The organism is Streptomyces sp. NPDC002788, assembly GCF_053592115.1.
Genome location: NZ_JBSFVB010000030.1, coordinates 1 through 55220 on the forward strand (window position 1 = coordinate 1; position 55220 = coordinate 55220).

At 72.6% G+C, this 55220-nt stretch carries 54 protein-coding genes and 3 pseudogenes (1 of these 57 running past the window's edge); 29 read left to right on the forward strand and 28 right to left on the reverse strand.

Translation table 11 applies throughout. The features are described 5' to 3' along the window. Positions 1–84: 84 nt before the first annotated feature. The 3 genes and pseudogenes from ACWD1U_RS35425 to ACWD1U_RS35435 all read right to left on the reverse strand — a co-directional run. Positions 85–1311, reverse strand: coding sequence for a PP2C family protein-serine/threonine phosphatase (locus ACWD1U_RS35425; RefSeq protein WP_451113475.1), 1227 nt, complete (start codon positions 1309–1311; stop codon positions 85–87). Between the two features lie 114 nt (positions 1312–1425). After that, positions 1426–2184, reverse strand: a complete 759-nt coding sequence (locus ACWD1U_RS35430; RefSeq protein ID WP_451113476.1) for an IclR family transcriptional regulator — start codon at positions 2182–2184, stop codon at positions 1426–1428. A 397-nt stretch (positions 2185–2581) separates the two neighbouring features. Continuing rightward, positions 2582–2767: pseudogene (locus ACWD1U_RS35435) on the reverse strand (family 43 glycosylhydrolase); the annotation flags it as partial. Between the two features lie 168 nt (positions 2768–2935). Here ACWD1U_RS35435 and ACWD1U_RS35440 point away from each other — a divergent pair. From ACWD1U_RS35440 to hypE, 7 genes are all read left to right on the forward strand, one after another. Next, positions 2936–4681 carry an enoyl-CoA hydratase-related protein gene (locus tag ACWD1U_RS35440; protein WP_451113477.1) on the forward strand — a complete coding sequence of 582 codons (1746 nt, stop codon included), beginning with the start codon at positions 2936–2938 and terminating at the stop codon, positions 4679–4681. Continuing rightward, positions 4678–5265 (forward strand): hydrogenase maturation protease, encoded by a 588-nt coding sequence (locus ACWD1U_RS35445; protein WP_451113478.1) that lies wholly within the window; start codon positions 4678–4680, stop codon positions 5263–5265. The genes ACWD1U_RS35440 and ACWD1U_RS35445 overlap by 4 nt, the downstream gene beginning before the upstream one ends. 38 nt (positions 5266–5303) lie before the next feature. Continuing rightward, the gene (gene hypB / locus ACWD1U_RS35450; RefSeq protein WP_451113479.1) at positions 5304–6041 is read left to right on the forward strand and encodes a hydrogenase nickel incorporation protein HypB; all 738 of its coding nucleotides are present in this window, start codon (positions 5304–5306) and stop codon (positions 6039–6041) included. Further along, positions 6038–8350, forward strand: coding sequence for a carbamoyltransferase HypF (gene hypF, locus ACWD1U_RS35455; RefSeq protein WP_451113480.1), 2313 nt, complete (start codon positions 6038–6040; stop codon positions 8348–8350). Before hypB ends, hypF begins: the two co-directional genes overlap by 4 nt. Before the next feature lie 3 nt (positions 8351–8353). Beyond that, positions 8354–8635: a HypC/HybG/HupF family hydrogenase formation chaperone gene (locus ACWD1U_RS35460; RefSeq protein WP_184595505.1), complete on the forward strand. Its 282-nt coding sequence runs from the start codon at positions 8354–8356 to the stop codon at positions 8633–8635. Beyond that, positions 8632–9774 (forward strand): hydrogenase formation protein HypD, encoded by a 1143-nt coding sequence (hypD, locus tag ACWD1U_RS35465; protein ID WP_451113481.1) that lies wholly within the window; start codon positions 8632–8634, stop codon positions 9772–9774. Before ACWD1U_RS35460 ends, hypD begins: the two co-directional genes overlap by 4 nt. A gap of 70 nt (positions 9775–9844) precedes the next feature. Then, positions 9845–10834 (forward strand): hydrogenase expression/formation protein HypE, encoded by a 990-nt coding sequence (hypE, locus tag ACWD1U_RS35470; protein ID WP_451113534.1) that lies wholly within the window; start codon positions 9845–9847, stop codon positions 10832–10834. A gap of 43 nt (positions 10835–10877) precedes the next feature. On the opposite strand, the gene hypA is transcribed toward hypE, so the two are convergent. The 9 genes from hypA to ACWD1U_RS35515 form a co-directional block, all read right to left on the reverse strand. After that, positions 10878–11234, reverse strand: coding sequence for a hydrogenase maturation nickel metallochaperone HypA (gene hypA, locus ACWD1U_RS35475; protein WP_451113482.1), 357 nt, complete (start codon positions 11232–11234; stop codon positions 10878–10880). Between the two features lie 7 nt (positions 11235–11241). Continuing rightward, positions 11242–11391: a hypothetical protein gene (locus ACWD1U_RS35480; protein WP_451113483.1), complete on the reverse strand. Its 150-nt coding sequence runs from the start codon at positions 11389–11391 to the stop codon at positions 11242–11244. Positions 11392–11471: 80 nt separating this feature from the next. Continuing rightward, positions 11472–11678: a hypothetical protein gene (locus tag ACWD1U_RS35485; RefSeq protein ID WP_451113484.1), complete on the reverse strand. Its 207-nt coding sequence runs from the start codon at positions 11676–11678 to the stop codon at positions 11472–11474. Positions 11679–11719: 41 nt separating this feature from the next. Beyond that, positions 11720–12322, reverse strand: coding sequence for a DUF5947 family protein (locus tag ACWD1U_RS35490; RefSeq protein WP_451113485.1), 603 nt, complete (start codon positions 12320–12322; stop codon positions 11720–11722). Next, complete coding sequence (locus tag ACWD1U_RS35495; RefSeq protein ID WP_451113486.1) at positions 12319–12855, reverse strand: NifU family protein; 537 nt, start codon at positions 12853–12855, stop codon at positions 12319–12321. The genes ACWD1U_RS35490 and ACWD1U_RS35495 overlap by 4 nt, the downstream gene beginning before the upstream one ends. Continuing rightward, entirely contained in the window at positions 12848–14641 is a 1794-nt protein-coding gene (locus ACWD1U_RS35500) for a nickel-dependent hydrogenase large subunit (RefSeq protein ID WP_451113487.1), read from the reverse strand. The genes ACWD1U_RS35495 and ACWD1U_RS35500 overlap by 8 nt, the downstream gene beginning before the upstream one ends. A gap of 64 nt (positions 14642–14705) precedes the next feature. Then, positions 14706–15794 carry an NADH-quinone oxidoreductase subunit B family protein gene (locus ACWD1U_RS35505; RefSeq protein ID WP_451113488.1) on the reverse strand — a complete coding sequence of 363 codons (1089 nt, stop codon included), beginning with the start codon at positions 15792–15794 and terminating at the stop codon, positions 14706–14708. A 1-nt stretch (position 15795) separates the two neighbouring features. Beyond that, positions 15796–17304 (reverse strand): hypothetical protein, encoded by a 1509-nt coding sequence (locus tag ACWD1U_RS35510; protein WP_451113489.1) that lies wholly within the window; start codon positions 17302–17304, stop codon positions 15796–15798. A gap of 223 nt (positions 17305–17527) precedes the next feature. Then, positions 17528–17998: a DUF6069 family protein gene (locus ACWD1U_RS35515; protein WP_451113490.1), complete on the reverse strand. Its 471-nt coding sequence runs from the start codon at positions 17996–17998 to the stop codon at positions 17528–17530. A gap of 171 nt (positions 17999–18169) precedes the next feature. On the opposite strand from ACWD1U_RS35515, the gene ACWD1U_RS35520 reads away from it, so the two are divergent. Beyond that, positions 18170–19846: an NAD-dependent malic enzyme gene (locus ACWD1U_RS35520; protein ID WP_451113491.1), complete on the forward strand. Its 1677-nt coding sequence runs from the start codon at positions 18170–18172 to the stop codon at positions 19844–19846. Positions 19847–20145: 299 nt separating this feature from the next. Continuing rightward, a complete protein-coding gene (locus ACWD1U_RS35525) occupies positions 20146–21246 on the forward strand; it encodes an AI-2E family transporter (protein WP_451113492.1) in 1101 nt (366 codons plus the stop codon). A gap of 87 nt (positions 21247–21333) precedes the next feature. Here the strand turns inward: ACWD1U_RS35525 and ACWD1U_RS35530 are convergent, their stop codons facing one another. The 4 genes from ACWD1U_RS35530 to ACWD1U_RS35545 are packed head-to-tail and all read right to left on the reverse strand — an operon-like array spanning position 21334 to position 24338. Beyond that, positions 21334–21516: a hypothetical protein gene (locus ACWD1U_RS35530; protein WP_451113493.1), complete on the reverse strand. Its 183-nt coding sequence runs from the start codon at positions 21514–21516 to the stop codon at positions 21334–21336. A 17-nt stretch (positions 21517–21533) separates the two neighbouring features. Then, on the reverse strand, positions 21534–21770 hold the full coding sequence (locus ACWD1U_RS35535; protein WP_451113494.1) for an RNA polymerase sigma factor: 237 nt from the start codon (positions 21768–21770) through the stop codon (positions 21534–21536). 52 nt (positions 21771–21822) lie between these two features. Then, a complete protein-coding gene (gene paaZ, locus ACWD1U_RS35540; RefSeq protein WP_451113495.1) occupies positions 21823–23403 on the reverse strand; it encodes a phenylacetic acid degradation bifunctional protein PaaZ in 1581 nt (526 codons plus the stop codon). A gap of 50 nt (positions 23404–23453) precedes the next feature. Beyond that, positions 23454–24338 carry a VOC family protein gene (locus tag ACWD1U_RS35545; RefSeq protein WP_451113496.1) on the reverse strand — a complete coding sequence of 295 codons (885 nt, stop codon included), beginning with the start codon at positions 24336–24338 and terminating at the stop codon, positions 23454–23456. Positions 24339–24419: 81 nt separating this feature from the next. Here ACWD1U_RS35545 and ACWD1U_RS35550 point away from each other — a divergent pair, with 81 nt between their 5' ends. From ACWD1U_RS35550 to ACWD1U_RS35615, 14 genes and pseudogenes are all read left to right on the forward strand, one after another. Then, on the forward strand, positions 24420–24998 hold the full coding sequence (locus ACWD1U_RS35550; protein ID WP_451113497.1) for a carboxymuconolactone decarboxylase family protein: 579 nt from the start codon (positions 24420–24422) through the stop codon (positions 24996–24998). Beyond that, entirely contained in the window at positions 24995–25843 is an 849-nt protein-coding gene (locus ACWD1U_RS35555; RefSeq protein WP_451113498.1) for a fumarylacetoacetate hydrolase family protein, read from the forward strand. Before ACWD1U_RS35550 ends, ACWD1U_RS35555 begins: the two co-directional genes overlap by 4 nt. 22 nt (positions 25844–25865) lie before the next feature. Beyond that, entirely contained in the window at positions 25866–26408 is a 543-nt protein-coding gene (locus ACWD1U_RS35560) for a MarR family winged helix-turn-helix transcriptional regulator (RefSeq protein WP_451113499.1), read from the forward strand. Positions 26409–26535: 127 nt separating this feature from the next. Further along, complete coding sequence (locus tag ACWD1U_RS35565; RefSeq protein ID WP_451113500.1) at positions 26536–27066, forward strand: cupin domain-containing protein; 531 nt, start codon at positions 26536–26538, stop codon at positions 27064–27066. Next, positions 27063–28262, forward strand: a complete 1200-nt coding sequence (locus ACWD1U_RS35570) for a cytochrome P450 (RefSeq protein WP_451113501.1) — start codon at positions 27063–27065, stop codon at positions 28260–28262. Before ACWD1U_RS35565 ends, ACWD1U_RS35570 begins: the two co-directional genes overlap by 4 nt. 23 nt (positions 28263–28285) lie before the next feature. After that, on the forward strand, positions 28286–28609 hold the full coding sequence (locus ACWD1U_RS35575; protein WP_451113502.1) for a 2Fe-2S iron-sulfur cluster-binding protein: 324 nt from the start codon (positions 28286–28288) through the stop codon (positions 28607–28609). Continuing rightward, positions 28606–29847 (forward strand): NAD(P)/FAD-dependent oxidoreductase, encoded by a 1242-nt coding sequence (locus ACWD1U_RS35580; RefSeq protein WP_451113503.1) that lies wholly within the window; start codon positions 28606–28608, stop codon positions 29845–29847. Before ACWD1U_RS35575 ends, ACWD1U_RS35580 begins: the two co-directional genes overlap by 4 nt. Then, entirely contained in the window at positions 29844–31298 is a 1455-nt protein-coding gene (locus ACWD1U_RS35585) for a class I adenylate-forming enzyme family protein (protein WP_451113504.1), read from the forward strand. Before ACWD1U_RS35580 ends, ACWD1U_RS35585 begins: the two co-directional genes overlap by 4 nt. Before the next feature lie 85 nt (positions 31299–31383). Next, a complete protein-coding gene (locus ACWD1U_RS35590; protein ID WP_451113505.1) occupies positions 31384–32502 on the forward strand; it encodes an alcohol dehydrogenase catalytic domain-containing protein in 1119 nt (372 codons plus the stop codon). A 67-nt stretch (positions 32503–32569) separates the two neighbouring features. Beyond that, positions 32570–33760, forward strand: a complete 1191-nt coding sequence (locus tag ACWD1U_RS35595) for an acyl-CoA dehydrogenase family protein (RefSeq protein WP_451113506.1) — start codon at positions 32570–32572, stop codon at positions 33758–33760. After that, positions 33757–34644, forward strand: coding sequence for a 3-hydroxybutyryl-CoA dehydrogenase (locus tag ACWD1U_RS35600; protein ID WP_451113507.1), 888 nt, complete (start codon positions 33757–33759; stop codon positions 34642–34644). The genes ACWD1U_RS35595 and ACWD1U_RS35600 overlap by 4 nt, the downstream gene beginning before the upstream one ends. 4 nt (positions 34645–34648) lie before the next feature. Further along, a pseudogene (locus ACWD1U_RS35605) lies at positions 34649–34895 on the forward strand (alcohol dehydrogenase catalytic domain-containing protein); the annotation flags it as partial. Positions 34896–35025: 130 nt separating this feature from the next. After that, positions 35026–35656 (forward strand): annotated as a pseudogene (locus ACWD1U_RS35610) (MBL fold metallo-hydrolase). A gap of 280 nt (positions 35657–35936) precedes the next feature. Then, positions 35937–36356 carry a BlaI/MecI/CopY family transcriptional regulator gene (locus tag ACWD1U_RS35615; protein WP_451113508.1) on the forward strand — a complete coding sequence of 140 codons (420 nt, stop codon included), beginning with the start codon at positions 35937–35939 and terminating at the stop codon, positions 36354–36356. Between the two features lie 304 nt (positions 36357–36660). Here the strand turns inward: ACWD1U_RS35615 and ACWD1U_RS35620 are convergent, their stop codons facing one another. Beyond that, positions 36661–37428 carry a polyprenol monophosphomannose synthase gene (locus ACWD1U_RS35620; protein WP_451113509.1) on the reverse strand — a complete coding sequence of 256 codons (768 nt, stop codon included), beginning with the start codon at positions 37426–37428 and terminating at the stop codon, positions 36661–36663. 246 nt (positions 37429–37674) lie between these two features. Between ACWD1U_RS35620 and ACWD1U_RS35625 the strand changes: the two genes are divergently transcribed. Next, entirely contained in the window at positions 37675–39330 is a 1656-nt protein-coding gene (locus ACWD1U_RS35625; RefSeq protein ID WP_451113535.1) for a hypothetical protein, read from the forward strand. Positions 39331–39525: 195 nt separating this feature from the next. Here ACWD1U_RS35625 and ACWD1U_RS35630 read toward each other — a convergent pair whose 3' ends face one another. Both ACWD1U_RS35630 and ACWD1U_RS35635 read right to left on the reverse strand, forming a co-directional pair. After that, positions 39526–40455 carry a M48 family metalloprotease gene (locus ACWD1U_RS35630; RefSeq protein WP_451113510.1) on the reverse strand — a complete coding sequence of 310 codons (930 nt, stop codon included), beginning with the start codon at positions 40453–40455 and terminating at the stop codon, positions 39526–39528. Then, complete coding sequence (locus ACWD1U_RS35635; RefSeq protein ID WP_451113511.1) at positions 40452–40823, reverse strand: BlaI/MecI/CopY family transcriptional regulator; 372 nt, start codon at positions 40821–40823, stop codon at positions 40452–40454. Before ACWD1U_RS35635 ends, ACWD1U_RS35630 begins: the two co-directional genes overlap by 4 nt. Before the next feature lie 116 nt (positions 40824–40939). On the opposite strand from ACWD1U_RS35635, the gene ACWD1U_RS35640 reads away from it, so the two are divergent. From ACWD1U_RS35640 to ACWD1U_RS35660, 5 genes are read left to right on the forward strand one after another with little or no spacing between them, the layout of a single operon-like run. After that, positions 40940–41608, forward strand: coding sequence for a DedA family protein (locus ACWD1U_RS35640; protein ID WP_451113512.1), 669 nt, complete (start codon positions 40940–40942; stop codon positions 41606–41608). Next, on the forward strand, positions 41605–42210 hold the full coding sequence (locus tag ACWD1U_RS35645; protein WP_451113513.1) for a phosphatase PAP2 family protein: 606 nt from the start codon (positions 41605–41607) through the stop codon (positions 42208–42210). The genes ACWD1U_RS35640 and ACWD1U_RS35645 overlap by 4 nt, the downstream gene beginning before the upstream one ends. After that, positions 42207–42986, forward strand: coding sequence for a phosphatase PAP2 family protein (locus tag ACWD1U_RS35650; protein WP_451113514.1), 780 nt, complete (start codon positions 42207–42209; stop codon positions 42984–42986). Before ACWD1U_RS35645 ends, ACWD1U_RS35650 begins: the two co-directional genes overlap by 4 nt. Then, positions 42940–43602: a response regulator transcription factor gene (locus tag ACWD1U_RS35655; RefSeq protein WP_451113515.1), complete on the forward strand. Its 663-nt coding sequence runs from the start codon at positions 42940–42942 to the stop codon at positions 43600–43602. Before ACWD1U_RS35650 ends, ACWD1U_RS35655 begins: the two co-directional genes overlap by 47 nt. Further along, a complete protein-coding gene (locus ACWD1U_RS35660; protein WP_451113516.1) occupies positions 43599–44996 on the forward strand; it encodes a sensor histidine kinase in 1398 nt (465 codons plus the stop codon). Before ACWD1U_RS35655 ends, ACWD1U_RS35660 begins: the two co-directional genes overlap by 4 nt. Positions 44997–45170: 174 nt before the next feature. Here ACWD1U_RS35660 and ACWD1U_RS35665 read toward each other — a convergent pair whose 3' ends face one another. From ACWD1U_RS35665 to ACWD1U_RS35705, 9 genes are all read right to left on the reverse strand, one after another. Continuing rightward, a complete protein-coding gene (locus tag ACWD1U_RS35665; protein ID WP_451113517.1) occupies positions 45171–46943 on the reverse strand; it encodes an ABC transporter ATP-binding protein in 1773 nt (590 codons plus the stop codon). After that, positions 46940–48679, reverse strand: a complete 1740-nt coding sequence (locus ACWD1U_RS35670) for an ABC transporter ATP-binding protein/permease (RefSeq protein ID WP_451113518.1) — start codon at positions 48677–48679, stop codon at positions 46940–46942. Before ACWD1U_RS35670 ends, ACWD1U_RS35665 begins: the two co-directional genes overlap by 4 nt. Then, the gene (locus ACWD1U_RS35675) at positions 48676–49755 is read right to left on the reverse strand and encodes a SagB/ThcOx family dehydrogenase (RefSeq protein WP_451113519.1); all 1080 of its coding nucleotides are present in this window, start codon (positions 49753–49755) and stop codon (positions 48676–48678) included. The genes ACWD1U_RS35670 and ACWD1U_RS35675 overlap by 4 nt, the downstream gene beginning before the upstream one ends. 9 nt (positions 49756–49764) lie before the next feature. After that, entirely contained in the window at positions 49765–51144 is a 1380-nt protein-coding gene (locus ACWD1U_RS35680) for a YcaO-like family protein (protein WP_451113520.1), read from the reverse strand. After that, on the reverse strand, positions 51141–52622 hold the full coding sequence (locus ACWD1U_RS35685) for a CocE/NonD family hydrolase (protein ID WP_451113521.1): 1482 nt from the start codon (positions 52620–52622) through the stop codon (positions 51141–51143). The genes ACWD1U_RS35680 and ACWD1U_RS35685 overlap by 4 nt, the downstream gene beginning before the upstream one ends. Then, a complete protein-coding gene (locus ACWD1U_RS35690) occupies positions 52619–53599 on the reverse strand; it encodes a hypothetical protein (RefSeq protein ID WP_451113522.1) in 981 nt (326 codons plus the stop codon). The genes ACWD1U_RS35685 and ACWD1U_RS35690 overlap by 4 nt, the downstream gene beginning before the upstream one ends. Positions 53600–53690: 91 nt before the next feature. After that, entirely contained in the window at positions 53691–53804 is a 114-nt protein-coding gene (amiA, locus tag ACWD1U_RS35695) for a streptamidine family RiPP (RefSeq protein WP_240661371.1), read from the reverse strand. A 55-nt stretch (positions 53805–53859) separates the two neighbouring features. Next, positions 53860–54681 (reverse strand): ABC transporter ATP-binding protein, encoded by an 822-nt coding sequence (locus tag ACWD1U_RS35700; RefSeq protein ID WP_451113523.1) that lies wholly within the window; start codon positions 54679–54681, stop codon positions 53860–53862. A gap of 19 nt (positions 54682–54700) precedes the next feature. Continuing rightward, positions 54701–55220 carry the 3' portion of a FecCD family ABC transporter permease gene (locus ACWD1U_RS35705; RefSeq protein WP_451113524.1) on the reverse strand. 488 nt of this gene lie beyond the right edge of the window, so 520 of the gene's 1008 nt are visible here — the last part of the coding sequence; its start codon lies off the right edge, out of view; its stop codon occupies positions 54701–54703.

The window sequence follows — 55220 nt, forward strand, 5'->3', positions numbered from 1 at the left end:
AGCGGAGCTACCAGGGCACTCCGGCAACGCGGCGAGGCGCGGTGCCAGGCCGCGCGACCCGGGCGGGCACAGTGCATGGACCCCTCAGCCCGTACGTGAGCCGCACGTCGCCTCGGACACCGGAGCGGGAGCGGTGGGGCCAGGGTGGCTCGCCTCGCGAGCCGACGCCCGGTCCGCGGCCGGTTTGCGGATCAGGAGCAGGGCCGCGTCGTCGTGCAGCCGGCCGCCCACGTGGGCCAGCAGTTCGTCGTGCAGGGCGTCGAGGGTGCGCCCGGGCTCGTGGGAGACGTGGCGTTCCAGCCCCTCGGCGAGCGGATAGAAGGCCCGTCCGCCGTCGCGGGCCTCGGTGACCCCGTCGGTGTAGAGCAGCAGCTGGTCGCCGTCGGCGAAGGGCAGCTGCTGGAGTCGGGGCGTGTGCCCCGTGAGGGCGCGCAGACCGAGCGGCGGGGCCGGATGCGGCGGCTCCACCACGCTGATGCTCCCTGACGCCCGGACCAGCAGCGGAGGCGCGTGCCCGCAGTTCACGACCTCCAGGTGCCCGTCCCGCGGGTACCCGGCGACCACGGCGGTGACGAAGTCGTCCTGCCCGAGGTTGCGGGCGAGGCTCCGCTCGATCCGGTCGACCACGTCGAGGAGATCGGGCTCGTCGTGGGCGGCTTCCCGGAAGACACCGAGCACCAGTGCCGCCGTCCCCACGGCGGGCAGCCCCTTGCCGCGCACGTCGCCGACGATCAGCCGGACCCCGTGCGGGGTGGATATCAGCGCGTAGAGGTCCCCGCCGATCCGGGCCTCGGCTGCCGCGGCGCTGTAGCGGACGGCCGCCTGAAACGGTCCCACGGTCGCCGGTACGGGCCTGAGCAGAGCGTGCTGGGCGGTCTCAGCGACCGAGCGGACAGCGGCGAGCACCCGTTCCCGCCGCCCGCGCAGGACGCTGGCCAGGCCACTGGCGAGGGTGACCGTCACCAGGGCCGCCAGCACGGCGGTCAGCTCCCCGCCCGGCATACCGTCCCGGACCCCGAGCACGGCGCCGAGCACCGCGGTGAGGAACCCGACCCAGAAGACACCGCGCGGCCCGTTGGTGGTGGCCGCGAGGGCGGGACCGGCCACGAGCAGGGGCAGCCAGATCATCCCGGCTCCGTCGGCGAGGCCGCCGAGCACGACGACGCAGACGACCAGGACGGGCAGGACGGGCGTACCGGCGGCCAGCTGTGCGAGGGCGCGCCTGCGGGCCGCCGTCCCGGCACCGGCGACTCGGCTGCCGGACGGCCGTACGGGCCGGTGGTCGCCACCAAGGTCTCGCGCATGGCTCATGTTCTTATCGAGCTCCTCACCTGTGAGCGGGGGCGCGAGGCTCGGGGCGCGCCCAGGAAATGTCCGTTTCATCCAGAGAACGGGGTGATCCGGGCGCGGGCAAGGAGAGGATTTTCAGATAGTGAGCGAGAGGCCCCTCGTCACGCGGCTGGCGGTCGGGAGCAGCCGCTCCTTGATCTCCGGCAGCCGGGAGAGCCGGTTCGCCGGCAGGGAGACACCGAGGGACCCGAGCGTGTTCCCGCTGTAGACCGGCACGGCGACGCAGACCGTGCCGAGGGCGTACTCCTCGAGGTCCGTGACGGCCGGGGCCAGGGGCGAGGTCTCCAGCCGCCGGAGCAGCTCCGGCAGGCTGGTGATCGTACGGGGGGTGAGGTCGGCCAGGTGGTGGCGGGAGAGGTACTCCTGGCGGGCCTCCTCGTCCATTTCCCGCAGTACGGACTTGCCCAGCGCGGTGGCGTGCCCGGCGTCCTCGAAGCCCACCCAGAGATCCACGCGGGGCGTTCCGGGGCCGTCGACGATCTCGGCGACCCGGATCTCGCCCTCCTCGTAGAAGGTGAGGTAGGCGGCGGTCGCCAGCTCGTCCCGGAGTGCGGCGAGGGTGGGCCGGACACGGCTGAGCAGCGCCTGCGCACGGCCCGTGGACCGCAGCATCTGCAGCTTGTCGCCGAGGACGAACCCGCCGTCGTCCAGCTTCCGCACGTACCCGTCGTGCAGCAGGGTCCGCAGCAGGTGATAGGCGGTGGCAAGGGGCAGGCCGGTCTCCCGTGCCAGCTGCTTGGCCGGCGCGCCGTTCTCGTGCGCGCTCACCGCCTCCAGCAGGCGCATGGCCCGCTGGACGGAGTTGATGAGCGTGGGGCCGTCTCGCGCACCCATACGAACAGCGTGCGCCGACGGTGCAGCGCGGGCAAGGTGGGGCCGGGGCGCCGCCCCCGGTGTGCCGCTCGGCATCGGTCCCGTAGGGCGGTACGTCGCCTCGGCGAAGTCCGCGTGGTGACCGCCGCCGGTGCGGCCCCAGGCTGCCCACAGGCCGACGAACGCGCCGGTGCAGCCGAGGGAGCGGATTCGCCCGTCCTCGATGTGCTCGGCGCGCTCGGCGGACGGGACCGTGGCGTCCGGGCCGGGACCGAGCGGCTGCCGTCCCCGGCCCGCGTCGCACCAAAGCGCGGCCCGGCTCAGACGAGGTGGAACAGGCGTCCCCGTGGGCCCGGCCGGGCGCCCAACACCGCCGGAGTCCGGGCATCCGGTCAGGGTCGAGCAGGCGCGTGTCGTCGAGGGCGCCGCTGAGGGGACGCCCGTGCACCGCGTCCGCGGAGTGGTGGTGCAGGCGCACACCCGGGCACCACCCGAACGTCGACGTCGCCAGGCAGGAGTCCGGCCCGACCCGCAGGACGGACGGGTCCGGGTGCGAGCCGGGAAGGACGGGGTTGCGGATGACGCCGGCCGGCCGGATGCCCAGGTGAGTCCCCTCGTGGCGCCCGCTCCGGCGCGCGCCGGGTGATCACCGCAGGCCCGTGATGCCGCATACGTTCGCAGGCGATGCCCGACCGGCCGTAAGCGGCAGAGAGGGGCGAAACGCCGCCGTGGTCCTTCTCGGCTCTCCCCGAACCGGACACCATGCGATGTCATGGACATCTTGCTCGTCGCCAGCGCGTTCAACAGCCTGTCCCAGCGCGTGTACGCCGAACTGTCGGACCAGGGGCACCGTGTGGACGTCGTCCTCGCCTCGCACGGCGCCGACGCGGTCCGGGCCGCCGTGCGCGAGGTCCGCCCGGAGCTGATCATCGCCCCGATGCTCAAGTCGGCCCTGCCGGAGGACATCTGGCAGGAACACACCTGCCTGATCGTGCACCCGGGACCGCCCGGCGACCGGGGCCCGTCGTCGCTGGACTGGGCGATCGCCGACGAGACACCCGAGTGGGGGGTGACGGTGCTCCAGGCCGGGGCGGCGATGGACGCGGGCGACATCTGGGCGGACGAATCCTTCCCGGTGCCGCCGGCCGGCAAGAGCGACGTGTACCGCAACGAGGTGTCTGACGCCGCCACGGCCGCCGTGCTGCTGGCCGTGGGGCGCTTCGCCGACGGGGCGTTCAAGCCGCGGCCGCAGAGCGATCCGGGGATCCGGGTGGTGTGGCGGGACTTCTTCCGCCAGGAGCAGCGGCGCATCGACTGGGAGAACGACAGCACCGAAACGGTACTGCGCAAGCTCCGTGGGGCCGACTCCCAGCCGGGCGTCGTGGACGAGCTGTGCGGCCGGGAGGTGTTCCTGCACGGCGGCCATCCCGAGGACCGGCTGCGCGGACGGCCCGGGGAACTGCTCGCGACCCGGTCCGGAGCGCTCTGCCGGGCGACCCGGGACGGCGCCGTGTGGATCCCGGAACTGCGTCCCCGCAAGAGCACCGGCGACCCGGCGCCGTTCCGCCGCCCGGCTGCCTCGGTGCTCGCCGGCTTCCCGGCGCCGCCCGAAGCCGGGCCGGGCATGCCGGGTGCGAGCGACCGCCCGTACTGGCTGCCGGAGATCGCCGCCCGGCTCGAACTGCCACCGGAGCGCACCACCTGGGCCGACATCCGCTACCGGCAGCAGGGAACCGTCGGCTTCCTGTCCTTCTCCTTCCCCGGCGGGGCGATGAGCACCGTCCACTGCCGCAGGCTGCTGGCCGCGTACCGGTACGCCCTCACCCGCCCCACCTCGGTGCTGGTGGTCGGCGGCACCCGCGACTTCTTCTCCAACGGCATCCACCTCAACGTCATCGAGGCGTCGAGCGACCCGGCGGGCGAGTCCTGGTCCAACCTCAACGCCCTGAACGACCTGGTCGAGGCCATGCTGCGCACCACCGACCGTCTGGTGGTCGCGGCCCTCGGCGGCAACGCGGCCGCCGGCGGCCTCATGCTGGCCCTGGCCGCCGACGAGGTCTGGTGCCGCACGGGCAGCGTCCTCAACCCGCACTACCGGAACATGGGCCTGTACGGCTCGGAGTACTGGACGTACTCGCTGCCGCGCCGCGTGGGAGCGGACACGGCCGAACGGCTGACCAGCGAGGCGCGACCGGTGAGCGCGGCGACCGCCGAGCGGATCGGGCTGGTGGATCGTGTGGTGCCGGTTCCTGCCCAGGGGTTCGCCGCGGAGGTCGAGCGCCTGGCTGCCGAGGTGGCCGGCGACCCGGACATCGCGCGCCGTATCACCGCCAAGGCCACGGCACGTCACGCCGACGAGCTTCAGCGGCCCCTCGCCGAATACCGGCGGACCGAACTCGCCCGCATGCGCGCCATCTTCTTCGATCCGCACGCCTCGTACCACGCGCTGCGGTCCGCCTTCGTGCGCAAGGTCCCGAGCGGCTCGGCCCGTCCCCTGGCCGAGGGAGACGCGCGATGAGCGCGCGGCTTCTCGTGGCGGGCGTCGGCAACATCTTCCTCGCGGACGACGCCTTCGGCCCCGAGGTGATCCGCGCACTGGACCGTCACCCGCTCCCGCCCGAGGTACGGGTGAAGGACTTCGGCATCCGGGGCATGGACCTCGCCTACGAGCTGCTCGACGGCTACGAGACGGCCGTCCTGGTCGACGCGGCCGTACGGGGGCACGAGCCGGGCACCCTGTCGCTGATCGAGCCTGATCCGCCCGGCGGCTCCACGGCGGACGCCCCTCCCGAGGCGCACGGCATGGACCCGGCGAAGGTCCTCGCCCTGGCCGCCCACCTGGGTGATGACCCGCTCCCCCGCGTCCTCGTCCTGGCCTGCGAGCCAGAGCTGCGGGCACCCGCCGACGAGGACATCGCGCCGGGCATCAGCGCGACGGTGCGCGAGGCGGTCGGGCGGGCCGTCGCGGCACTGCACACCGTGGTCCCGGTGCTGCTCGCCGACCCCGCGGCCACTCCGCCGTTGAGCCGCCCGGAGGAATCACCCGCCCTGTCGTCGGCCGGGCTGCCGGGCACGGTGAACGGCGGCGCGGAGGATCGGTAGCGGAACGATTTCCCTACCGACCGCGAGGGGCTGCTCGCATGTGCGATTCCGTGGACGAGGTCACTCAGGCCGTCCTGGCGAAGAACGACGGTCTGGCCGCGGGCCTGCGCGAGGAACTGGCACGGCGTGGGGTGAGCGTGGTCAACCTGCTGTCCAGTCCGGGCAGCGGCAAGACGGAACTGCTCGGACGCGTCCTCGCCAGGGCGGTGGAGCGGGGCCTCGAGGTGGCCGCGCTCACCGCCGACCTGGCGACCGAGAACGACGCCCACCGGCTCGCCCGCTCGGGAGCCCCGGTGAAGCAGCTGCTGACCGACGGGCTGTGCCACCTGGAGGCACGGCAGCTGCGCGGCCATGTGGAGAGCTGGCTGCCCGAGGACACCTCCCTGCTGTTCGTGGAAAACGTCGGCAACCTGGTCTGCCCGGCGTCCTACGACCTCGGTGAGCGCCTGCGGATCGTGCTCATGGCTGTGACGGAGGGCGAGGACAAGCCGCTGAAGTACCCGACGGCCTTCGGGTCCGCCCATCTGGTGGTGCTGACCAAGACCGACCTGGCCGGGCCCGCCGGGTTCGACGAGACCGCCTTCGACGCCCACGTCCAGCGGGTCAACCCCGGGGTGGAGGTGCTGCGGTCCTGCGCCCGCACCGGCGCCGGCGTCGACGCTCTGCTGGAGCGGGTGCTCGCCGTTCGGGACGGAGCCCCGGTGCACCGGCCTCCGCTGGCGCCCCGCCCGCACACCCACATCCCTGAGGGCGCCGAAGCCGGCCTCGTCTCGTGACGGCGCCCGCCACTCAGGCGGTGCGCCGCCGCGTCACCGTGCGCGGCACCGTGCAGGGCGTGGGCTTCCGCCCCTTCGTGCACCGCCTTGCCACCGATCTCGCCCTCGCGGGCTTCGTGAGCAACACGGCGAACGGTGTCCTCATCGAGGTGGAGGGCCCGCCGGAGGGCGTCGCCCACTTCTGCGACCGGCTGGCGACCGAGCCTCCGCCGCTGGCCACCGTCACCGGCGTCGGAGTCGAGGACCTGCCCGTCACCGGTGCCGACGACGTCTTCCGCATCCGTTCCACCGACCGTTCCCCCGGCCGCACCCTCCTCCCACCCGACACGGCGACCTGCGCCGACTGCCTGCGGGAGATGACCGATCCGGCCGACCGCCGGCACCGGCACCCGTTCGTCACGTGCACCCACTGCGGGCCCCGCTTCACCATCGCCACGGGCATGCCGTACGACCGGGCGGTGACGACGATGGCCGGCTTCCCGATGTGCGCCGACTGCGCCCGGGAGTACGGCGATCCCCTCGACCGGCGCTTCCACGCCCAGCCCGTGGCCTGCCCCCGCTGCGGCCCGCGGCTGCGCCTGCTGCCGGCCCCGGGGAGCGACGTCCGCCCGGCGCGGGACGCCGGCGCCCTCGCGGCGGCGCGGGCGCTGCTGGCCGCGGGGCGGATCGTCGCCGTCAAGGGCCTCGGCGGCTACCACCTGGCGTGCGACGCCACCGACGCGCGGGCCGTCGACACCCTGCGCACGCGCAAGGCCCGCGGCGGCAAACCGTTCGCGGTGATGTGCGCGGGCCTCGACACCGTACGGCGGATCGCGGAGCTGTCCGCGCCCGAACAGGCCGCCCTCGCCGGCCCCCGGCGCCCCATCGTCCTGCTTCGCCGGCGTACCGAGGAGACGGGCCTCGCACCCGGCGTCTGCCCCGGCAGCCCGCACCTCGGCGTGCTGCTCCCCTACACCCCCGTGCACACGCTGCTGTTCGGCCTGCCCGGCGATCCGCCCGGCCCGCGCGTGCTGGTCATGACCAGCGGCAACCGCTCCGGGGAACCCATCGTCACGGACGACGACGAGGCACTGACCCGCCTGGCCGGTCTCGCCGACGCCTGGCTCACCCACGACCGGCTCATCGCCTCGCCCTGCGACGACTCCCTGCTGCGGGTGCGCCCCGACGGCACCGAGCAGGTGCTGCGCCGCTCCCGGGGGTACGTGCCCCGCCCACTGCGCCTGCCGGTCCCGGTCCGGCCCGCGCTCGCCGTGGGCGGCGACCTGAAGAACGCCCTGTGTCTCGGCGAGGGCGACCAGGCCTGGTTCGGGCCGCACATCGGCGACATGGGCGATCTGACCACTCTGGAGGCGGCCCGGCGGGCGGAGGCGCAGATGCGGTGCCTGACCGGCGTCAGCCCCGAACTCGTCGCCGCCGACGGGCACCCGGGGTACCACTCGGCGCGATGGGCCGCCCGGCTGGCCGGGCACGCCCCCGCGCTCGTCCAGCACCACCACGCGCACCTCGCCTCGGCGATGGCCGAACACGGCCTGGACGGCACCACCCCCGTGATCGGGGTCGCCTTCGACGGCACGGGTTACGGCGACGACGGCACGGTCTGGGGTGGCGAGGTCCTGCTCGCCGACTACACCGGCTTCCGGCGCTACGCCCACCTCGCCCCCGCCCCGCTGCCCGGCGGCGACGCGGGCGTGGCCAACCCGTGCCGCCTGGCGCTGGCCCGGCTGTGGGCGGCGGGCCTGCCGTGGGACGCGGACCTGCCTTGTGTGGCCGCCTGCGCGCCGGAGGAACTGTCCGTGCTGGACAGGCAGTTGTCGAGCGGGCTGGCCTGTGTGGCGACGTCCAGCATGGGCCGCCTCTTCGACGCCGTGTCATCCCTGGCCGGCGTGTGCCATCGCGCGGGCTACGAGGCCCAGGCCGCCCTGGAACTGGAGGCGGCGGCCGCTTCGGCCTGGGACGCCGAGACGTCGGCGTACGCCTTCGCCGGTGATCTCGACCCGGCACCCGTGCTCAGGGCACTGGTCGCCGATCTGCGGCGGGGCACTCCTGCCCCCGTGCTCGCCGCCCGCTTCCACCGCGCGGTGGCGCGGGCCGTCGCGGAGATCTGCCGGCGGGCCCGTCAGGACACCGGCCTGGCCAGCGTCGCCCTCAGCGGCGGGGTCTTCGCCAACGCGCTGCTGGAGGAGGAGTGCGTGCGGCTGCTGGCCGGGGCCGGCTTCGCCGTGCTCCGCCACGGCGAAGTCCCGCCGAACGACGGTGGGTTGGCCCTCGGCCAGCTGGTGGTCGCGGCGCACCTACGACAGGAGGAGTGACCCATGTGTTTGGCAGTGCCCGGCAAGGTCGTGGCCATCGACGACAGCGCGGATCCGCTCACCGGGCTGATCGACTTCGGCGGTGTGCAGAAACAGGCGTGCCTGGAGTACGTGTCCGATGTGCGGGTGGGTGAGTACGTCATCGTGCACGTCGGCTTCGCGCTGCAGCGCCTCGACGAGGAGTCGGCCCTGGCCTCGCTGAAGCTGTTCGAGGAACTGGGGCTGCTGGAGGAGGAGTTCGGCGACGCCTGGGAGCAGGCGGCGAAGGAGGCGGGAACGGCGTGAAGTACATCGACGAGTTCAACGACCCCGATCTGGCCCGGCGGCTGCTGGACGAGATCCGTGCCACCGCGACCCGGCCCTGGGCGTTGATGGAGGTGTGCGGCGGCCAGACCCACTCGATCATCCGGCACGGTATCGACCAACTTCTGCCCGAACAAGTGGAGTTGATCCACGGCCCCGGCTGCCCCGTCTGTGTCACGCCGCTGGAGGTGATCGACAAGGCGCTGGAGATCGCCGCACGACCCGGGGTGATCTTCTGCTCCTTCGGCGACATGCTGCGCGTGCCGGGCACCGACCGCGACCTGTTCCGGGTCAAGAGCGAGGGCGGCGACGTCCGCGTGGTCTACTCCCCCCTCGACGCCCTGGAGCTGGCCCGCCGCCACCCCGACCGGGAGGTGGTGTTCTTCGCGATCGGCTTCGAGACCACGGCCCCGGCCAACGCGATGGCCGTGCACCAGGCGAGGCGCCTGGGGCTGACCAACTTCAGCCTGCTGGTGTCGCATGTGCGGGTGCCCCCGGCCATCGAGGCGATCATGACGGCGCCCGAGTGCCGGGTGCAGGGCTTTCTGGCCGCCGGGCACGTGTGCAGCGTGATGGGCATGGCGGAGTACCCGGAGCTGGCCGAGCGGTTCGCCGTGCCGATGGTGGTGACCGGGTTCGAGCCGCTGGACATCCTGGAGGGCATCCGCCGGGCGGTCCGCCAGCTGGAGCGGGGCGAGCACCGGGTGGAGAACGCCTACCCGCGTGCCGTGCGCGAGGACGGCAATCCGGCCGCGGTGCGCATGATCGAGGAGGTGTTCGAGGTCACCGACCGGTCCTGGCGCGGCATCGGGCGGATCCCGGCCAGCGGCTGGAAACTGACCGACGCCTTCCGCGCGTATGACGCCGAGCACCGCTTCGACGTCAGCGGGATCCGTACCGAGGAGCCCGCCGAGTGCCGCAGCGGCGAGGTGCTCCAGGGGCTGATCAAGCCGACCGAGTGCGCCGCGTTCGGCACCACCTGCACCCCGCGCACCCCGCTCGGCGCCACCATGGTCTCCAGCGAGGGCGCCTGCGCGGCCTACTACCTGTACCGCCGTATGAACGCCCCGGCGCCGCAGACCGGCGGGGCCGCACAGGAGGAGGTGGCTCCCGTTGCCTGAGCGACTCGATGTGGTCGACCCGGCCGACTGGACCTGCCCCGCCCCGCTGCGCGACCAGGGCGTCGTGGTGATGGGCCACGGCGGAGGTGGAGCCCTGTCGGCCGAGCTGATGGAGCAGATCTTCACCCCCGCCTACGGCAACGCCACCCTGGCCTCTCTCGCCGACTCGGCCGTCCTCGAACTGGGCGGCGCGCGGCTCGCCTTCTCCACCGACTCCTACGTCGTCCGGCCGCTGTTCTTCCCCGGCGGCAGCCTGGGCGACCTCGCGGTCAACGGCACGGTCAACGACCTGGCGATGAGCGGTGCGCGGCCCGCGTACCTCTCCGCCGCCTTCGTGCTGGAGGAAGGCGTCGAGCTGACGGTCGTCGACCGGATCGCACGCGCGATGGGTGCGGCGGCCGAGGCCGCGCGGGTGGCGATCGCCACGGGCGACACCAAGGTCGTGGAGTCCGGTCACGGTGACGGCGTCTACGTCACCACCGCCGGCGTGGGTCTCGTGCCCGACGGCGTGGACATCCGGCCCCAGCGTGCGCGGCCCGGTGACGCGGTCATCGTCAGCGGGCCGATCGGGCTGCACGGGGTGGCAATCATGAGTGTCCGGGAGGGGCTGGAGTTCGGGGTGGAGGTCGCCAGCGACACCGCGCCGCTGGCGGATCTGGTGGCGGCGATGCTGGCCGTCACTGAGGACATCCATGTGCTGCGCGATCCAACCCGGGGCGGCCTGGCGGCGTCCCTCAACGAGATCGCCCGCGCGTCCGGGACCGGGGTCCGGTTGCGGGAACGGGCCGTTCCGGTGCCGGACGCGGTGGCGAACGCCTGCGGCTTCCTGGGCCTCGATCCCCTCTACGTCGCGAACGAGGGCCGACTGGTCGCCTTCGTGCCGCCGTCGGAGGCGGAGGAGGTGCTCGCCGCGATGCGCGCCCACCCGCAGGGCGCCGGGGCCGCGCTGATCGGCGAGTGCGTCGCCGAGCACCCGGGGATGGTGGTGGTCGCCACCGGTCTCGGGGGGACCCGCGTGGTGGATCTGCCGATCGGGGAGCAGTTGCCGCGCATCTGCTGACCGGCGCACAAGGGCCCCGCCGACGTATCGGCGGGGCCCTTCGCTATGCCGTGGCCGGTGACGGCTCGATCCCGGTGATCTCCAGCTCCCGGCCGCTGCGCAGGTCGTGGGAGGGCTGGTCGCAGCGCGGGCACCAGAAGAACGGGGGCATGCCCACCGGGAACTCCTCGGCGCACGAGCCGCACCAGGCCTGCGCGGGGACCTGTTCGACCACGAGCCGGGCCCCGGCGAGGGCCGTGCCGTCGCGGGCCACCTCGAAGGCGAAACCGAGGGCGTCGGGGACGACCCCCGCCAGTTCGCCGACCCGGACGGTCACCGCCGAGACGGCGTCCGTCCCGTCCGCCCGGGCCAGCTCGTCGGCCCGTTCGATGATCGCGGTCGCGATCGACAGTTCGTGCACGGCCGGCTCACGGGTAGCGGTGGCCGGCGCGGAAACCTCCGGCCATCCGCCAGATCCGCGCCTCCCGCCTCAGGCTGGGAAACTCCCAGCACAGGAATGCCAGGACCACACCGCCCACCAGGGCGGCCTCGGCCTTCAGCACCCGCTGTCCGCTCATCCCGCCGCGTCTGCGCGCGAGGGGTCTGTGTGCTCGTCGGACCTTCATGGCGGCGGCTTTCTGCTCTCTCATCACGGCCCTCATCCCGGCGAGATGTTCGGCATGGTCTCCGCGAGGGTGTCATGCCGCTTCCAGTGGATCCCCGTGGAGCGGCGCGCGTCGGCGGTGCCGTCCTCGTGGTGACCGATCTGCTCCTCGCACCGGCCCCTGTTGCCCTGGTGCATGCCGGTGACGTGCCCGGGCGTGTCGGGCCTGGCCTGGGCTCTGCCCACTCTGATGCTGCCCATGGGTGCTCTCCTTCCTCGCCTCCGACCTGCGGAGTGCGTACTCATGGCCGCTCGGTGAGGTCCTCGAAGAACCGCTCGACGGCCGGCCAGATCCGGCCTCCGCCGGACAGGCCGCGCCACTCCCGGCGTACGACGGCGACCATCCGGTAGCAGTCGTCGATCGGCACGATCCAGTGGTGGTCGAGGCCGTGGACGGTGTTCACCAGCAGCGCCTCCACGTCGGGTTCCACGCCGGCGAGCTGCGGACACGTGCCGGACAGTTCCTGCCAGGCCGCCGCGTCCACCTCCCACCGCATGGCTCCCGCGGGGCTCGGACCCTGCGCGGTGACGGTGCCGTCCGCCCGGGGCACGAAGAAGACCAGGCCGACGGGGACACCCAGCACGGCCGTGTCGACGCGCGGCAACCGGATCCGGCGCCGGGGAACGAGCCGGTACCGGCCGTCCCCGGCCCCGGACTCGGCGAACAGCACCGAGCAGGGGCGGCAGGCGCAGCGCACGTCCTCCTGCCCGGTGTCGTAGAGGTGGGCGTGCTCCTCGGCGACCGGCGCGGCGCACAGGTCGCACACTTCCGTCCGGGCCGCCTCCGTACGGTCGGCCGCGGAACGGATGAGGCGGGCCAGCGCCCCGTCGGTGGTCGTGGTCACGGTGCGCCTCGGCGCGTCAGCGTCGTCAGGGGCACGAACGCGGGTGCCGGCGTGCTCGGCACGGGCTCCACCGCCGTCAGTTCGGGGGCGACGGCGAGCACCGCCTCCCGGACCGCGTCGGTGACCTCGGAGCCCCCGCTGCCGCAGCCGGAGCCGCAGCCGCCCGTGGTCAGGCGCACCCGGGCGACCTGACCCTCGGTACCCGCCCACTCCACGTCTCCGCCGCGTTCCTGCACGGCCGGCCGCAGCCGTTCGACCGCGCGGGCCGCCCGGCGTTCGGCGGGCTCGGGGTGGATGTCGTGCAGCACCAGCAGGTGCGCCAGCAGTTCGTCGTCGGCCAGGCGCTCCGCCAGTCGCTCGTCCGCCTCGTCCAGGACGCGGGCCAGGGCCTCGCCGTAGACCTCGATCAGCAGCCGGACCGCCTCCGTGGCGGGGCCGGGCAGGGGTTCGAGACCTTCCAGCACCTCGTCGAGCCGGGCGAGCCGGGCCTCGACGTCCGGGTCGGCCAGGCGTGCGGTGGCGGCCTCAGCCATGGTTCGCCCCGTAGGTCGGCGAGTGCAGCGTGGTGAGCGTCTTGCCCTTGCCGACGTACATGTGCACACCGCACGGCAGGCAGGGGTCGAAGCTGCGCACCGTGCGCATGATGTCGACGCCCTTGAAGTCGTCCGGCCCGTTCTCCTCGAAGATGGGCTGGCCCTGGACGGCGTCCTCGTACGGGCCGGGGGTGCCGTACATGTCGCGGGGGCTGGCGTTCCACGGGGTGGGCGGGTAGGGGTGGTAGTTGGCGATCTTCTTGTCCTTGATCACCAGGTGGTGGGAGAGGACGCCGCGCACCGCCTCGTGGAAGCCACAGCCGATCGCCTCGTCGGGCACCTCGTAGTTCTCGAACACCTTGGTCTCGCCCGCGCGGACCATCCCCATGGCCTCTTCGAGGAACTGCAGGGCCATGGCGGCCGCGTAGGCGATGAAGTAGGGCCGGGCGCGGTCGCGTTCGATGGTGTTGCTCCACCGCGGGATGCGCCATTCCAGGGTGGTCTCCGGCAGCGACTCGCCCTTGGGCAGGGAGATGCGCACGCTGTGTCCGGTGGCCTTGACGTACGGGGTGTCGACCAGTCCGCTCAGCGCCGTCGACCACAGGCGGGCCAGCGGGCCGCCGCCGGTGTCGAGGGCGAGGTGGTCGCCGGTGCGCTGGTCGAACCAGCGGGGGCTCATCACCCAGCTGTACTTGTCGTCGAAGTTGCGCTTCTGCGGGACCGGGACGGTCGTCTGGTTCCACGGGTGGCGCATGTCGACGGGGTTGCCGAGCGGGTCGTGGGTGACGAAGGGCGACTCGTTCACCCAGTCCTCGTAGTACGAGCTGCCGAGCATGATGCGCAGGCCGAGGTTGATGTCGACGAGGTTGTTGGTGACCAGTTCGCCGTCGACGATGATGCCGGGGGTGACGTACATGTCCCTGCCCCAGGAGTTCATCGTCTCGTAGCGGTAGTCGACCGTCTTCGGGTCCTGGAAGGCGCCCCAGCAGCCCAGCAGGACGCGGCGCCGGCCGACCTCCTCGTATCCGGGCAGCGCCTCGTAGAAGAAGTCGAAGACGTCGTCGTTCATGGCGACGGCCTTCTTCACGAAGTCGATGACCTTCATGAGCCGACTGAGGTAGTCGGTGAAGACGCTCGGCTGCGGCATCGTGCCGACGCCGCCCGGGTACAGCGTGGACGGGTGGACGTGCCGCCCCTCCATGAGGCAGAACATCTCGCGGGTGATCCGGCTGACCTTCAGGGCCTCCCTGTAGACCTCGCCCTCGAAGGGGTTGAAGGCCTTCATGATGTCGGCGATCGTGCGGTAGCCGTGGATGTCGCCGCGGGGTGCCTCGGTGCGTTCGGCGCGGGCGAGCACGCTGGGATTGGTGGCCTTGACCATCGCCTCGCAGAAGTCCACGAACACCAGGTTGTCCTGGAAGATCGTGTGGTCGAACATGTACTCGGCCGCTTCACCGAGGTTGACGATGTAGTCGGCCAGCGGGGGCGGTTTGACGCCGTAGGCCATCTGCTGGGCGTAGTCGGAGCAGGTGGTGTGGTTGTCGCCGCAGATGCCGCAGATCCGGGACGTGATGAAGCCCGCGTCGCGCGGGTCCTTGCCCTTCATGAACACCGAGTAGCCGCGGAACAGCGACGAGGTGCTGTGGCATTCGACGACTTCACGGTTGGCGAAGTCGATCTTCGTGTAGATGCCCAGGTTCCCGATGATCCGGGTGATCGGATCCCAGGACATGTCCACGAGCTCTGGTGGCTTGCGCTCGGTGGGCCGGGCCTCGGTGGTGGTCATCTGCGGTACTGCCCCTCGCTGTCGGTGGTGTGGGGGTGGGTGGTGGAACGCGGGCCGTCCGGCATCAGGGCCGCCAGCGCGGGTCGTAACCGCTGGTCAGCTTGCGCTTGTTGTGGCGCCACCTGGGCTCGTGGTTGACCAGCTCGTTGGTCATGCCGCGCAGCCGGCGGACGACGGACCCGTACGGCTTGATGGCCAGGGACGACAGGGTGCTGCCCGGGGGCTCGTCCATGAACGGCATGAACGCGTCGGGGAAGCCGGGCATCGTGCAGCCGATGCAGATGCCGCCGACGTTGGGGCAGCCGCCGAGGCCGCCCATCCAGCCGCGCTTGGGCACGTTGCAGTTGACGACCGGACCCCAGCAGCCCGTCTTGACCAGGCACTTGGGTGAGTTGTAGTCCTTGGCGAAGTTGGCCTGCTCGTAGTACGAGCCGCGGTCGCAGCCCTCGTGGACCGTCTTCCCGAACAGCCACTGGGGGCGCAGCATGTGATCCAGCGGCGGCGGGGGTGCGGAGCCGGCCGCGTGGTAGAGGACCCAGATCAGGGTCTCCATGAAGTTCTCGGGCTGGATCGGGCAGCCCGGCACGTTGACGATCGGCAGGCCGGCCTGGGAGGTGTAGTCCCAGCCCAGGTAGTCGGCCAGGCCCATGCAGCCGGTGGGGTTGCCGGCCATGGCGTGGATGCCGCCGAAGGTGGCGCAGGTACCGGCGGCGACCACCGCCCAGGCCTTGGGGGCCAGTTGGTCGATCCACCAGTTGAGGGTCTGCGGCTCGCCGGTCTCCGGGTCGTTGCCGAAGGACGTCCAGTAGCCGTCGCCCTCGATGATGTTCTGGTTGGGGATCGAGCCCTCGATGACGAGGATGAACGGGCCCAGCTCGCCGCGTACGGCCGCCCGGTAGGGGGCGAGGAAGTCCTCGCCGCCCAGGCTCGGCGAGAGCACCTTGTTGACGAGGTTCACCTTGGGCAGGCCCGGGATCAGTCCGAGCACCAGGTCCTCGATGGAGGGCTGGTCGGCGGCGGTGAGGGAGACGGTGTCGCCGTCGCAGCTCATGCCTTCGGAGATCCAGAGGATGTGGATCTCGTCGATGCCCCGCCGTTCCTCGGACCGGTCGGGTTCCTTGCTGACTTCGGTGGTGCTGCTGTGCGTTGTCATGTCACTCGGCCTCCGCTGCGGGGGTCTCGGAGTCGGTCGTGTGCCGCGAGGGGGGCGCGGCGGGAGCCGGTGCCGACGGCTCGTCCGGGGATCCGGCGGGTTCGAGGGGTTCGAGCTCGTCGGGCCGGAAGTAGTGGAAGCGGCCGTACCAGGTGTGCAGTTCGGCCGCGGGGTCGTCGTCGAGGGTGACGGCGAGGTGCACGCTGCCGTCGACGTCGTGGAAGACGGCGGCGACCTCGGCGGTCCGGCCGGCCAGGAACATGTCCTGGGCGTCGGCGCCGCGTCCTCGGGGACGGAGCCGTACGCGGCTGCCGCTGCCGAGGGGGACGCCGTCGACGAGCACCGTGTCGGTGGTCGGGGAGAGACCGTCGTCGGCGCCCTCCTGCCACCAGGCGGGGCGGTCGGCGGGCGTGGGAGTCACGGGGGAGGCCGGGGTCAGGGAGCGGACCGCGCCGTGCAGCCGTTCGAAGACCTCCTGCGGCATGGTGTCGACGCGGTCGAGGATCGCAGCCGCCCGCGGGTCGGTGGCCCGCGCCTCGCGCTTCTCCTCGTCGGTCAGCAGCATGGTGCGCAGCGTGAGGATCTCGTCGATCTCGGCGGCGTCGTGCAGGTCGCCCGGGCTCTCGGGGGCCACCTGCGGGTGGTCGGGCAGGATGATCGGCGCGGACAGCAGGACGTGTCCGGCGTCCTCGGCCGCACCGCCGAGGACGGGGAAGGTGAACTCGTTCCGGCACGCGCGTGCGGGTGCTTCCAGTGCCGCCGGCGGATCGATCAGGGACACGAATTCCACGCCGTCGCCGCCGATGAGGGTGTGGGTGGCGATGAGAGCCCGGCGCAAGGCCTCGTCACGCGGCGCCCGTGGTTCGGGTGCGGGCGCGGTGTTCGTGGTCCGTACACGCAGGCGGCAGAGGTCGTCGGAGAGCCGTTCGGCGCTGACGGTGGTCTCGGCCCGTACCTCCTCGCGGGACCGCACCACCCGCCCGGCGGCTTTGGGCAGGGGCTCGACGTCCGCACCGGCCGGGGCGCCCACCGCGACGGTGTGTCCGCCCCGCGGGAGCTCGTCGAGCGGGACCTCGATGTCGGCTTCACGTGGTACGGCCTCGTCGAAGGTCAGATGCATCGCGCCGTCGTCGGTGCGCAGCGACTCGACGGGGTGGTGTGCGGTGTCCTGCACCTGCTTGCGCTGCATCTGGAGGTAACGGACCCGCACGCGGACGGAGACGCCGGCGGGCCGTCGGATCCGCAGCAGGCACTCGGTCTGCTGGTACCAGGAGTCGGCGGAGCCGGAGACACCGGGGACGACGGGGCCGTCCGCCTCGGCCCAGCCCCGGGGGAACAGCACTCCGAACTGCCAGCGGACGCGGTTCTTGGCCGAGGAGCGGCGGTAGGGGTAGAGCAGGTAGCCCTCGTAGAGGACGGCGTCGGCGACGGTGCTGAGCTGCTCGAAGACGCCCGGGGACCCATCCGTGGCAGCGTTCTTCGTGCCGCCCCCGGCCAGTGCCTCCGCCATCGCGCCTCCTCGTCGGGTGCGCACACGGTTGCGGTGTGCACACGCATCCCTTCCACCACGGTCACACCGCTCATCCACCCTCGCCTCCTCCGGCGCAGCGGCACTGGGCCGTTCGGGTCGACGGCGTGGGAGCTGCTTCGCGGCGGGTGGGATGCGGACATGACGACGGCCCGTCCGCGGTGGGCACGACGGGCCGGTGTCGGGCTCTCGGGAGCCGGGGGCATCACCGCTTTCCGCGGGACAACCGCCTGGCCGGCAGGGGGATGATCACCGCGGCGGCCACGCCGTGGGACACGGCCAGGACGATCCGGGTGGAGGTGGCCGTGTGCGGGGCGACGGCCGGGCCGGCGAGGGACAGGACGGTGAGCGCGACGGTCGTGACCGTGAAGGCGCGGGTGGGCCGGCCGGCCCAGCGGGTGAGCGCGACCGCCAGGACGATCCCGGCGATCGACCAGAACACCACCCCGCCGAAGAAGCCGCCGACCGGGAGCTCCGCAGCCTCCTCGGCCCCGGGCCCGGCCGCTTCCATGGGGACGCCCGCCGCCCGGGTGACGAGCGCGAACGCCTCCGTCACGACGGCACCGGCGAGAGCCGCCAGAATGCCGACCAGCCATACAGGGCGTGCGGCAAGAAGGCCGGTGGTGCTGCCGGACCCGGTCCGCGCGACGTGGGTCCCGGGCGTCATCGCACTCATGTCACCGTCTCCTGTGGGGTGTTGGGGCTCGCTGTGCCTTCCGGAGAGGTAGAAGTGCTGGCACGGCGGAACTCGTCGGTGGCCGGGGAGGATTCTCCGCAGGCCCGGCGGTTCGTCCGGATGGCACACGTCACTCGCACGAACCGGCGCGTCGCGGGAAGGCGTCACATCATGGACCAGCCGAAGAACCTCCCCCGCCCCACCACCAGCCCCGCCGTCACGACCCTGGCCGACCCGCTGGTCAACAAGGGCACCGCCTTCAGCCGTCGCGAGCGCGACGAGCTCGGCCTCGACGGCCTGCTGCCACCCGCCGTGGAGACCCTCGACGAGCAGGTCGCCCGCGCCTACGAGGCGTTCCACGGCTACGACAAGCCCCTCAACCGGCACATCTACCTGCGGCAGTTGCAGGACACCAACGAGGTGCTCTTCTACCGCCTGGTCACCGAGTACCTGGAGGAGCTGCTGCCCGTCGTCTACACCCCGACGGTGGGTGAGGCCTGTCAGCGGTTCAGCGAGATCTACCGGCGGCCGCGCGGCCTGTTCCTCACCTGGGAGGACCGGCACCGCTTCCGTGACATCCTGCGCAACCGCCCGCACCACGACCAGGACGTGGACGTCATCGTCGTCACCGACGGGCAGCGCATCCTCGGCCTGGGCGACCAGGGCGTCGGCGGCATGGGCATCCCGATCGGCAAGCTCAGCCTCTACACGGCGATCGGCGGCATCCACCCCGCCCGCACCCTGCCGATCCTGCTGGACGTCGGCACGGACAACGAGGACCTGCTGGACAACCCCCGCTACCTGGGCCGGCGCGAGCGCAGGCTGACCGGTGCCGAGTACGACGAGATGATCGAGTCGTTCGTGTCGGCGGTGGAGGCGGAGCTGCCCGGAACGCTGCTGCAGTGGGAGGACTTCGCCACCGCCCATGCCTACCCGATCCTGGAGCACTACCGGGACCGGCTGCTCACGTTCAACGACGACATCCAGGGCACCGCGGCCGTCACCCTCGGAGCCCTGTCCACCGCGGCGAACGTGGCCGGCACGCCCCTGCCCGACCAGCGGGTGGTGGTCCTGGGCGCGGGGTCCGCCGCGATCGGTGTCGCCGACATGATCCGCACGGCGATGATCGACGAGGGTCTGCCGGAGGACGAGGCCGCGGCACGGTTCTGGGTCCTCGACGTCGACGGCCTGCTGGTCACCTCGCGTTCCGAACTGACGCCGCAGCAGCGCAGGTTCGCGCGCGACGACAGCGAGGTGGCCGGCTGGGACGGCACCGGGCTCGCCGAAGTGGTGCGCCGTGTCGAGCCGACGGCGCTCATCGGTCTGTCCACGGCCCACGGTGCGTTCACCGAGGAGATCGTGCGGCAGATGGCCTCCACCTGCGAGCGGCCCGTGATCTTCCCGCTCTCCAACCCCACCTCCCACTCCGAGGCCGAGCCCGCCGACCTCACCCGCTGGACCGGCGGCCGGGCGCTGATCGCCACCGGCTCGCCCTTCCCGCCGCTGACGGTGGACGGGCGCGAGGTGCCCGTGGCGCAGTCGAACAACGTGTACGTCTTCCCGGCCATGGGGCTCGCGGTGACCGCGAGCCGGGCCACGCGTGTCACCGACCGCATGCTCGTCGCCGCCGCCCGGGCCGTCGCCGAGTGCGCGGTGCGGGCGGCGGACGGCGACGCCGGCCCCGTGCCGCTGCTGCCGCCCCTGGCCGGCATGCGGGACTCCGCCCGCGAGATCGCCTTGGCCGCGGCTCTCGCCGCCGTCGAGGACGGGGTGGCCCCGCAGGCGACGGAGGAGGCGCTGCGCGAGGCGATCGCACAGGCGCAGTGGACTCCCCGCTACGCGGACTGAGCGCCGGGTGCGCGCACCGCGGGGGGCGTGCGGTCTGAGGGCCCGCGGGGGCGCCGGCCGCCCGTAGCTCGTGGGTCGTTCCGCTTCGGCCACTCCCCGTCGCGGGTGGACGCGAGGGTGCGCGGTGCCGTCGCCGTGAGCACGTCGGGCATGCCCCGCGAACAGCCCGGCGGTCTCGTCCGAGCCGGGTGGACAGGTGGGGCCAGACCCTGCGTGCCCCCACGCGGCCGCTACCGGCCTTCGGGGGAATTCCGGGCCGGGTCCGCGGTGCGACGGCCGGCGGGTGGTACGGGCATGAGATGTCCACGCCTCCCGATCAGCCCGCCTCGTCACCGCCCCTCCTGAACGAGGCGGAAGAGCGGGTGCCGAAAGTGCTGCGGACCGCCGCCGCTTACGCGTGGCGGCTCATCGCGGTCGGCATCGTCGTCCGGGTCGCCTTCTCCGTGCTGGGGCAGTTCCACCGGATCGCTGTCGCCGTCTTCCTCGGCCTGGTCATCACGGCGGTGCTGCGCCCCGTGGCGGGCCTCCTCGCCCGGTTCATGCCCAGGCCCCTCGCCGTCGCCGCCGCGCTCATCGGCGGCATCGTCCTCGTCCTCGGGGCGCTGGCGCTGGTGGGCGAGACGGTGACGGAGCAGCGCAGCGGGCTGGAGAGGGAGTTCGTGGCGGGCATCGACCGGATCGAGCGCCGACTGGAGGAGCCGCCCTTCCGGCTTCCCGCGAACGTGTTCGACGATCTTCAGTCGCGGATCGGCAAGCTCCTCTCGGAGCACCGCTCCACCCTCATCAGTACGGCGCTCAGTGGCGCGAGCCGGCTCGTCGAGGTGCTGACCGTGCTGGCCCTCGCCCTGTTCTGCGCGGTCTTCTTCACCCACTCCGGCGAGCGGCAGTGGCAGTGGCTGTGCGACCAGTTCCCCGAGGGGGCGCGCCAGCGTTTCACGATCGGGGCCGGGGCCGCCTGGCGGACCTTCACCGGTTACACGCACGGCATCCTGCTGGTCGCGGCGACCAACGCGGTTCTCGTGGGCATCGCCCTGTTCGCTCTCGGGGTGCCGCTGGCCGTGCCGTTGGCGCTGTTGGAGTTCATGGCGGCGTTCATCCCGTTGATCGGCTCGCCCATCGCCCTGGCGGTCGCGGCGGTCGTCGCCCTCGCGTCGAAGGGAGCACTCACCGCTGCGGTGGTCGTCGCCCTGATCGTGGTCATCGGCCAGATCGAGGGCCACCTGCTGCACCCCATCGTGATGAGCTGGGCCGTCCGGCTGCATCCGGTGGTGGTCGCGCTGGCGGTCGTCGGCGGAGCGGTGGCTGCGGGGGTGATCGGGGCGGTGGTGGCCGTACCGCTGGTGGCCGTGGTGTGGTCGGTGTATCAGGCGTTGCGGGGCGTGCGGGTGACACGCACGTGAGGGGTGAGCGGGCAGACGTGCGTCGCCGCTGCCGGAGGGGCTCCGGCCGTGGTGCGCGCCACGGCCGGAGCCCTCACCGGCGCCGAGTCAGCCGATGCGGTCGGTCCAGCCGACCGCGAGGTACGTCGTGCGCACCCGGGGGTTGTCGCCGAGGTCGCTGCTTTGTTCCAGTACGCGGCTGGTCTTGGGGTCGATGAAGTAGTACGGGCCGTCGACGAAGGCGACAGAAGGGGCAGGCGACTTGAAGCCGGCCTTGCCCCGAGTCTGCACCGCGCGGCGGAGGTTGATCACCGTGCTGCCCACCGACCGGAGCCGCGCGGCGCGCAGCCGAGGCTCGCGTTGCGGGCCCGGTGCAGTCGGGTTCGGGCCGTCGCGGCGGGTATGCCGACCACGGCCGCGGCCTCGCTCGGCGTCAGCTGCTCCCAAGCGACCAGGAGCAGTAACTCTCTTTCTTCGGCGGGGAGTTCGGCGAGAGTCGCACGCAGCCGCAGGGCAATGGCGGCGGCGACGAGTCGGTCGTCCACCGCTTCCCGGTTGAGCCGTTCCGCACCGTGCCCCGTCCGGTCCGCGTGACGGTCAGGCGGGGTCGGCAGGTGATGACGACCGGGTGCTCCGCAGCGAGTCGAGAACCCGCGGCGAGGCCTGCAGTGCCGTGCGCTGCATCAGGTCCACGACACCACGGGTGCCTGCCATCTCCGATCCGCCGCCGGCCCGGCCGGGGCCCCCGTGCTTCAGGGCGGGAAGCGGCGATCCGTGGCCGGTGGTCTGCGCCATGTTCGTCGAGTCCAGCAGGTGCAGTCGCCCGTGCCAGGGGGCCGCGTCTTGGACGAATGCGGTCGTCCAGGCGAGGTCGTCGCCGACGACTGAGGCCGCGAGGCTGCCTCGGCCGCGCGCCACCAGATTCGTCGCGTGGGCCGTGTCGCGGTACGCCAGCACGGTCGCGGCCGGTCCGAACGGCTCCACCTCGTGAGGTGCGGCGGCGTCCGGGTCGGCGGAGACGAGAAGGGTGTCGAGGAACGCCCCCCGATCGGGGTCGGCGTCGATCACGCGCGCCTTCTCGGGGTCGCCGTGCACGAAGCGTCCGGACTCGGCGATCTTCCGTGCCGCCTGCCGTACGTCGTCGCGCTGGGCGAGGCTGACGACCGGGCCCATCCGCACGTCCTCCGCGGCGGGGTTCCCGATGGTGACCCCGGCGAGCTCGGCGGCGATCGCGTCGAGCGCTGCGGTCTCGCGCTCGCGCGGGACGAGGACGCGGCGGATCGCGGTGCACTTCTGGCCCGCCTTGACGGTCATCTCGGTCACCACCTCGCGCACGAACGCCCCGAACAGCGGGGAACCCGGGGTGACGTCCGGGGCCAGCACGATGGCGTTGACGGAGTCGGCCTCGGCGTTGAAGCGGACGGAACGGGCCACCAGGTTGGGGTGGGTGCGCAACGTCCGGGCGGTGGCGGCGGAGCCGGTGAAGGAGAGGACGTCCTGCTCGCCGAGGAGGCCGAGGGCCGGGCGCACCGAACCGGCGACCATCTGCAGGGCGCCGGGCGGCAGCACGCCGGCGTCGGTGACGATGCGGACCAGGTGCTCGGTGAGGTACGCGGTCGGGGTGGCCGGCTTCACCACGCTGGGCATGCCCGCCAGCACGGCCTGGGCGAGCTTCTCCAGCGGTGCCCACACCGGGAAGTTGAAGGCGTTCACCTGGAGCATCAGGCCCGGGGAGGGGCTGACGAGGTGGACCCCCAGGAAGTCCTCGCCCCGGGCGAGGCGTTCGGCGGGGCCTTCCACCAGGTGGGGCGCGTCCGGCAGCTCGGTGCGGGCGCGGGCCGCGTAGTCGCGCAGGACGCGGATGCCGCCGTCGACGTCGTAGCGGGCGTCGTTGAGGGTGGCGCCGGCGAGGGTCGAGAGGGCGTACAGCTCTTCACGGCGGGCGCGGACGGCCGCGGCGAGTGCGTCGAGGAGGTCGGCCCGTCCATGGAAGCTCAGCGCGCGCAGCGCGGTGCCGCCGGCATGGCGGGCGTGGTCGAAGGCGCCCGCGAGGTCGAGGCCTTGGGAGGAGACGCGGCACACCGTCTCGCCGGTGACGGCGTCGTGTACGTCGACCGCCGTCGCGTCGGCGGCAGACGGCGCGACCCAGGTGTCCTGCAAGTAGCTTTCGAGCAGCATGGGATACGGCCCGCTTTCTTTCGGAGGGGTCGGGGGGACGCGAAGTCGGGCTACGGGACCGGGTGGTGACCCCAGATGTCGGCCGTGTACGTACGGCTGACCCAGGTGCTCTCGTCGACCTGCACGCCGCCCGCGCCGATCTCGATGCCGAAGCCGGCGGGCGACTTCATGTAGAACGAGAACATCCCGTCGTTGGCGTGCTTGCCGAGCGTGGCCATGAGTTCGACGTCGTGTTCGCGCGTGCGGTCGAGGGCGCGGCCGACCTCCTCCGGGGTGGTCACCTCGCACAGGATGTGGTGGGTGCCCTCGTTCTTGTACGAGCGGATGAAGGCGACGCTGTGGTGCCTCGGGTTGCAGCCGAGGAAGTAGAACGTGCCCCAGGGATAGTCGGCGGTGTCGCTGAGCCGGAAGCCCAGGATGTCGCAGTAGAAGTCGACGGCCTCCTGGACGTGTGGCGTCTTCATCACGACGTGCCCGAGCCCCTGCTCTCCGGTCACGAAGTCGACGCCCAGCGGTGACACGAACTGGCTGGGGGCCAGGCGGCGGCCGCAGAACAGCTCGGTGCGGATGCCGAGCGGGCCGCCGAAGTGCACCATGCGGGTCACCTGGCGGTCCCGGCACTCCTCCTCGGTGCCCGCCGTGACGTCGACGCCGGCCTCCTTGAGCCGCACCGTCATCGCGTCGATCGCCGCCCCGTCGCGGACCTCCCAGCCGATGACCGTCACACCACCGGTCTCCGCCTCCGTCAGCCACATGCGGAACGGGTGCTGGTCCATCCGCAGGCGATAGCGCACGGGCCCTTCGCCCGGGGCGCAGCCGCTGTCGGACGCGGCCCCGGGTTCGACCGCGAGGCCGATCACCGTGCGGGCGTACTCCGCCCACGCCGTCGGATCGGGCGCGCCGATCCCTACGTAACCAAGGCTCTGGATCGTCATGCCGAGGACGATATTTGTTAGACCCTTGACGGTCAAGGCTCTGACGAATACCTTGCCGTCATCGAGCCGAGGAGGACTCCGATGCCGGAGAAGCCCCGCCTGGAGCCCGTCGACGAGGCGGATCTCCAGGAGAAGACACTGGCGTCACTGGCGCCCTATCGCGATCAGGACGGCCGGATCTACGCGATCTGGGCGACCCTGGCCCACCACGAGGACGCGCTGCGCCGCTACCTCGTCTTCAGCAATCACGTGCTGGGCAAGAACACCCTGCCGCTGAAGTCCCGGGAGCTGATGATCCTGCGGATCGCCGCCCGGGCGCAGGCCGCGTACGAGTGGGACCAGCACGTCCGCATCGCCCGCCGTGCCGGCCTCGCCGACGAGACGATCCTGGCCGCCGCGACCGGCGCCTGGGAGGGGCTCGACGACCTCGACCAGGTGCTGCTCACCGCCACCGACTCGCTCGTCGGCCGGCAGGGCGTCGACGACGAGCTGTGGAACCGGCTGACCGCGCACCTGAGCACCGAGCAGGTCATCGACGTCCTCTACACCGTCGGCCAGTACCTGACCATCGCCACCGTCATCAACACGCTCGGCGTCCGGACGGAGGGCGACCTCGCACTCCCCCTCCCGCAGCCCGACCAGAAGGAAGTGCCCGCATGAAGCTCGCCCACCTCGCCGGCCGTCCCGTCCTCGTGCAGGGCGACCGCGCCCTCGACATCGCGGACGCCGGCAAGGGTGCGATCGAGCCGCGCCTGGAGGTCCTGTCCGACCTCTCCCTCCACGAGGAGCTGCGCGCGCTCGCCGAGCGCGCCGACGAGGCGGACTGGAAGCCCTTCGACCCACGCGACCTGGGCCGCGTCGCCAAGCCGTACAAGGCGATCGGGGTGGCTCTCAACTACCGGGCGCACGCCGAGGAGTCCAACCTCCCCGTGCCGGACGAGCCGTCGGTGTTCGCGAAGTTCGCCTCGTCCGTCGTCGGCCCCTACGACCGGATCGTCGTCGAGCCGCAGTACGACAAGGTCGACTACGAGGCCGAACTCGTCGTCGTCATGGGGAGGACCGGCAAGAACATCTCCGAGGCGGACGCCTGGTCGTACGTGGCGGGAGTGACCGCCGGGCAGGACATCAGCGACCGCCGCGAGCAGTGGCGCAAGCCGATCAACCAGTTCACGCTGCCGAAGTCGTACGACACCTTCAGCCCGATCGGCCCGTACCTGGTGACCGTCGACGAGTTCGAGGACCCGGACGACATCGAGGTGGCCGGCTGGGTCGACGACCTCGAAGTGCAGCGGGGCCGCACCTCGGACCTGATCTTCCCCGTGCCCGCGTTGATCGCCTGGCTGTCGAAGCGGGTGACGTTCGAGCCGGGCGACCTGATCTTCACCGGCACCCCGGCCGGCTGCGGCGTCCGCCGCACCCCGCGGCTGTACCTGACCGAGGGCAAGGTCCTGCGCACCGAGGTCACGGGCGTGGGCACTATGGTCAATCCGGTCGTCGCCGGCTAGGCAGAGGGAAGGGCGGGAGACCGTGACGGACACCGTGCGCGGGAAGGGGAGCACCGGCGCGAGCCGGACCCGGGAGTTCTCGGAGTTGCTGCGCCACCACCATCGTGAGCTGGGCACGACCGATCCCCGGGACCTCGACGCGATCGAGATGGTCACCGATCTCACCCGCCTCGAGGCACGGCTCACCAAGGACTTCGAGAAGCACGTCCACCGGCCGCTGGGCCTGACCTGGGCGGGCTTCCGGATCCTGAACGCCCTGTGGATCTACGGCCCGCTCGGCCAGCAGGACATCGGCCGGGTCTCGGGATCCACCCGGGCCAGCATCTCGAGCGCGCTCGCGACCCTGGAGAGCCGGGGCCTGGTCACCCGCGAGCGCGTCGAGTCCGACCGCCGTCAGCTGTTCGTCGAGCTGACCCCGGAGGGCCGTGAGACGCTGCGGCAGGCCATCGAGGCCCAGACCCAGCGCGAGCGCGCCTGGACCGGCGTACTCCGTGACGACCAGCTCAGTGAGCTGGTACATCTGCTGCGTACGCTGGTGAACCAGGAGACCCCGCCCGCGGAGTGACCGGGCCCCGGGGAACCAGCCGTCCACCGACCCGTGCTCGGAGCCGCCGTGGCACGGCCGCCGAAAATAGTCAGAACCTTTACCGTCAAGTATCTAACAGTAGGTTGGTTTCTCAAGGGAGAGAATCATGGTCCGTCGAGTCGTCACCGGTGTCAGCCCGAGCGGCAAGCCCGTGATCGTCAGTGACGGCGAGCCGCCGCGCACCAGTCGGTCCGTGCACACCCCCGGCTTCGCCCGCTCCCTCGTCTGGAACACGGCGGCCCCCGCCGTCCCGTCGGCCGATCCGACGGCATCCCTGGAGTCCTTCGTGCCCGCGCCGGGGGAGACGGTCGCGCTGACCGTCACCTTCCCGCCGGGCAGTGTCTACGCCGATCCCGGCTGGGACCCGGCCGCCGCGGCGGCCGAACAGCTGGAGTTCAGCCCCGGTCTCGCCGAGCTCTTCGAACCGGACAACCCGGGCATGCACACGACACCCACCGTCGACTACGGCGTGGTGCTCTCCGGCGAGCTGGTCCTCGACCTCGACGGCGGCGAGACCGCGGTCCTGGTGCCCGGCGACATCGTCGTACAGAACGCCACCCGCCACGCCTGGCGCAACAACGGCACAGAACCCGCCACGGCGTTCTTCGTCCTGATCGGCGCGGGCGGCACCTCATGAGCCCCCTGACGACGGCGGCACCCGGTGCGCCCGTCGTCGAGCTCGACCTGGCCGAGCTGCGCCGCGACCCGTATCCCGCCTACGCCGAGCTGCGCCGCACCGCACCGCTCGCCTGGGTCCCGTCGGTCGGACGCCACCTGCTGACCCGGTACGAGGACATCGTCCGCGCGGAGAAGTTCCCCGAGGTGTTCAGCTCCCGCGAGGAGGGCTCGCTGCTGCTGCGCACGGTCGGCCCGAACATGCTCCGCGAGGACGACCCGGAGCACCGGCGCCTGCGGGCCGCGGCCGAACCGCCCACCCGTCCCCGCCAGGTCCGCGACCTGTGGGCCGGCGCCTTCGAGCGCACCGCGCACGAACTGCTCGACCGCGTCGAGGGCCGCGGCGAGGCCGACCTCATCGCCGACTTCGCGGAGCCGCTCGCCGCCGCCAACCTGGCCCTGGTGCTGGGTCTGCGGAACGCGAGCGCGGACGACGTCGCCGACTGGTCGCGGGCGATGATGGCGGGCAACGGCAACTACGCCGACGACCCCGACGTCTGGCTCCGCGCCGAGCAGGCGACCCGGGCCATCGAGGAAGCGGTGGCCGAGACGGTCGAGGCCGTGCGCCGCGAGCCGGACGGCTCGGTGATCTCCTCCATGGTCCACGCGGCCGAGCCGGTGGAACTCGCCGAGATCCAGAACAACATCAAGGTCATCATCGGCGGAGGCGTCAACGAGCCGCGCGACGTCTTCGGCGTGGGCGCCTGGGCGCTGCTGCAACGCCCCGAGGCGCTGGAGAAGGTGCTCAAGGACCCGGCGTCCTGGAAACGGGTCTTCGAGGAGACCGCCCGCTGGATCTCGCCGATCGGCATGTACCCCCGCCAGCTGACCCAGGACTACGAGATCGCCGGCGTCACGCTGGCCGCCGGCAGCCGCGTGGCCCTCGTCATCGCCTCCGGCAACCGCGACGAGTCGGTCTTCGAGCGGGCCGAAGAGTTCGACCTCGACCGCCCGCACCGCCCCCACCTGGCTTTCGGCGGCGGACCGCACTTCTGCATGGGCGCGTGGGTCGCGCGCCACGAGGTCAGCGCGATCGCCTGGCCCCTCGTCTTCAGCCGTCTGAAGGGACTGCGCCTCGTCGAAGGCGCGGACGACCGCATGGACGGCTGGGTGTTCCGCGGTCTCACCTCGCTGCACGTCACCTGGCAAACCCCCTGAGCCGTCCCCATCGGGAGAACTTCATGCCCACCGTCATCTTCCGGTCGCCCGACGGGACCGAACGCAAGGTCACCGCCGAGTCTGGGACCGTCCTCATGCAGGCGGCCGTCGCCAACGGCGTCGAGGGCATCGTCGCCGAGTGCGGAGGCAACGCCTCCTGCGCCACCTGCCATGTCTACGTCGCCGAGGACCGGTCCGAGCTGGTGGGCCCGCCGGGCGACATCGAGGACGAGATGCTCGACTTCACCGCCGCCGAACGCCGGCCCACCAGCCGGCTCAGCTGCCAGATCCAGCTCACCGACGCCCTGGACGGACTGGTCGTCCACGTGCCCGAGGAGCAGGTATGACGAGCCCAGCGGGCGTGGTCGTCGTCGGCGGGGGGCAGGCCGGGTTCAGCGTCGTCTCGACGCTGCGCGCATCCGGCTACGCCGGTCCCGTCACCGTGTGCGCCGCGGAACCCCATCTGCCGTACCAGCGGCCGCCCTTGTCGAAGAAGGCGCACACCGAGCCGGACGGCCCGCGCGTCGAACTGGTGCCGGAGTCCTTCTACGGCGAGCGGGACATCGACCTCCGCCTCGGAGACGATGTGGTCAACCTCGACATCGTGGCCCGCACGGTCCTCACCCGGGCCGGCACCCGTCTCTCCTACGACCACCTGGTGCTGGCGACGGGCGCGCACAACCGTCGGTTGCCCGTTCCCGGCGCCGAGTTGGCCGGTGTCCACGCCCTGCGCTCCCTCGACGACGCCCTGACGATCGGCCGGGCGCTGGAGACGGCCCGTGACGTGGTGGTCGTCGGCGGCGGGTTCATCGGGCTGGAGCTGGCCCGGGTCGCCCTGGCCCGCGGCGCCCGGGTGACCGTCGTGGAACTGGCCGACCGGCTGCTGAGCCGGGCCGTGTCGCCGGAACTGGAACCGCGACTGCGGGAACGGCACGAGCGCGCCGGTGTCCGGATCCTCACCGGGACCGCCGTACAGGCCCTCGAAGGCGCGGGACAGGTCGAGCGGGTCGTCACCTCGCACGGCGTTCTGCCCGCCGGCCTCGTGGTCTACGGCATCGGCGCCGTACCCAGGGACGACCTCGCCCGGGAGGCCGGACTGGAGGTGGCCGACGGCGTGGTCGTGGACGAGCAGTTGCGCTCGGTCACCGATCCGCGGGTCTCGGCTGTCGGCGACTGCGCCCGGCATCCGCACCCGCACGCGGAGGGACTGGTGCGGCTGGAGTCCGTGCAGAACGCCATCGACCAAGGGGCGTTGGTGGGCCGCCGTATCGCGGGCTCGCCTGCCGCGTACGAGAGCCTGCCGTGGTTCTGGAGCGACCAGGGAGACGTCAAGTTGCAGATCGCCGGGCTGCGGTCCCCTTCCGACGAAGTGCTGCTGGTACCGGGCGAATCCCCTGAGCGGCTGGCCGCGTACGCCTTCCGCGCGGACCGGCTGGTGGCTGTCGAGACGCTGAACTGGCCCGCCGAGCACCTGGCCGCCCGCCGGCTGCTTCAGGGGCGAACGCCGGTGTCGGCCGCCGACCTGGCGGGGACGACCCTCGGCGTGCTCGCCCGCGCCAGACGCACCGCGGAGGTGAGGGCATGACCAGCACCTTCGGCGCACACCTCGCCGTCAGCGCGGCCGAGGCCGGTCACCGGACCGCCCTGGTCTTCGAGGACCGGACCTGGACCTACGCCGAGCTCGACCTCGCGGTACGGCGCACCGTCGCCCTGCTCGACAAGTTCGGGGTGCGCAAGGGCGATCGGGTGGTGATGCAGGGGGTAGCCCGGCCCGAGGCGTTGATCACGCTGTTCGCGGTGACGCGGATGGGGGCGGTGCTCGTGCCGCTGCACCCGCAGGCGACCGAGGGCGAACTCGCCGTCGTGTGCGAGGAGACCGGCCCGACCGCCCTGGTCGCCGACGAGACGTTTCCTGCGGTCTCCGGTCTCCGCCTGGCCTGGGAGGAACTGCATCCCGAGGACGACGACGGACCCGAGACGGTTGGGCACGCCACCCCGGTCGGCTCCGACACCGCGATCATCGCGTTCACGTCCGGCACCTCCGGCCGTCCCAAGGGCGTCGCGCTGACCCACGACAACCTGTACTGGAGCATGGTGGGCGGACTGGCGCGGCTGCCCTTCGGCGCGGACGACACCGCGCTCGTCTGCACCCCGCTGGCGCATGTCGCCGTGCTGGGCGGGCTTCCGCAGTACACCTGGGCGAGGCGCGGCACGGTGATCCTGGCCCCGCGCTTCGATCCGGACCTGTTCGTCGACCTGGTACGCGACCACAAGGTCACCTGCGCCTTCGCCGTACCTGCCATGTCCGCCCTGCTGGCCCGCCACCCCCGGTTCGGCAGCCAGGACCTGGACACCCTGCGGTGGATCCTGTCCGGCGGCTCACCCGCCCAGACCGCCACCCGCGAGCAGTTCCGGGCCCGCGGGGTCGGCGTGGTCAACTCCTACGGCCTGACCGAGACCGCGGCCGGGGTGACGTACTCCGCGCCCGACGAACCGGCCGACTCCACCGGAACACCCATCGCGCAGGTCGACTTGCGGGTCGTCGACGCGGCCGGGTCGCCCGCCCCGCCGGACTCGCCCGGCGAGATCTGGGTGCGCGGGCCGTCGGTGGCCGCCGACTACTGGACCGCTGCCGGGCCGACGGCCGTGACCGACCCCGAGGGCTGGTTCCACACCGGGGACCGGGGGCTCTTCGACACCGAGGGCAGGCTCTCGGTGGTCGGGCGGCTCAAGGACACCATCATCACCGGCGGGGAGAACGTCGATCCCGCCGAGGTCGAGAACGCGCTCGCCGACTTCCCCGGTGTCGTCGAAGTCGCGGTCTCCGGGGCGCCGGACCCGGTCTGGGGCGAGCTGGTGACCGCCTTCCTGGTCACCGACTCCGGCGGGCCCACCCTGGACGACGTCCGTGCCCACCTCGACGGCAGGCTCGCCCGGCACAAGTGGCCCCGGCGGCTGTGCGTCGTACCCGCCCTGCCCCGCGGGGCCACCGGAAAGCTCCAGCGCGCGCGGCTGACGACGCTGCTGGACAACTGACCCACCCTCCACAACTCCCTGAGACCGCGCCACGTTCGGCGCCGTCTCCCCCAGTCGTACCCGAAGCCGAACCCGAGGAGACGCCATGAGTGCGACCATGCGAGCCGCGCGGATGCACGCCGTCGGCGAGCCGATGAGGATCGAGGAACTGCCCGTTCCCGAGCCCGGCCCCGGTGACGTCCGCGTGGCCGTCCACGCCGTCAACATCGTTCCGAACCTCGCCAACATCCTGAACATGTGGACGACCTGGTTCCCGCACAGCCCCCTGCCGACCCTGCCGGCGGTCTTCGGTCTCGACCCGGCGGGCGTCGTCGAGGCGGTCGGCGAGGGCGTCCAGGCCTTCAAGCCGGGCGACCGGGTCTACGTCAACCCGGGCCGCTCCTGCGGATCTTGTCGCTCCTGTCGGGGCGGCGACTCGATCAACTGCGCCAGCTACGCATTCGCCGGATACTTCGGCTTCTCCCCGACCGCGATCGACCTGCTCGACCGCTACCAGGGCGGGCTCGCCGAGTACATGGTCGCCCCGGCCTACAGCCTGGTGAAACTGCCCGACAACCTGTCCTTCGAGGCCGCCGCCCGCTTCGGCTACATCGGCACCATGTACTCGGCGCTGCGCAAGGCCGAGGCCGGCCCGGGCAAGACCATCCTGATCAACGGCATCAGCGGCACCCTGGGCATCGCCGCCGCGCTCCTCGCCCCCGCCATGGGACTCACCCACGTGTACGGCACCGGCCGGGACAAGGCCCTGCTCGACCAGGTCGGCAAGTTGGCGGGCGGCCGGCTGAACCTGCACTCCCTGGACGACGGCCCGCTCGACGACTGGGTCCGCGAGGAGACCGGCGGCTACGGCGCCGACATCTACATCGACGCCCTCGGCCCCGGTGCCCCGCACGAGACGTTCCGCGCGGGCATGCGGGCGATGGCACGCGGCGGCATCGCCGTCAACATCGGCGCCGTCGCCGGTGATCTGCCGATCGACATCCACCGGATGATGGACCAGCAGCTGCGGCTGATCGGCTCGGCGTGGTTCACCTCCGCCGAGGGCCAGACCATGGCCGACATGGCGGGCGCTGGCCTACTGGACCTGAGCCCGCTGGAGCACCACGTGTACCCCCTGGAGCAGGTCAACGAGGCCATCAGCGGGATCGCCGTGCGCAACGGCGGCTTCAGCAACTTCATCATCAGCCCTACGGCCACCTCGTGAGCCGAGGGCCGTCGGCGACTCCCCGGGCCGACGGCCCCCTTCCCCTCAACCTCTGTTTGGAGCACAGATGCACGCCCAGCACGCCCCGCGCCCGGCCGACCCCCTCGACCTCGTCGAAATCGACAGCCTGCTGACCCCCGACGAGCGGGCCGTGCGCGACGCCGTCCGCACCTTCTGCGACCGCCGCGTCGAACCGCACATCGCCGAGTGGTTCGAGCAGGGGGAGATCGAGGACATCCGCGGCCTCACCAAGGAACTCGGCGAACTCGGCCTGCTGGGCATGCACCTGGAGGGCTACGGCTGCGCGGGCATGAGCGCGGTCGACTACGGCCTGGCCTGTCTGGAGCTGGAGGCGACCGACTCCGGACTGCGCTCCCTGGTCTCGGTGCAGGGCTCTCTGGCCATGTACGCGATCCACGCCTTCGGCTCCGAGGAGCAGAAGCAGGAGTGGCTGCCCCGCCTCGCGGCCGGCACCGCCATCGGCTGCTTCGGCCTCACCGAGCCCGACTCCGGCTCCGACCCGGGCAGCATGCGCACGGCGGCCCGCCGCGACGGCGACGACTGGATCCTCGACGGCCGCAAGATGTGGATCACCAACGGCTCGGTCGCCGACGTGGCCGTCGTCTGGGCCCGTACGGACGACGGCGTCCGCGGATTCGTCGTCCCGACCGACACCCCGGGCTTCTCCGCCCCCGCCATCAAGCACAAGATGTCCCTGAGGGCCTCGGTGACCAGCGAACTCGTGCTGGATTCGGTACGACTGCCCGGATCCGCCGTGCTACCGGAGGTACGGGGCCTGCGCGGGCCGCTGTCCTGCCTCAACGAGGCGCGCTACGGCATCGCGTGGGGCGCCATGGGTGCCGCACGGTCGTCCTTCCGGGCCGCCCTGGCCTATGCGGGCGACCGGGTCCAGTTCGGCCGCCCGATCAGCTCCTTCCAGCTCACTCAGGCCAAACTCACCGACATGTCACTGGAGTTGGCCAAGGGCACGCTGCTCGCCTTCCACCTCGGCCGTATCAAGGACGACCGCGGGCTTCGCCCCGAGCAGGTCAGTCACGGCAAGCTCAACAACACCCGTACCGCGTTGGAGATCTGCCGCACCGCCCGGACGATCCTCGGCGCCAACGGCATCTCGCTGGAGTACCCGGTGATCCGGCACGCCAACAACCTGGAGTCGATCCTCACCTACGAGGGCACCGTGGAGATGCACACCCTGATGATCGGGCAGGCACTGACGGGCCAGGCGGCGTTCCGGTGAGTGACGCGCCAGGGCCCGGCATCCGCCGGGTCGGGGTCGTCGGCTGCGGTCTGATGGGCGCGGGCATCGCCGAGGTCTGCGCCCGGGCCGGGCTGGACGTGGTGGTGCACGAGGTGCACGCGGGCGCGACCGGGGCCGGCCGGTCCCGGATCGCCGCTTCGCTGGAGCGCGGCGTACGGCGCGGCAAGCTCTCCGGAACGGAACGCGACGCCGCCCTCGACCGGGTGCGGGTCACCACGGACCTGGCGGAACTGGCCGACCGGGACCTGGTGGTGGAGGCGGCGACGGAGGACGAGAAGGTCAAGGTCGAGCTGTTCGCCGAGCTGGACCGGGTCGTCACCCGCGAGGACGCGCTGCTCGCCTCGAACACCTCCTCCCTCCCCATCATGAAACTGGGCATGGCCACCACACGCCCGCACCAGGTGATCGGGGTCCACTTCTTCAACCCGGTGCCGGTGCTGGAGCTCGTGGAGATCGTCCCGTCGCTGCTGACGGCTCCTCAGGCGCAGTCCCGCGCAGAGGACTTCGTCACGGAGGTGCTGGGCAAGAAGGTCATCCGTGCCCAGGACCGGGCCGGGTTCGTGGTGAACGCCCTGCTGGTGCCCTATCTGCTCTCCGCGATCCGGATGCTGGAGTCCGGCCACGCCTGCGCGGAGGACATCGACACGGGCATGGTCCTCGGCTGCGCCCACCCCATGGGACCGCTGAGCCTGGCCGACCTGATCGGCCTGGACACCCTCACGGCCATAGCCGAGGCGATGTACGCGGACTTCAAGGACCCGCAGCACGCCCCGCCACCCCTGCTGCTGCGCATGGTGGAGGCCGGTCTGCTCGGCCGGAAATCCGGGCGCGGCTTCCACGACTACTCCGAGAAGGGCGACTGATCACATGGCACAGGAAGTACGCGGTGTGATCGCACCGGGCAAGGGCGAGCCGGTGCGGGTGGAAACGGTCCTCGTGCCCGACCCGGGACCGGGGGAGGCGGTGGTGCGCGTCCAGGCCTGCGGGGTGTGCCACACCGACCCCCACTACACGCAGGGCGGAATCAGCGACGACTTCCCCTTCCTTGCTCGGGCATGAGGCCGCCGGGGTGGTGGAGTCCGTCGGCGAGGACGTCACCGACGTCGCGGTCGGGTCGACCTGCACCTGCAAGGCCGCCTGCCGTTGGAGCGGTTCGTCACCGAGACGATCCAACTCACTGACGTCCAGAAGGCGTTCGAGCGGATGCACCACGGTGACGTGCTGCGTTCGGTGGTGGTGCTGTGATGGCCGCGCGCATCGAACGCCTCGTCACCTCGGGCACCTTCAGGCTGGACGGCGGCAGCTGGGAGGTGGGCAACAACGGTGTGGATCGTCGGCGACGACCACGAGGTGATCGTCATCGACGCCGCCCATGACGCCGACGCCATCGCCGAGGCCGTCGGGGACCGGCGCCTGACGGCCATCGTGTGCACCCATGCCCACAACGACCACATCGATGCCGCGCCCGCCCTCGCCGACCGCACCGGCGCACCGGTCTTCCTGCATCTGGACGACCAGCTGCTGTGGAAGCACACCCACCCCGACCGTGACCCCGACGGCTACCTCTCGGACGGCCGCCGCCTCACCGTCGCGGCGACGGAACTCAAGGTCGTGCACACGCCCGGTCACACGCCCGGCAGTGTCTGCCTTCACTCCGAGGAACTGACCACGGTGTTCACCGGGGACACTCTCTTCCACGGCGGCCCCGGGGCCACAGGACGTTCGTACTCGCACTTCCCGACGATCATCCGGTCGATCCGCGACCTCCTGCTGACTTTGCCCCCGGACACCGGTGTGCGGCCCGGCCACGGGGACAGCACCACCATCGGGGCCGAAGGTCCGCACCTCACCGCATGGATCGAGCGCGGACACTGACCGGACGCGAGGTGGCCCCTCCCTCGCACAGGAGGTGAAGCGCCGTGTGCTGAGCCGTCCCGCAGCCCCTTACGGGGTCGTTGCCGATTCAGTCGAGCTGCTGGGGCCTTCCTCCATTGAGCGTGGCGCCCGCTACGAAGGCGGACCAGTGCAGCAGAGCAACACCACACGGGCCCTGGTGCACGACCGGTTGCCACTCGCCGGCTGTGGTCGTACCTCCTGCATGCAGGAGAGCTCGGCGGTAGCCTGGGCGGCCGAGTCGGGAGAGGGGCATAACTCGGTGGACGACGCGGCATACGGCGAGATCGGCGGGGCCCGGCGGCGGGCGCGCGGGGAGCTGGAGAGTGCTGTCCTCGCCGCTCTGTGGGCGGCCGAGGAGGCGCTGACGGCGGGGCAGGTGAGGAGCCGGCTGCCGGGGGACCTGGCGTACACGACCGTGCTGACGATCCTGTCGCGCCTGTATGACAAGGGAATGCTCGCCCGCCATCGACAGGGGCGTGGCTACGCTTACGAGCCCGCCCGGGACGAGGCATCGCACACCGCCGAGCAGATGCGGACCCTGCTGGACCACGGCACAGACAGGGAGGCCGTGCTCGCCCGGTTCGTCTCCGGGCTTTCGGAAGAGGACGAACACATGCTGAACCGGTTGCTGTCCGGCAGCGACCACGACCCTCACTCCGAGCGCCACGAAGGGCCGTGACCTGTCCGGCTCAGCGCCTGCATCCCCGTCCTCTTCTCCGGCCCGACGGCTCGCCCCCTGCCCGGCGGTAGGGGCGTCGGCCTGCGCACTGTTCACCCCCCGCCGAGGCGGCGGGCGCTGCCGTGCGTGGCCGGTGAAGCGCTGCTCGTCGGGCTCGCCCACCCTGTCCGTGGTCCGTGGCGCGGAAAATGACTGTGCGGCCAGACAGTGCCTGGCCGCGTCGGGCGAGGTTGCGGTGCTCACGGCATCGGCCTGTCACCGGCTTGCTCACCGGGCGGGGACCGAAGCCGGTCGGCTGCGGGTCTCACAGCGCGCCCCGCGCCCTCACTTCACCAGTACCTAGCCTCGGCAGAAGGGAGTTCAGCCCCCACAGCGTGACCCGCCACAGCGCCTCGGCCACGATGGCGCGGCTCATCTTGCTGACGCCGTGCTCCCGTTCGACGAAGGTGATCGGCACCTCCACGACCGTGAATCCTCGTGCCACGGTCCGGCGCAGCAGGTCGACCTGGAAGCAGTAGCCTTGCGAGCGGACGTGGTCCAGACCGATGCCCTGCAGCGTGCGCACCCGGAACACCCGGTAGCCGCCGGTCACGTCGCGCACCGGCAGCCGCAACAGCAGCCGGGAGTACGCGCTGCCGCCACGCGAGAGCCATTCGCGGCTCTTCGGCCAGTTGACCACTTGCCCTCCGGCCACCCAGCGTGAACCAAGGACCAGGTCGGCCCCCTGGTCCAGTGCGGCGAGCAACCGGGGCAGCTCCTCGGGACGGTGCGAGCCGTCGGCGTCCATCTCCACCAGAACCTGGTAACCGCGGTTGATCCCCCAGCGGAAACCGGCCAGGTAGGCCGCCCCCAACCCCTCCTTGCCCATGCGGTGCAGCACGTGCACCTGCCGATCCGCCTCGGCGAGCTCGTCGGCGATCTTCCCCGTGCCGTCGGGGCTGTTGTCGTCGCAGATGAGAAGGTCGGCCCGCGGCACGGCGGTCCGCAGTCTGCTGGTGATGTCGCTGATGTTGTCGGCTTCGTTGTACGTCGGGACGACGACCAGCAGGCGGTCGCCGGATTGGTAGCTCACAAGCACATGGCCTTCCGTCGGGAACCTCGCGGACACAACTTCCCTCTACAAGATGTAGTAGATGGATCTTTGGTTGCTTCAGCAGCCGCGCCCGCACAGCGGGATGGGAACGAGGAGACCTTCACCATGGCTGATAGCCCCGGCGCCGACGGTGTCACCCTGGTACGGCAGCGCGACACACCGGTGCCGTCGACGCCGCTCGTGATCGCTGTGCCTGGAGCCGCACCGCCGCAGTTGCACCGGGGGATGACGGTCCTCGCCACGGTGAGCCTGTTCATCGGCACCCGTTCGGCCTGGACCGACGCGATGGTGTCGGATCCGGTGGTCGCCGGAATCATCTCCGTCTGCTATGCGGGGATCCTGCTCTGCGGTGTCCTCGCTCTGTCAGCCCGCGGCCGGCGTGCACTGGGCAGGGTCGACGCCGGTGTGCTGGCGCTGGCGGTGGTTCTCGCGGTCTGCAAGTACTGGCTGAACCACGCCGGCACCGACGAGGGCGCACTGACCGCCAAGGCCGCCGCTGAGATCCTTCGAGGCCACCCCGTCTACGGCCAGCCCTGGCCGTGGCTCTTCGACACGCCGAAGGTCGGAATCACCAAGACCATGTCCGGAGGGGCGGACTACACCTATGGCTACCCGCCGTTGACAGCCCTGCTCGCAGCTCCCGTGCACGCCGTCGTTCATTCGACGGCGGCGGCCACCCTGGTGACCACCGGGGCGCTGCTGGCCGGCTCGGTCGTGCTGTGGGTGCTGCTGCCGGCACCCTGGCGGCCGGCGGCCACCGCACTCTGCCTCGGCTTCGGTCTCCTGCCCGGGTACGCCTACGCCGGCTACCCGGCGATCACCGCCCTCGCCCTCCTGGTTCCGGCAGTGGTCCGCTGGCCCTCCACCGGCGCCGACGGGCTTCTCGGAAGGAAGGGAGTGCTGCGAGCCGTCTGCCTGGGCGCCGCCTGCGCCGCCCAGCAACTCGCCTGGTTCCTCCTCCCCTTCCTCCTCATCGGCATCTACGCCGTACGGCGCGGCGAACTCGGGCCCCGCCGCGCCTTGGCCGTGCTCGGCCGCTACACCGGCATCGCCGCCCTCACCTGGGCTGCAATCAACGCCTGCTTCGCAGCTCAGAACTTCCACGACTGGCTGCACGGGCTGCTGCTGCCCCTGACCCAGAAGGCGATCCTGCACGGCCAGGGCGTCATGGGCATCTCCTACTACTTCACCGCCGGCAGCAGCCACCTCGACTACTACTCCTACGGAACCGACCTGCTGCTCATCGGTCTCCTGGCCGCCACAGTCCTGTTCGTCCGGCGGCTCGGCCCGGCCCTCACCGTGCTGCCCTGGCTGCCCTTCTACCTGGCCACCCGCTCCCAGGACGGCTACTTCCTGATGATGACCCCGCTGTGGCTCGCCGCGGCCGCCACCGTCCCCACCGCCGCAGTCGCCACCGCCTGGCAGCCCCGCCTACCGCGCCTCAACGGCCGGCGCGCCAAGGCCGCCCTGGCAGCGGGGCTGATGGCCCCCGCCGTGCTGTGCGTCGGCATCGCGGCCGCCAGTCCACCCCCGCTGCGCATGAGCGTGGCTCCCCGCTTCACCCACCGGCCCCGTTCCGGCACCGCCGGCGCCCCCCGCATCACCGCCGCCACGGTACGGGCCGTCAACACCACCGACGAGACGCTCGCTCTGCACTTCGCCAGCCGCGCCGGGCAGGGCGCCTCGAACTGGTGGAAGGTCGTCTCCGGCCCCGCGGCCCTCGCGCCGCACGCTTCGGCCACCTATGTCGTCAGGCCGCAGGGTGGTTCCCACGCCGTGCCCGGCGGCTCGCGTCCCCGCATGTACCTCATCGCCGTCACCGGTACCCCGATGACGATCACCACCGCCCGTATCCCGCCTTCCGGTTCCACTGCCCGGTGATCCGCATCCTCCGGGTGGGAGCAGACGACGCAGCAGGCCCCAGTGTCCTGTCCCTCATGCAACGGAGCCGGACGCTGCCGATCTCGCCCACCAGAAGGTTCGCGGGCCGCCGACCGGGAGCGCGCCACGGCGAGAACCACGGTTCGGCCGCCGCCCGCCCACACGGCACGTGGCGCAGAGGCCGCCTGCCTTCAATCAGCGGCTCTCCTCTCCCTGGGCAACCTCGACGTCGTGGTGGAAGGCGAGCACGCCGGCCGCCCCGGCGGAGACCGACAGAACCGCGCAGGCCGCCAGGAGAAGGGCGATACAGCGCGTGGCGCGCGAGCGCCGCTCGGAGGGCGTGAGGAGGGCGGCGACGCGTTGCGGAACGGGACCGGTCGTGGCCGCGGGTGCGAAGTCCGGGCGGGTGGATCGGGAGGCTTGGCCGGCGAGGGCGGCGCGGGCGATGGCGGTGGCGATCAGGCGCCGGTCGCCGAGGGTGGTGGCGGCGGCCTCGTCGGCAGCCCGCTCGGCGGCGAGCCGGATGGTGGCGCGTGTGGTGCGCAGGGCGGGGTGGCAGTGGGCGGCGAGTTCGGCGACGGCCAGGAAGAAATGGTGGCCGGCCCGGTTGTGGGCGCGTTCGTGGGCGAAGAGGGCTTCGCGTTCGGCGGGGCCGAGGCTGCGCAGCATCGCGGTGGTGACGACGATGCGGTGGGGGCGTCCTGGCAGGGCGTACGCATCGGGGTGGGGCGAGTCGATGACGCAGAGGTCGCCGGCGGCGGGGCGACGGTCGGCCTGCGTCCGGGCGACGCGAAAGACACGGACCTGCCGGAGCGCCGAGCGCGCCAGCGTCCAGGCGCTGAGCGTGAGCACTCCGGTGGCCGCCGCGGCCGAGGGCAGGACGAGGAAGTCCGAGGGCGTGCGCAGGGGATGGACGAGCTCACCGAGCGCGGCGAAGGCAGGGACTTTGAGCAGTCCGATCAGGACCAGGGCGCCGAGGGCGGCGACGCAGGAACCGGCCAGCGCCAGAACCGAGGCGGTGAGGACCCACAACGCCGTGACCGGGGCCAGGTGATCGAGGGTACGTCGGGCCAGTACCGGCGCGAGGAAGGGCAGGATCAGCGGTATCAGCAGCAGAAAGGTCATTGCTCGTCACCGTCCAGCAGCTGGCGCAGGAGCTGCTCGTCGTCGGGTCCGAGCTGGGCGACGAAGCGCGCCAGGACCGTCTCCCGGTCGGCGTCCCGGTCGAGTTCGGTGTGCATGCGCCGGGCGGTCAGGCCGGGAGCGTCCTGCACGGGAAAGTAGACGTAGCCCCGCCCCTGCCGTTCACGGCCGACCGCGCCTTTCTCGTGCAGCCGGGTCAGGATCGTCGTCACCGTCGTCCGGGCCAGCCCCGAGCCGAGTTCGGTCTGCACCCGGGCCGCGGTCAGCGGGACCCCGGCGGCCCACAGGGCGGCCATGACGGCGGCTTCCAGCTCGCCCGCCGGACGCCTTTCGTCCTTCGCGTTGGTCATGGAACCTTCCTCGCCCCGCTATCGTCTACAGTCCAGTAGACCGTCTACAACATTGTAGTCACTCGTCGGGTGCCGCTGCGCCGCATCCGACGGACCGGATGAAGGAGCCCTCGGCAATGACCCCACCCACGCCCCTATCCTTGCAGCTCGCCGTCAATGTGCTGGATGCCCGTTCGCTGCTGTCTGCTTTCGGCGTGCTGGGCGTGGGTGTGGTGCTGTTCGCCGAGACGGGCCTGCTGATCGGCTTCTTCCTCCCGGGCGACTCGCTGCTGTTCACGGCCGGCCTGCTGTGCACCGGCACCGCCGACCGCGCCCTGAAACTGTCGCTCGCCCCACTGCTGGTCGCCGCGGCGGTGGGGGCTCTGGCGGGCTCGCAGTGCGGATATCTCCTCGGCCGGAAAGCGGGCGGCGCCCTGCTCGCCCGCAGCCGCTCGCCCCGCCTGCACGAAGGGGCGAGACGGGCGGAGGAACTGCTGCAGCGCTACGGATGCGCGAAGGCGATCGTACTGGCCCGCTTCGTCCCGGTGGTGCGTACGGTGCTGAATCCGATGGCGGGCGCGCTGCGGGTGCCTGTGCGGACGTTCACCGTCTGGCAGGTGTCGGGCGGGCTCGTGTGGAGCACGGGGCTCACGCTGGCGGGATACGCGCTGGGCTCCTCCGTCCCGAACGTGGACCGCTACCTGCTGCCGATGGTCGCGGTGATCGTGGCCCTGTCGCTGGTTCCGCTCGCCTGCGAGGCGTACCGCTCGCGCCGGGACGCGAAGGTGAAGGAGGCCCGCGCATGATCCTCGCCTTCGACGGTTCGTCGATCGACGGCTCCGCCTACATCGACGTGGTGAACCTGGCCCGGCGCTCCCCTTCATGGTTGGACCACGCGGTGTCGGCCTGGTCGACGTACGGGCTCGGGCTGTTCGCCGTGCTCATGGCCGTCGGCTGGTGGCGTGCCCGGAGGGTGGGCGCCACGGCATCCGTGACGGCGCTCGCCGTGCCGTTCGTCGTGGTCCTGGCCTATGCGGTCAACACAGGGCTGAAGCTGCTGGTGCGCGAGGACCGGCCCTGTCAGAGCCTGCACGTGACCCCGCTGGAGGCGTGCCCCGCGCCCGGAGACTGGTCCTTCCCCAGCAACCACGCCGCCATCGCCGCCGCGGCGGCCGTCGCCCTGCTGTTCGTCTCCCGCCGGCTCGGCGCGGTCGCCGCGGTGACCGCCTGCGCGATGGCGGCCTCACGAGTCTGGGTCGGCGCGCACTACCCCCACGACGTGGTGGCGGGAGTCGCGGTGGGAGCCGTGGTCGCGCTCAGCGCGATGGTCGCACTGCGGCGACGTCCGCAGGCCCTCGTCCGGCACATCACGGCCACGCGGTTGCGTCAGCTGCTGGTGCCGTCATGAAGCGTGGCGACGTGGCCGAGCTGGCCGGGAGTGTCGGCCTCGGCGCGTGGGCGGCGTTCGGTGTGCTGAGCATGGTCGTCGTGGGCGACGGCATGCCGCTGTTCGCGGACAGCGGCCTTCTGTCCTGGTCCGTCGGCCACCGGCCGGACGTGGCGGTGGCGTTCGCCCGCGGGCTGACCGCCACCGGGACGGGTGCCGTCCCGTACCTGCTGGCCGTGGTGGCCGGAATCACCGCGGGGCGTACCCCGCGGCAGCGGATGACGGCCGTCGCGCTCTGTCTGGCCGGCCTCGGGGCAGGCCAGGCCCTGCGGTACGGGGTGATGACGCTCGTCGCCCGGCCCCGGCCGCCGGACGCTGACTGGGCAGCTCACGCATCGGGGTGGGCGTTCCCGTCCGGTCACGCCACCACGGCCGGCCTCACCGCCGGACTGCTCGTCATCGCCGTCCGCGTGCGCGGTCCGCGCGGCAGGACCCCGCTCACCCTGGTCATCGGCGGTTGGGGCGCGCTGGTCGGGCTGACCCGCGTGTACCTCGGAGTGCACTGGTTCACCGACGTCGTCGCCGGCTGGCTGTTCGCCGTCGGCTGGCTGGGGGTGTGCCTGTGGGCCGTGGCTTGCCGGCTGCCCGAGAGCTGGACCCCCGGTACGACGGACACGGCACGGGAGGCGACCGGGCCGAGGGACACATCAGGCGGCCGAACGGACACGGCACGAGAGCCGAAGGAGGACCATGCACCCCAAGATCCTGGTCGTCGAGGACGATCACGCCCTGCGTGACGTGCTGGTGCGCGGACTGCGCGACGACGACTTCGACACGGTGCCCGCGCCGGACGGTGCCACCGCCCTGCGGCTGGCCGCCGACGACATGGCCGCCGCCGTGCTCGACGTCGGACTGCCCGACGCCGACGGGCGAGACGTGTGCCAGGCGATGCGCGCGAACGGATTCCTCTCCCCCGTCATCTTCCTCACGGCCCATCACCGACTCGCCGACCGGCTGTCCGGCTTCTCCGCCGGGGGCGACGACTACCTGTCCAAGCCGTTCCACCTCAGCGAACTCGCGGCCCGCCTGCGGGCAGCGGTCAAAAGGACCGAACCACGACCCGCGACCACAGCGAGGGACCTGGTACTGGACCCCGTCCGGCACGGGATCAGTGTTCATGGCACCCGAATCGCGCTCACACCGACCGAGTTCCGTCTCATGGCCGCGCTCATGGCGGCATCCGGCGGCATCGTGCGCCGCCGCGAGTTGCTCCGAGCGGGCTGGCCCGAGGGCGCCCAGGTCAGCGACAACACCCTCGACCAGTACCTGACCCGGCTGCGCCGCAAACTGCGGGACGCGGGCAGCGACCACACGATCGGCACGGCCCGAGGCATCGGCCACCATCTGTCATGAGCACAGTCCGCCACCGGCCGCACCCCCGCCGCCGCGGAGGGACCGTCCTGACCGCGCTTGCGCACCGGCTGACTCCCAGCACGCTGCGCGGTCGACTGTCCCTGGTGGCGCTGGCCACAGCCGCCCTCCTGATGGTGATCCTCACCGTCGCCTTCAACGCCGTGGCCCAGCAACGCCTTCAGCACCAGGCAGACGACGAGCTGCGCACCCGCGCCGCCGCCGTCGCGACGACCGTCGACACCAGCGGCACGACCGTCCACGTCCTGGAAACCCCCCACGACAACCTCCTCGACGCCAACGTGTGGATCTACGCCGGCCGACGCCTGCTGGAAGAGCCGCCGACCGCCGGCCCACTGACCCGCGTCGCCGACGCACTCGCCCGGCGGGGCGGGCCACGTTGCGTCACCGCCGACGCCCGGGACCCCCTGCGGCTGTGCGCCCAGCCCGTATCCGGAGACAAGAGCGAGGCCACCGTGGTCACCGCGCTGGACCTCTCCCCGTACCGGAGTTCGGCCGGCACCCTGCTCCTGGGATCGCTCGCTCTGGACGCCGTCATGCTCGGCTGCACCTACGCCCTGACGCGGCTGGCGGTGGGCCGTGCGTTGCGCCCCGTGCGCACGATGACCGACCAGGCCACCCAGTGGAGCGCCGTCGCCTCCGAAGAAAGATTCAGCAGCACGCGGCGCCCGGCCGAACTCGCCCGCCTCGGTACGTCACTGGACGCGCTGCTGGACCGCATCCGCACCGTCCTGCGCCACGAGCGGCGGCTCACCGGGGAACTGTCGCACGAACTGCGTACGCCACTGAGCCGGATCATCGCCGAACTCGACTGGTGGCAGTCCCGCCCTCGCTCGCCCGCCCAGACCCGGGCCGTCCACAAGGTCATCGCGGATGCCGCCGAGTCCATGCACGGCATCTGCGACACCCTCCTGGACGACGCCCGCGACGGCACGCTCACCGCTCCCGGCACCGCCGAGGTCCTGCCCACGCTGCGTCACCTCGTCGAACTCCTCGAACTGCCAAGCCACTTGACGATCACCGGCAACGACCCCCAGCTGGCCGCCGGTGTCCCATCCGCCCTCCTCGAACGCATCGTCAGCCCGCTCCTCACCAACGCCTGTCGCTACGCCGACTCGAGCGTCACCGTCCGCGCGTATCGCGCGCCCGGGGGCGTACGCATCGACGTCATCGACGACGGGCCCGGCGTACCACCTCGGTTCGCCGAGCAGCTCTTCCAGCCCGGCCGACGGGCGGATCCCGGCGACGGACACGGCGGAGCGGGGCTGGGACTGCCGCTGGCGCGTCGCCTGGCCCGCTCCGCCGGCGGCGAGGTGACGTACGACCCCGGGCACGCGCCGGGAGCACGGTTCGTGGTCAGCCTGCCTCCCGGGTGACGGGACCGCCTGGCCGGCAGGCCGTGCCCGCTCCGTGCGGCATCACGGCATCACGGCATGGCGTCATGAAGCCACACAGCCGGGCGACGAACCCAGCGCCGTCCCAGAGCCCGCCTCGCACCGTCAGCCCCCGGCAAACACGTCAAAGGAAGGTCCGCACGCCGGCACGGAGTTTCAGGGTGGCGTGAGGGTCAGCACGCGGTTGAGCGCGCCGCCGGGGCGGGCGGTCAGGTCGGCCCAGGTGCCCTCCTCCACGATGCGGCCGGATTCCAGCACGGCGATACGGTCCGCGCGACGGATGGTCGCGGGGCGGTGTGCGATGACGATGGTCGTGCGGTTGCCCTGGGCGAGCGCGGCGGCGATTCGGGCGTCGCCGCCGTTGTCGAGGTGGGCGGTGGTCTCGTCCAGCACGAGGACCCTGGGCTCGGCCAGCAGGGCGCGGGCGAGGGCGATACGGGCGCGCTGGCCACCGGAGAGGGTGGAGCCGCGCTCCCCGACGAGGAAGTCCACGGGGGCGATCCCGTCGACGCCGCACAACCGGGCGGTTTCGGCCAGGAGGTCGTCGTCCGCGTCCGGTGCGGCGAGGCGCAGGTTCTCGGCGAGGGTGCCGTGGAAGAGGGGGGTGTCCTGGCCCACCACGGCGACGGCACGGCGCAGTTCGGCGTCGGCCACGTCGCGGATGTCGACGGGGTCGCCGTCGCGGGGCAGCAGGTGGACAGCTCCCTCGGAGGGGTCCCAGAACCGCGCCAGCAGCTGGGCGCAGGTCGACTTGCCGGCCCCCGAGACGCCGATCAGGGCGAGAGTCTGCCCCGCGGGAACCGTCAGCTCGACCGCGTCCAGCACAGGCCGGCCCCCGTAGTCGAAGCTCACCTTGTGCAGCCGGACGCCCAGCGGGCCCGGTGGGAGCGGTCGGGGTGAGGCGGGCTGCGGGGCGAGAGACGGAGCTTTCACCGCCGCGTCGACGCGGGCGGCAGCGGCGCGCAGACTGACGGCCTGGCTCAGGGCCCTGGCCGACTCGGCGACCGGCCCGAGCACCGACAACGCCAGCGCCATGGCCGCCGGGGCCCACGCGCCGTGCAGCCGGCCGGAGGTCACGGACTGCGCGGTCGCGGCCACCACGCCGAGCACCGCGAGCACGATGAGCAGATCGCGGACGGCGGCGGCCGCGGCCTCCCAGGTGGCCTCGGCCCGCTGCGTCTCACCGACCCGTCGGCCCTGCTCGGCGAGACGGCGGCGGCGCTCGGCCAGCCCTCCGAAGGCGAGCAGTTCGCGCAGCCCGTCGACGGTCTCCACGGTGTCGGCCGAAAGCCTCGCCGTCGCCGCCTTGGTTCGGGCACCGCGCGTGGCGCGTCCGCGCGCGTCGGCGAAGGGAGCCACGGCGAGCAGCGCGGCGACTGGCAGCACCGCCGCCGGCAGCCACGGCTCGACGGTGGCCAGCACAGTGACTCCGCCGGTGAACACCACGCCGGAGGCCAGGAGTTGGGCGGTGGTGTGGGCGTAGAAGAACTCCAGTGCCTCCACGTCGGCCATCGCGGTGGCGGCCAGGTCCCCGCTGCGCCGGCCGGCCACGCGGGCGGGGGCGCTGCGGGCGAGCCCGTCGAAGACCCGCACGCGCAGCTCGGCCAGCACCCGGTAGGCCAGGTCGTGCGAGAGGTCCATCTCGCGCCAGGTCGTCAGGGCCCGTAGGAGGACGAGGGCCACCAGCGTGGTGACCGTGCCGGCCGAGGGGGCGCGGTTCTCGATGACGGCGGTTCCGACGCTGTGCGCGGCCAGCGTGAGCAGCGCCACCAGAGAGCCCTGTTCGACGAGTGCGGCAGCACAGGTGCGGGCCATCATGACCCGGTGCCGGACGAGGGAGGGCAACAGGGCCCGCAGCGAGCCCCGCGGGGGCACGGGCGCGTCGGCGGTACCGCCCGGCGTCACGTCGGCGTCGATGGCGCTGCTCATGCGGCGAGCCCTCCTTCGTAGGTGCGGCCCGCTTCGACGAGCTGGGCGTAGACGCCTCCGGCGGCGATGAGGTCGTCGTGACCGCCTATGGCGTCCACGCGTCCGCCGTCGAGCACCACGATGCGGTCGGCGTGCCGGACCGCGGCGAGCCGGTGGGCGACCAGCAGGACGGTCCGGCCGCCCGCCGCGTCCAGCAGTTCGCGGACGATGTGGGCCTCCCGGCGTTCGTCGACCGCGCTCGTGGCCTCGTCGAGGACGAGCACCCGGGCGTCGGCCAGCAGGGCGCGGGCGAGGGCGAGGCGCTGGCGTTGTCCGCCGGACAGGGTGGCGCCCCGTTCGCCGAGCACGGTGGCGTAGCCGTCGGGGAGGGCTGTGATCTCGTCGTGGATACCGGCGGCCCGTGCCGCGCGGAGAAGTTCGTCGTCCGTGGCCGTCGGCCGGGCCAGGCGCAGATTGTCGGCGATGGTGGCGTGGAAGAGGTAGGTCTCCTGTGAGACGACGGCTATGCCCTGCCGCAGCGAGTCGAGTGCGTACTCGCAGACGTCGCGGCCGTTGACGGTGATCCGGCCTTGCTGCGGCTGGCGGTGGCGCAGGAGCAGGGCGAGCAGCGTGGACTTGCCGGCGCCGGAAGGGCCGACGATGGCGGTGATGCGCCCTGCCTCGGCGGTGAAGGTGACATCGCGGAGGGCGGGCGCCGCGGCGCCGTCGTAGCTGAAGTCCACCCGCTCGAAACGTACTCGGGGCGGATCCGGCCAGTGGGCTCGCTCCGTCGCCGTGTCGGGGACAGCGGGGCCGGCGGTGCGCAGCGCCACGAGCCCGTCCGCGGCCGATACTCCCAGGTACCCGGCGTGCCATTCGCGGGACAGGTCGCGTACGGGCCTGAAGCACTCGGAGGCCAGCAGCAGCGTCAGGTAAGTGCCAGTGGGTGTGGTGGTCCCGGTGACGGCCGACCAACTGGCGAGCAGCGCCGCGGCCACTGTGCCGCCCTGGATGGCCAGGTCGGTGAGTCCGGTGTCGACCAGTGACACGCGGAGCTTGGCGACGGTGGCCCGGTGCAGTGCCGCCGAGCGTTCTTCCAGCCGCTCACGGGTGCGCCCGACGGCGCCCGCCGCCCGCAGCGCGGCCATGCCCTGCAGCGCTTCGAGGTAGTCGGCGCCCAGTTGCTCGTAGGTGTCCCAGTGTTCCTTGCCCCGCTTGGCGAGGAGCCGGTCCCAGGCGCGTGGGCCGAACAGGCCGAACAGCAGAGCCGGCACGAGGCCGAGGAGGGCGACCGGTTCGACGGCGGCCAGGGCGGCGAGCAGCAGGGGCGGCACGGTGAGGGTGATGAGGAGCTGCGGTAGGTAGCGGGAGACATAGGCGTCGACGCCCTCCACCCCGTCGACGAGGGTGGTGCGCACCGCTCCGGCGCGCGCGGAGGTCAGGTGCGCGGGCCCGAGCCGTCCGAGGTGGGCGAGGAGTTCGTCCCTCAGACGCACCCTGACCCGCGCACCGGCGCGGGTGGCGGTGCGCCGCTGCCACTGGCCGAGCCCCGCTCGGGCGGCGACGACGCCGAGCACACCCCCGAGGAGCAGCGGGAGCCGGTCCGTCTCGCCCCGGGCCACGTCGGCGAGGGCGACGGCGAGCAACACGGCCTGCGCGAGGTGGGCGAGGGTGACGGCCCCCTGCAGGGCGGTGGCCGCGAGCAGGGAGCGCTGTGCGTGCCGTGCGGCGCGGCGCAGCTCGGGGTGGACGATCACGAGGTTTCCTCTTCGGAGTGGGTGGTGCCGAGGGCCAGGCCGTGGACGATCCAGTCCCTGCCCGGTGCGGCGCCGAGCGCGGCACCGAGGTCGGCCTGCTGCCAGGCGCCGACGGGGCGGCCGGCCAGGCCGTGTCGGCCGGCGGTCATGTGAGCCATGTGGACGGCGAAACCGGCGCGCAGATGGGCCCGGCGGATCTGCGGGGCTCCGGCGTTTGTCGGGCAGCCGTAGCCGAGCAGGACGGCGCCCGTTTCCGCGATCCACGGCTGGCCCGCGGCCCAGGCGGCGAGCGTCGGCCGGGCCTCACCCGCGGCGAGACGCCGCAGTGTGCCGTCGGGTGCCGACTCGACGAGTTGGGGCTGTGGTTCGCCGACGGCCGCGCACCACCCGAGTTCACCGGCGTTCGCCGCCGCGGCGGCGAGCACCGCCCGCAGGGCCGCCTGGGGAGGGGTGCCCCGCAACGGTGGCGGGGCGCTGCGGCGAGTCAGCAGGTCGCGGGGGGTGGGTGCGTCCGCGGCTCGGTGTGCGGTCTCGGGCGGGGCGAAGTGCAGTGCGGCGAGGGGGTCTTCGGCGAGCCCGTCGAGGTCGAGGGCTGTCGGCCGGACACCCAGGGAGCGCGCCGCGAGCCACAGCGCCGCGGCGGCGTGCCCGGTGTCCAACAGGAGCAGCGGCCAGGCACGGTGGCCGTAGTGCGAGATCGTGCGCTGTGCGGTGACGGACAGTTCGACGGTGACCCCGGGCGGTGTGCCGTCCGGTTCCGGGCCGAGGCGGTGCACGCGGTGGCCCAGCGGGTCGTAGCCGTAGCGTCCCGACGGCAGGGGGCAGTCGGCGCCCACGACGAGCCGGGCGTCCACCGGGTGCAGCGCACCCGCGGACGGGGCGGGCCGCAGCCGTCCGGCGCCGTCCGAGGCCGCCAGGGAGAGGCGGAGCAGCACGCCCAGATCGAGCTCACCGGGGCCTGCGTCCGGCAGGGGAAACGCCGGTTCGGGCCACGGGCGGACGGCGGGCCCGGCAGGCGTGTCCGGGCCCGGCTTCTCCGGGGTACGGGCCCGGGCGAGGGCGGTGACGAGATCCACGGGTGGTCCTCACATGTGGGGCGGAGGAGCCAGAGTGAAGTCTTCCGGCGCGCTCGGCGCGGTGGTGCGCCAGCCACGGGCGACGGCGGCGTCGGCGAGGCGCGGGGCGCCGAAGTACCCGAAGGCCGCCGGTGCGTTGGGGATGAGGCCGGAGACCAGGACCCGGGCGACGCGCAACGGCGTTTCGGCCACGTCCTCGGTGGTGAGGTCGAACGTCATGACGCGGTGACCGCCGTCGTGGAGTGCGCGCTCCAGCCGGTCCCGGCTGCCTGGCTCGACGGCGTCGACGGGTACGGTGCCGTGCGCCGGCTCGGTGAACCGGCGGGCCTCGGGCGCCATCCGCTCGTCCAGCCAGACCTGCACGTGTGCGCCCAAGTCCCGTACACGCGCGAAGTCCTCGCCGCACGCGTCCAGGTAGCGGCGGTCCTCGCGGTGGTCGAGGTAGAGCCCGCGGGCGAGCAGACCTGCCTCGACGGCCTGGAACACCCAGCCGTCGGGATCTGCGAGGCCCTGTGTGAAGACCCAGGTGTGGACCGCCTCCAGTACGGCCTTGCGGGCGGCCTCGGCCGGGTCGTACTTGCAGGCGAAACCGGCGGCGTGGAGGCCGAGCCGTGGGTCGTGGACGAGTGCCGCCATGCAGGGGGCGAACTCCGAGGGCATCTCGGCGAGGTGCACGTCGAGCCCGGACCCGGCGAGGTCGTCGGCGAGGCCGGGCACACTCGCCGGGTCGATGCCGCGGGTCGGGCCGTCGAGGTGCCACCACAGTTCCAGGGCGTCGCGTTCGACGATCTCCAGCAGGCCGCGCTCGACGGCGTCGTCGAGCCCTTGTCCGGTGGCGATGCCCGCGTAGTTGAGGTGGTGGGTGCGGGGCAGCGAACGCAGCTCGCCCTGGCGCCAGTTGAGGTGGGTGAGAGCGACGGGTGCCCAGACCTCGGCTCTCTCCCCGTCGGGCAGCCGTTCCTCGCCGCGCGTCCACAGGGACGGGGTGTCGGCGGTGAGCGGGCGGTAGGGGAACTTCTCGCGGGCGTACTGCCAGTCGGCGTAGGCGGGCAGCTCGCCCGGACCGTACAGCCGCAGGCCCTTGCCCACCAACTCGGCGGCGGTGGCGCGCAGCGGGGCGTCCGGGTGGCCGGGCGGAGGCACGCGGTTGCCGCAGTAGCGCTCGATTCCCTCGGCTATCGCGGCGATCCGGGCGCCCTCTGGGTCGCCGAAGGTGGTGCCGAGCGACACCCGGTCGGCCGGCCACAGGCCGAGCTTGCGGGCATCGGCGATCTCGGCGGTGAGCGCGGTGTAGCGGGGTGGGGTGCCCGGAGGGTGCTCGACGGGCTTGACCTTGCGGACGATGCCGCACACGGGGTCGAGCAGGGCTTCCAGTGGCAGCGCCGTCATCGCAGGATCTCCTGTACGGGATCGGTGGGGGTGGGACGGGAGCGGAGCACGGGCAGGTGGAGTGCCACGTGCCGGGGGTCGACCTCGCGCCGGGAGGCGAGGAGCCGGGTGGCCGTGACCGGGTCGTCGCCGGTGTGGGGGTTGCGGGCGTGGGCGGGGAAGTGGTGTCCGGCGATCTCCAGGCGGAGCCGGGTGCCCGCGGGCAGCCGCCGTGCGAGCGGGCCGAGCCCCACGGTGAACTCGGCGGCCCTCCCCGGCGGATCCGCGCGTCGGACGATTCCGACGGCGAGCCGCTCGGCCACCCCGTCGGAGGTGATCGCGACGAGCCGTGCCGCCCAGTCCGCTGACCGGGTGTCGGCGGTCGCACGCACCCGGACTTCCGCGGTGCCGATGACGTCCATGGGGCGTGGCAGTGGCGGGGTGGCGAACAGGCAGCGGTCGGGCGTGCCCTCCGTGGGGAGGGCCAACTCCTTGCTGGAGACGGGCCGTTCGGGGTCGGCCGTGAAGGAAGCCCCGTGCAGCAGCCGTATCTTCTGAGGGCGCGGCTCCCCGTGCGTCCCGACGGGCACCCACAGGGGGCTGCCGCCCAGCCCGACCGCGCCTCGGCGTCCGGACGCGAGGCCTCCGGTGAGGGCGAGCCGGGCCCAGCGCGCGTAGAGCTCGCCGAGGCCCACCCGGTGCGCGGGCCGGGCATCGGTGCCGGGCGCGGCGACGAGACCGTGCCCCCAGGGCCCCAGCAGCAGGCGCGCCGAGGGCCCGCCCCAGCGGCGCCACAGCGCGACGGTGTCCTCGGTGAAGTGGTCGTGGTGACCGCCCACCGCGAGCAGTGGCATCCCGGCGCGTTCGGCCCGTGCAGCGAGCAGGCCCCGCTCGCGGTGCCGCCACAGGCCCGGCCAGGAAGGCAGGCTTCGGCCGAGCCGGACAGGGAGGTCGATCAGCGGCAGGTGGGCCAGCAGGCCGGGGTCTTCGGCGAGAACGTCCGCCAGGGCGCCCTCGTCGGAGTCGCGCCGGTCGCCGTGCGCGGCCCACCAACCCGCGCGGGCGGACAGCCGTTCCGCGCCCGAGGGTTCGCGAGCCGTCTCGGCGACGCCCAGCGCGGGCACAGCGGCGATGACGGCGTCGGGGCGGGCGTCCTCGGGCGCGTCGAGCGCGAGGACGACGGCGCAGTGAGCGGCATAGGAGGCCCCGACCGCCACGACGCTCCCGTCGCTCCAGGGCTGCCGACGGATCCAGCGGGCCGCCCGCGCACCGTCGGCGGCCTCGTTCTCGTACGGGTGCCACTCCCCCGGCGACGCGTGCCGACCGCGCACGTCCTGCACCAGTGCGGCGAACCCGCGCCCGGCCCACCCCCGGAGTTCGGCGTGGTGGCGGCGTCGGTCGTAGGGCGTACGGATGAGGACGGCCGGGAAGGGCCCCTCGCCGTCCGGGAGCCGGCCGTCGGTCGCGAGACCCTCGACGGCCTCGGTGAACGACGTCATCCGGCCTCCACCGGCATCGGGGCGACGTCGGGGACGGGCAGGACGGGATGCTCGGTGACCGTCAGCGTGCGCAGATCGACGCGCCGGAGCCGGCGCCGCGCGGGCAGCCCACCGGGGTGGGGGGCATCGGTGGCCCACCGGGTGAGGTCGTCGGCGAGCAGAGCGGCGAGCAACCCCGCCGCGGGCGCGGTGAGCCGCACGGGCGCGCCGGACGTTCGAGGTCCGCTCCAGTAGGCGGACAGCTCGCGATGCGCCGGCGTGGCGGCCAGTCTGCGGGCACGGACGTGGGCCGCGGTGACGTCCCCGGGAGCGGCCGCGAGGGGTTCGACGCAGACCTGCCAGCCCTCACGATGACAGCGCAGCCAGGCGATGCCGCGCCCGGGCAGCCGGTCGGCGGCGTCCCACAACCCTTGGGGGACGGGGCCGTCGAGACACCACACGACGGCGGCGGGCACCGCGTCGGCCGGGGCGCCGGGTGCGGCCTGGTGCGCGCTGCCCACGTCGTCGTGTGCAGGAGGAGTCGCGCCCGCCCCGCGGCCGGACGTCGCAAGCGCCGCGTCGGCGGGGCCCGCGGCCAGAGCCACACCCGCCGAGCCGCCCGACGCCACGGGAGTCACGCCTGCCAGGTCGTCGGGTTGCGCCGACCGCGGCTTCGCACCCGAGGCGCGCAGGAGCGCGGCCAGCGGCTCGGTCACCACGGGGGCGCCCAGCAACAGGATGTCCCGGCGCTCGTCGGGCCATTCGGCGTGCCGCGGAGCGTCCGCCATGTATCCGGCGCCGTCGAAGGCCCGGAGGAGTCGGTCGAGTTCGGCGTCCGGCTCGCCGGTGGACCGGCCGGACAGCAGGGAGAGCAGAGCAGCGTCGTCCGCGTCGCCCGTCCGTACGCTGAGGAACTCTCCGTCGGCCGTGCGGACGGCGAGCCCCCGCCCGGGTACGGCGACGATCTCGACACCGGATGCGAGCTGGCTGCGGGACACGTCGGTTCTCCTGTGGGAAGGGGGCCTGAGTGGGCGTGGGCCCGCCCGCACGGTGACGGGCGGGCCCACGGTCGAACTGCTCGACCCGCGTTTACTCCTCGGTGTCGTCGAAGGGGTTCTCGACGAGCGCGTTGGAGTGGGAGGCCGAGTCGTGAGCCAGCTGGCCCGGGTCGGCGATCGGCGCGAAGACCTGCTCGTTGTCCATGAACTCTCCTTCATCGCAGGGGAGGTACCGCGCTCTTTGAGCGCTGCATGACAACTTACTGAATATGATTTTCATATTCCACCCCTGGGAGAGGGTGATCTGGATAACACACCGGCCAGCCGCCCTCGGGGTCCCTGCCGACCCGTCCCGCCACGTTGAGCACATCCGCGAGCAACCCGGGGGTGACGACCTCCTTCGGGGTCCCGTCGGCCACCACGCGGCCGTCCCGCAGGGCGACGATCCGTTCGGCGAACCGGGCCGCGTGGGCCAGGTCGTGCAGCACCATCACGACGGTGAGGCCGCGCTCCTCGCGCAGTCGCACCACGGTCCTCAGCACATCGAGCTGGTGATGCAGGTCCAGATAGGTGGTCGGCTCGTCGAGCAGCAGGACGCGGGTGTCCTGCGCGAGCGCCATCGCGAGCCGGACCCGCTGCCGCTCGCCCCCCGACAGCGCGTCCACGTCCCGGTCGGCCCACCGCTCCACGCCGACGTCGCGCAGCGCACGCCGTACGACCGGGTCGTCGCCTTCGCGCAGCATGCCGAGAGGACCGCGTGCCGCGTACCGCCCTTGCCTGACGAGGTGCCGGACGGTCATGCCGGGGACAGCCGGGGCAGACTGGTGCAGCAGCGCGACCCGCCGGGCGGTGGCACGCCGAGACAGCCCGGCGAGGTCGTCGCCCCCGAGCAGGACGCGCCCCTCGTCCGGCCGCAGCAGGCCGGCGGCCAGCCGCAACAGGGTTGACTTCCCGCAGCCGTTGAGGCCGATGAGGGCGGTCAGCTCGCCCGGTTCGACGGACACGTCGACGCCGCGCAGCACGGGGCGGCCGGGGTAGCCGAAGCGGACTCCCTCGGCGCGGATACCCAGGGGTTCGGTCATGTTCTGTCCTTCGTCGACATCAGAACGTTCGGTCGGGCGCCCGGCGTACGACGACCAGCAGCAGCACGGCTCCGAGACAGGTGGTGAGCGCCCCGACCGGCAGCGTGAACCGTCCGCTGTCCAGTACGACGGCCAGCAGCCGCGAGGACAGTTGGGCCGCCGCGTCCGCCCCGCACACTACGGCCGCACCCACGAGGGCGGCACCAGGCAACGTCAGCCGCAGGTCCGCGCCGAACAGGGCGAACGCGAGGTGCGGCACGAGCAGCCCGACGAAACCGAGCGCCCCGACGGCAGCCACCGCGCCCGCCGTCAGTGCCACGGCGCACAACAGGGCGAGGGTCCGGGCACGCGCAGCGGAGAGCCCGGCCGCACCGGCGATGTCGTCGCCGCAGCGCAGCAGGGTCAGCGGTCCCGCCAGCAGCCACGCCATCGCGCCCCAGGCCAGCGCCCACGGCCACAACAGGTGCCAGTGCTGCCACACCCGGCCCTCCGTCGTGCCGACGAGCCACTGGACGACACTGCCGAGCTCCCCCGGCGCC

Excerpts from the sequence above, each read along its gene's own strand:
- ACWD1U_RS35425 (WP_451113475.1), bottom strand. The coding sequence starts at position 1,311 with ATGAGCCATGCGCGAGACCTTGGTGGCGACCACCGGCCCGTACGGCCG.
- ACWD1U_RS35430 (WP_451113476.1), bottom strand. The coding sequence starts at position 2,184 with ATGGGTGCGCGAGACGGCCCCACGCTCATCAACTCCGTCCAGCGGGCC.
- ACWD1U_RS35440 (WP_451113477.1), top strand. The coding sequence starts at position 2,936 with ATGGACATCTTGCTCGTCGCCAGCGCGTTCAACAGCCTGTCCCAGCGC.
- ACWD1U_RS35445 (WP_451113478.1), top strand. The coding sequence starts at position 4,678 with ATGAGCGCGCGGCTTCTCGTGGCGGGCGTCGGCAACATCTTCCTCGCG.
- hypB (WP_451113479.1), top strand. The coding sequence starts at position 5,304 with ATGTGCGATTCCGTGGACGAGGTCACTCAGGCCGTCCTGGCGAAGAAC.
- ACWD1U_RS35460 (WP_184595505.1), top strand. The coding sequence starts at position 8,354 with ATGTGTTTGGCAGTGCCCGGCAAGGTCGTGGCCATCGACGACAGCGCG.
- hypE (WP_451113534.1), top strand. The coding sequence starts at position 9,845 with ATGGGCCACGGCGGAGGTGGAGCCCTGTCGGCCGAGCTGATGGAGCAG.
- ACWD1U_RS35480 (WP_451113483.1), bottom strand. The coding sequence starts at position 11,391 with ATGAGCGGACAGCGGGTGCTGAAGGCCGAGGCCGCCCTGGTGGGCGGT.
- ACWD1U_RS35485 (WP_451113484.1), bottom strand. The coding sequence starts at position 11,678 with ATGGGCAGCATCAGAGTGGGCAGAGCCCAGGCCAGGCCCGACACGCCC.
- ACWD1U_RS35495 (WP_451113486.1), bottom strand. The coding sequence starts at position 12,855 with ATGGCTGAGGCCGCCACCGCACGCCTGGCCGACCCGGACGTCGAGGCC.
- ACWD1U_RS35500 (WP_451113487.1), bottom strand. The coding sequence starts at position 14,641 with ATGACCACCACCGAGGCCCGGCCCACCGAGCGCAAGCCACCAGAGCTC.
- ACWD1U_RS35505 (WP_451113488.1), bottom strand. The coding sequence starts at position 15,794 with ATGACAACGCACAGCAGCACCACCGAAGTCAGCAAGGAACCCGACCGG.
- ACWD1U_RS35510 (WP_451113489.1), bottom strand. The coding sequence starts at position 17,304 with ATGGCGGAGGCACTGGCCGGGGGCGGCACGAAGAACGCTGCCACGGAT.
- ACWD1U_RS35515 (WP_451113490.1), bottom strand. The coding sequence starts at position 17,998 with ATGAGTGCGATGACGCCCGGGACCCACGTCGCGCGGACCGGGTCCGGC.
- ACWD1U_RS35520 (WP_451113491.1), top strand. The coding sequence starts at position 18,170 with ATGGACCAGCCGAAGAACCTCCCCCGCCCCACCACCAGCCCCGCCGTC.
- ACWD1U_RS35525 (WP_451113492.1), top strand. The coding sequence starts at position 20,146 with ATGTCCACGCCTCCCGATCAGCCCGCCTCGTCACCGCCCCTCCTGAAC.
- paaZ (WP_451113495.1), bottom strand. The coding sequence starts at position 23,403 with ATGCTGCTCGAAAGCTACTTGCAGGACACCTGGGTCGCGCCGTCTGCC.
- ACWD1U_RS35545 (WP_451113496.1), bottom strand. The coding sequence starts at position 24,338 with ATGACGATCCAGAGCCTTGGTTACGTAGGGATCGGCGCGCCCGATCCG.
- ACWD1U_RS35550 (WP_451113497.1), top strand. The coding sequence starts at position 24,420 with ATGCCGGAGAAGCCCCGCCTGGAGCCCGTCGACGAGGCGGATCTCCAG.
- ACWD1U_RS35555 (WP_451113498.1), top strand. The coding sequence starts at position 24,995 with ATGAAGCTCGCCCACCTCGCCGGCCGTCCCGTCCTCGTGCAGGGCGAC.
- ACWD1U_RS35565 (WP_451113500.1), top strand. The coding sequence starts at position 26,536 with ATGGTCCGTCGAGTCGTCACCGGTGTCAGCCCGAGCGGCAAGCCCGTG.
- ACWD1U_RS35570 (WP_451113501.1), top strand. The coding sequence starts at position 27,063 with ATGAGCCCCCTGACGACGGCGGCACCCGGTGCGCCCGTCGTCGAGCTC.
- ACWD1U_RS35575 (WP_451113502.1), top strand. The coding sequence starts at position 28,286 with ATGCCCACCGTCATCTTCCGGTCGCCCGACGGGACCGAACGCAAGGTC.
- ACWD1U_RS35580 (WP_451113503.1), top strand. The coding sequence starts at position 28,606 with ATGACGAGCCCAGCGGGCGTGGTCGTCGTCGGCGGGGGGCAGGCCGGG.
- ACWD1U_RS35585 (WP_451113504.1), top strand. The coding sequence starts at position 29,844 with ATGACCAGCACCTTCGGCGCACACCTCGCCGTCAGCGCGGCCGAGGCC.
- ACWD1U_RS35590 (WP_451113505.1), top strand. The coding sequence starts at position 31,384 with ATGAGTGCGACCATGCGAGCCGCGCGGATGCACGCCGTCGGCGAGCCG.
- ACWD1U_RS35595 (WP_451113506.1), top strand. The coding sequence starts at position 32,570 with ATGCACGCCCAGCACGCCCCGCGCCCGGCCGACCCCCTCGACCTCGTC.
- ACWD1U_RS35625 (WP_451113535.1), top strand. The coding sequence starts at position 37,675 with ATGACGGTCCTCGCCACGGTGAGCCTGTTCATCGGCACCCGTTCGGCC.
- ACWD1U_RS35630 (WP_451113510.1), bottom strand. The coding sequence starts at position 40,455 with ATGACCTTTCTGCTGCTGATACCGCTGATCCTGCCCTTCCTCGCGCCG.
- ACWD1U_RS35635 (WP_451113511.1), bottom strand. The coding sequence starts at position 40,823 with ATGACCAACGCGAAGGACGAAAGGCGTCCGGCGGGCGAGCTGGAAGCC.
- ACWD1U_RS35640 (WP_451113512.1), top strand. The coding sequence starts at position 40,940 with ATGACCCCACCCACGCCCCTATCCTTGCAGCTCGCCGTCAATGTGCTG.
- ACWD1U_RS35645 (WP_451113513.1), top strand. The coding sequence starts at position 41,605 with ATGATCCTCGCCTTCGACGGTTCGTCGATCGACGGCTCCGCCTACATC.
- ACWD1U_RS35650 (WP_451113514.1), top strand. The coding sequence starts at position 42,207 with ATGAAGCGTGGCGACGTGGCCGAGCTGGCCGGGAGTGTCGGCCTCGGC.
- ACWD1U_RS35655 (WP_451113515.1), top strand. The coding sequence starts at position 42,940 with ATGCACCCCAAGATCCTGGTCGTCGAGGACGATCACGCCCTGCGTGAC.
- ACWD1U_RS35660 (WP_451113516.1), top strand. The coding sequence starts at position 43,599 with ATGAGCACAGTCCGCCACCGGCCGCACCCCCGCCGCCGCGGAGGGACC.
- ACWD1U_RS35665 (WP_451113517.1), bottom strand. The coding sequence starts at position 46,943 with ATGAGCAGCGCCATCGACGCCGACGTGACGCCGGGCGGTACCGCCGAC.
- ACWD1U_RS35680 (WP_451113520.1), bottom strand. The coding sequence starts at position 51,144 with ATGACGGCGCTGCCACTGGAAGCCCTGCTCGACCCCGTGTGCGGCATC.
- ACWD1U_RS35685 (WP_451113521.1), bottom strand. The coding sequence starts at position 52,622 with ATGACGTCGTTCACCGAGGCCGTCGAGGGTCTCGCGACCGACGGCCGG.
- amiA (WP_240661371.1), bottom strand. The coding sequence starts at position 53,804 with ATGGACAACGAGCAGGTCTTCGCGCCGATCGCCGACCCGGGCCAGCTG.
- ACWD1U_RS35700 (WP_451113523.1), bottom strand. The coding sequence starts at position 54,681 with ATGACCGAACCCCTGGGTATCCGCGCCGAGGGAGTCCGCTTCGGCTAC.